The following is a 57,671-nucleotide window of genomic DNA, read 5'->3' as shown; positions in this document are numbered from 1 at the left end:
TGAAAATACACCAACTGACTTGATCCTAAAAACATAGTTAAAAAACTACACGATAACCCACAAAAAATAATATAGCAAAAATCGGTTGGAAAAGATATTGATTTTATTGGGTTTTTTTTGTTGTTGTCTTTTAAGCTTAAAAAACGCTAGTTTTACCTATTAATATTCCCTATTTTTAGATAACACACTAAACCGACCGCTCCCCAACAATGCTAAACTGAGTGCTGTTAGCGCCATAAAAGCAGGATACTCCCAACCGCCACCAGCATTACTAAATGACCAGCCATTCACCGAGTGAATAAAAGCAATAACAACCATTTGAATTACGGTTAATGAACTAACAATGCGAGTTAAGATGCCTAAAAGCAATAATAAGCCGCCGCCAATTTCAAATACCATCGTCAAATAACCAACAAACCCCGGAAAGCCAATTGATTCAAAGTATTGTGCTGTACCTGTTGGAGTAAAGACGAGTAGTTTGGTTAATCCGTGCGCCAAGAACATGACACCTAATGCAACTCGTAACATGAGTGAGGCTAGATCGGTTTGATATTGTTTCATTTTATTTTTCCTGTAAGTTAATTATTGTGATTGATTAGCACTATTTGTTTATCTTAATAGTTATTTTTTTATAGATAAATAAGCTATTATGTGACTTATTGTCATAATAAGTGGAACAATTGTTTGGTAGGTGAAGGCAGATGGATAGATCTAATAAATTACTAGAAATGATGGTCTTTGTGACGGTGGTTGATTGTAATAGCTTTGTTGATGCTGCGGTTAAGTTAAAGATGTCTAAGCAAGCGGTGTCACGTTACCTTCAAGCGTTAGAAGATCGCTTGCAAGTACGGTTATTACAACGAACCACTCGCAAAATGGTTATCACTCTTGAAGGGCAAACTTTTTATTTGCAAGCTAAAGCCATAATTAATGCTACTGCAGAAGCAGAAAACAGCCTCACTTTAGATCACGCAAGTCCACAAGGTATACTTCGAGTTAATGTGCCCGTTAGTTTTGGAATTTTACATTTAGCGCCTTTATGGCAAAAATTTATCGATAAGTACCCTAAGATTGAGCTAGATATTACGCTGTCAGATCGTGTAGTTGATCTGCTTGAAGAGGGCTACGACCTTGCTGTTCGAATTGGTCGGTTAGAAAACTCCTCGCTAATTAGTCGTAAACTGGCAACCACGCAAATTATAGTTGCCGCTTCGCCCGATTATATCGCTAAATATGGCATGCCGAATGATCCTGATGATTTGTTCAATCATAAAATTGTGATGTATAGCCAATGGGCTAAAAAGGAGCAATGGCATTTTTATAAAGATAATATTGATCTGTCGGTTAATTTAAAGGCGAATATCTATTGTAATAATGGTGATACTTGTCGTCAGATTATGTTACAAGGGGGCGGTATTTCGTTGCAACCTGATTTTATTATTGGTCAAGATATTAAAATAGGGCGGTTGGTGCGTGTTTTGTTGGATTATAAAGTTGAGGATTTGAACATTTATGCGGTTTACCCAAGCCGTAAATTGTTACCACTCCGAACGCGTTGTTTAATCGATTTTTTGATTAGTGAGCTAAAAGATTATCAATGGTCAGTTAGTTGAAAAAACAACAGTGATTGTTTGAATTATTTTTTAAGTTCATATAATTTATATCAAAATTATGCAGATATTGTTAGGCTATTTTGGATTGTAAAAAACGGACAAAATAATGATGCATATAATATATTGAAAGCAGGAAGGTTATAATGAAAGGATTTATTTTTATTCTTATTTTTTGTCTTTGTGGTTGTGCACATAAGCAAGTCAAAATTTTGCCAACCAATGACACTATTATAAAATTAAAAGTAGATGAAAACACCGGTATTATTGCCGAGTCTGAACAATACTCATACCAATTTACTCATCCTGATGCGTTAAAAAAACTGAAAAATTATCGTGATTTTTTAGCCGAATATAAAAATGATGTTGAAAGTGTATCCATCATTTTTTATCAAGATAATTTAGATGGCGAAATTACTGCTCAGTATATCAATTTTATCCCAGAAAATAAGAGATTAAGTGATAAAAAGTTACTCGAAAAGTATAAATCAAATGTGATTTTGAAAAATGGTTATTATCAAGTGTTATTTACAACACAAGGGAATGTTTATAAGCAAGCCAATACATTGTCTGATCAATATTTATTGCCAAAATCAATAACTGTATTAGTTAGAGCAAATCACGAGATAGATTCGGATCTTGATATCAAAGGCGATGTGGCTGGATTGATTATATTTCCAATTTTTGTTCCACTGATAATGGTTGGTTGTTTAATAGGCCGTTGTTAAAGGGTCTATCATATTGACTTATTTAACATTAATTTTATACTGTTATATTAAAATACTGACTATTGATAGATGAAGATTTTGACTAACTTGCTTAATTGTCTCCTTTTTCCCATACGCAAACCTAATTTTTGTCAGTTAGAGCAGTGTTTACGGCATAAAACTATTATTATTACAGGGGCGAGTTTTGGGATTGGTGAAGCTTTGTGCCATCTTTTATCCGATATTGAGTGTCAACTTATTTTGGTAGCTCGAACTGCAGATAAATTACAATTAATTGAGCAATCGTTATCTAACAAAAAAGCAAAAATCGATCTGTTTTGTGCCGATTTGCGTGATGTTGAACAGTTAGATAGTTTTATTGCTTATTTAGCGTCTTACCATGTTGATGTATTTATTAATAATGCTGGCATATCTATTTGCCGTCCAATTATGCAATCACTAGATCGTATGCATGATTTTGAAAGAACCATCAAGCTAAATTATTTGGCACCGGTCAAATTGTGTTTGGCGTTAATTCCTAAATTACAACAATCTAAAGGGCACATTATTAATGTGTCGGCTATAAATGTGCTGTTAGCGCCAACAGTTAATTGGGCAGCTTATCAGGCGTCTAAAACTGCTTTTGATCAGTGGCTACGCTGTGCCAGTAGTGAGCTTGAAAACCGGCAAATAAAAGTTTCTACAGCTTATTTGCCTTTGGTTAAAACCCGAATGATAGCGCCAACCAAAATCTATAAAAAACTACCTGCACTGCAACCCTGTCAAGCAGCAACCATTATTAGCCGTTTGCTTGTTAGCCAAAAACGTCAATATAAACCATGGTGGGTTATTATTGGACAACTTGCTTCAGTTATTTTTAATGGCGTATGGTGCAAATTAAATTCTTATTATATTAAGAAAAAACAATGATAAAATCGATTCTAGCCTTGTATAAAACGCAATTGTTGACTTTTAAAGGTATTTGGCATTTATTAGCTAGTATTCGCCTTGTCGGTATGAATTTAATGGCTTTACTTTATGTTCGTCAAAAGCTTTGCCCTGAGCAAATTGCGATTAACGAAGATGGTGTTTGCATTAATTACCATACGCTTTATTCTCAATCTCAACATTTGGCAACGCAATTAGCGATGTATTGTGGTATTAAACCTCATCAAAAAATTGCTATTATCGCAAGTAATCACGTTAATCTTGTGCATACAATATTTGCCGTTGCAAGGCTTGGCGCTGATATTTATCTATTAAATACGGAGTTATCGGCAACACAACTTAATGATATTAACAATAATGTACAATTTGATTGGATTATTCATGATCCAGAAATCACCAATCTGCCACCCATCAAAGCATTGCCGACTTACCATGAAAGTAAACAGTCCGTTTATTCCTTGTTAACTGCCTTACCGCTAATGCATCAAACTAAAATTAAAGTGACACACTTTTCAAAAATAACTGTTTTAACCAGTGGCACGACAGGACGCTTTAAAATAGCTGGTCGTAGTAGTAAGGCGCAAAATTTTATGAGTCCTTTTTTCCAATTGCTAATTAAATTGAATCTTAGTCATTATAAAAAAATCTATATTGCAACGCCGATTTATCATGGTTTTGGGATAGCTACTTTATGTATGTCAGTATTGTTAGGTGCTACCATGTTTTTAACCAAACGATTTGAAGCTTCAAAAGCGTGCCAATTAATTTCTTACAATAAAATCGAAGTGGTTACATTAGTGCCATTAATGTTAAATCGAATGCTAACATATTCCGAAGATCAACTTAAAAGCTTACGTTGTATTATCAGCGGTGGCGCTCCCATTACAGCAACGTTGGTTAAACAAGCTATAAATTGTCTTGGTAAGATTTTGTTTAATTTATATGGAACATCAGAGGCAGGTGTTTGTATGATTGCCACCCCAGAGGATTTAGCCATCGAGCCAACTACAATTGGTAAACCACTTAGAGGTCTTTGTGCTAAATTAGTGACAAAAGAAGGGCGAAACGAGCTCTATATCAAATGTGCTTGGTCAACACTAGGTAATCGTTGGATAGCAACAGGAGACTTAGCCGATAAGGATACTAATGGGTATTATTATCTACAAGGTCGAGTAGATGACATGATTGTGTCTGGTGGCGAAAATGTGTATCCGTTTGAACTAGAGCAAAGCTTACTGTCGCATCCCGATATAAAAGATATCGCCATCATTAGTGTTCTTGATACAGAATTTGGGCAACGGTTAGTGGCTTTTGTTGTTTTAGCATCTAATACCAAAATAACCGAAACAGTACTAGTTGGTTGGTTAAAGTCTCAAGTTGCCCGTTATCAAATGCCGAAAAAGATCGTCATTATCGATCAATTACCCATGACAGGGATTGGTAAAGTTGATCGGAAAAAACTCGCTCAATTGTATCTGTCTTCTTAACCATATTTTGTGCTTGATGCTATTGAATTAGTTGTCCACACTGTTCATCGTGAACTAAAAGCAAGCAGGTATTGCTTGATAATACGGCTTGCTGTAATCGCTGTTTGTTTTGTTCATTAAGATCGTTAATGCAAGCAACGATATAACTACAAGTTTTGCTTCGTAAAGCCTTTTCTATCGTCGATATTAAATTTTCATTTTTTAAATTACTTAAATGGACAACTTTTTGTTTGTCTAGGCCAGCAGTATTGATCCATGAACGTTTTAACATTGGACGATCTGATAACCATAATTGCCATTTTTTGGCTTTATTCAATGATTTTAATAAAGGTCGCTGTTGTTGTAATAGTTGTTGGAAAGGAGATTCAAAGTGAATAGCCATAAGTTGTTGCGATGAATGTTCAATTAACATAATAACCTCAATACTGTTTATATATACAGTGTATATTAATACAGTATTTTGGCGTTGTAAACTCTATTTATGATTATTTTTTGTATTATTTACAATTGAATTATCTTAAGAACGTAAATATTGATACGATAAAATACCTAAAAATGTCATTAAAACTGAACCAATTACATGGATCAATATTGTTGCTAAGCCCCAAGATATTCGACCTTCTTGTAAAAAGTTAACAATTTCAGCTGAAAAGGTTGAAAAGGTTGACAACCCACCGCAAAAACCAGTTATGACAAGTAAACGCCATTCGGCAGAAAGGTTAGAGTGGTTAAAAAAGGCAATAGCAAAGCCAATAATATAACCTGCAACTAAATTAGACAGTAGTGTGCCTAGTGGAATTGCAAAAGCGATAATATTCAATTTAAGCGATAAAAACCAACGCAATAAACCACCTGCCACAGAGCCGATTGAAATGGCTAAAATTAGTTTTAACATAATAATGTATCCTTGCCCATACACTGAAATAGAAAGTTACTTTATAAAAGTGAGATAAGAATTTGTTATCGATATTAATAGTAATTGATCAATAAATATATAAAACGATCATACCAGTAGAAAATAGAAATAGGAAATTCTAATCAGATTACGATAGAATATTCAATATTAAGAATAATTGAGGTATATATATGTTTACGGGTATTGTGCAAGGCGTTGGTCAGATTATTGATATTGTAGATAAAGATAAATTAAGGACGTATAAAGTCAAATTACCCAATAAATTAATGTATCACCTTGAAATTGGTGCATCTGTTGCCAATGATGGTTGTTGTTTGACAGTGACAGGTTTTGGGCAAGATTGGGTGTCGTTTGATATTATGCAAGAAACCTTAGCATTAACTACATTAGGTGATAAAAAAATCCAAGATTTTGTCAATATTGAACGTAGTGCTAAATATGGCGATGAAGTTGGTGGGCATATTATGTCTGGTCATATTTCTTGCACAGCAACGATTGTTAATATTGAAAAAACTGCAACCAATTGCCAAATGACGTTACAGTTACCACCACAATTTAGCAAATATGTATTATACAAAGGCTTTATTGGCATCGATGGCGCTAGCTTGACAGTTGGCGAAGTTAGCGATAATTGCTTTCATATTCATCTAATCCCCGAAACACTTGCAATTACTACATTAGACGCTAAAAAAGTTGGAGATAAAGTTAATATCGAAATCGACTCACAAACTCAAGCGATTGTTGATACCGTTGAGCGAGTATTAGCAACAAAAAATTTGCATTAATTAAATCATTAAAATGCCAAGCTGAGACTTATTTTAAAACCTAGAATAAAGGGTTTAAAATAGTTAAGAACGAGGAATTGAATATAGATAAAACTGCAATCCCTCCACCTTGTGAGGTGAAGGGATATTTTGTTATTTTGACAATGTTCTTGGGTTAGGTCCGTATTGGTTTTCACCTGGAGTTGGTTTTATTATTAAACATGCAATTATTATAGCTCCTGAACAGAGAAGATAAACAAAGCACCACAGACCACTTTGACCTATATCATGTAATCGTCTAACATTGTAAGACAATGTTGCAAGAAAAGTGGTGATAAAAATCAACATTACACAGAGCCCTAGTAAAGCTGATGGTAATATATTGTCCAGATTGAATAGCAATGAAAAAGAGAGGTACATTACTATAAATTGGATAAGAAGAAAAAATCCAAATTCACTACGAGTTGAACGTCCTTTATAACAAAATATTTTTTTATAGCCATCAAGCCATGAATTAATTGCTTTACTTAACACTTAATACTCCTTATTTATTAAAAGATTCGCAACAATATAATAAATTAAGCTTTATTTCAAATTCTTTATATTGACAAAATTGATTAATTTAAGAAAAATGCTATCCGATTTTTATGAAATGTTTTTATGTAGTTAGATTTTAGCTATTTTAAAATGCTATGACTGCATTACAAAATTTTGTCGTGATTAAATCCTAAACCAACTAAAACATCATAGAAAAAATCCCAATAAATACGCCATCTTTTATCATTATTATTTCAACATATTCTTTTTCCCGTTTTCTTCAATTACATCTAATTCCAGATTAATCTGGAAAAAAATGTCATCGTCTTATTTATTTAACTAATTATACTTTAAAGCATAGAGTTATAAATGTATTGCGACAAAACATGAAAAAGGAGTTTGGTAATGGAAAGACAAATAGAGTTACTGAAACTACTTTTTAAAGAGTCTGAATTTAGACCAGCAGCCTATTTTAGTTTAAAGTTATCCATTTCGACCAAAACCATTTATTTTGACATTGAGAAATTAAATGATCAGCTATTAACCGTCCCAAATAGCGATATTTATATCGAAAAATCCCCCCGCAAAGGCTTAATACTGAAGGGAAATAAAGGCTGTATTGATTCGGTCATTGGTTATTTAGAGCAAAACAATAGTCATGGCTATTTTAATAAAAACTCACGTCGATTAACACCGGAATATCGTCGATTAGATATTGTAAAACGTTGTTTATTAAATCAAGAAAATGTCTCATTAGAGCAGCTCTCTGATGATTATATTGTAAGTAAAACATCGCTACATAAAGATATTGAGTTTATTAACCGTTCATTAGCATCTGAAAATGTCTTACTAAATGTCACGCATAAAACCATTGTTGTAGAGGGTAAAGAAAACCAAATTCAACGCGCAATTAAGCATTTTTTATTGTTATATATTCATAAACAAGACAGTTATTATCTTAATCAACTCATGAGGTCATTGATGGATGATGATTCTTTTGAGCAAATTAGCCAATTATTATTTGAACATTACGAATCAATCGTTCAGCGATCCTCTGAATATTATTTATTATCATTATTGATATCGATAGCAATACAATTAAAACGGTTAACGCTAGGTTATACCATCGATGAAGAAGATGATTTTTTATTTAACCATATCCGTTATATGCAATCGTATTTGATTGCATCCGATCTTGCTCAACTGCTTGAGGTTACGTTTAACATTGAGTTTTCAACGAATGATATTAAATATCTCAGTAAGTTGTTTTTTGCACATCGAATTATCGATGAATCGGTAAAAGTTGATGATAGTTTTTATGAACAAATCATCCGCAAGATTATAAGAAAAATTGGCGAAATTGAAGGAATCGATTTATCGAAAGATAGCAAATTGTTCCATTCATTGTTATCTCACTTTCCACCCATGATTACCCGTTTGCAAAAACAAATACGTATTATTAATCCGATATTAAAAGAAATAAAACACGAATATTCAAAATTATTTAGTGTATTGTGGTATGCACTTTCTGATTTAGAACGTAAATTTGATATTTGTTTAAACGATCACGAAATCTCATTTTTATTGATTCATTTTCAAATTGCGTTAGATAAAGCTGCTGATGCTAATAATATTGTGATTGTTTGCCAATATGGTTGCTGTTCATCAAATCTAATTCTTAATAAAGTTCGAAAAATATTACCATCTAAAGATAATATTGAGGTTTATTCGATTTCAAAATTGACATCGACCAATCTTAGTAATGTTGATTTATTTATTACTACACTTGATATCAATAATCTGAATAAGCCAGTTGTTAAAATATCTTCACTGCTAAATACTAATGACTACCAAAATATTATTCAGGCATATGCCAATTATGTCTTAAATAAACAATCTGATTTTTCTGAAAAACAGAATTGTTATCCATCCATGGCAAAATTTGTTGATCCTGACCTTATTCAATTAAATGTCAATATTGATAATAAAAATGAATGTCTTAACAAATTAATACATCGTCTTGAAGATAAAGGTTATGTCACTTCTCACTACCGCGATTCTGTTTTACAGCGCGAAGAAATAGGCGACACGGCTATCGAAAATGGTATCGCTTTACCTCATGGCTCACCGATGTTTGTGACTAAATCTAGTATATCCATTATGACCTTACGCAAACCCATCAAATGGGGTGTTATTGATGTTAGCGTGATTATTATGGTTAGCCTTTCTGAAAAAAACATTAATAGTATCAATGAAGTATTTACTGAAATTTACGAAATTGTTTCGAACAAGCATGCTATATCAGCATTAAAAAATATCACCAGCTTTAAACAACTAAAATTATTTTTGGATAATCAAAGAGGAATCAAAAATGTACTTTGATAAACAGCTATGCCTTTTAAATATCGAGGCATTAAATCAAGAACAAGTTCTCACGCAGATGGCACAAATGTTATTTAGCAATGGGATAGTTAAACAAGATTTTTTAGACGGTATTTTACAAAGAGAACAACAATATCCAACTGGTTTATTGGTTAATTCTGTTGGGTTTGCTTTGCCACATACGGATTCATCAAGAGTTAATCAATCACAAATTTGTTTTGCATCATTAAAACAGCCAGTCATTTTTAGATGTATGACTGATGAAAACGAAAAAATTCCCGTCAAATTTATTTTTATGCTTGCCATGAAACAACCTCATGAACAAGTTGAAAATTTACAAAACTTAATAGGCTTATTTCAAAATGAACAACAAATAAAATTATTGGAACAATGTCATTCAATTAACGAATTTATCGCTATTTTAAATGTAGCTGGTGTGAAATAGAAAGTTAACTTTTATAAAGGAGTCCTAAAATGGATAGTGTGATTAACATTTTTCAATGGCTAATAAATTTAGGAGGGGTAGTATTTTTACCTATCATTATCTTTATTATCGCCTTATTTTTTAGAGTGCCGTTTTCCAAAGCGATTATGGCCGGTATTACTGTCGGTATTGGTATAGTCGGTTTAGGTTTAGTGATCACGTTATTGTCTGACACTTTAGGTGTTGCAATTCAAAAAATGGGGGAACAATACGGAACATCATTAAGCATCATGGATATTGGGTGTGGAGTAGGTGGACCGTTGGCGTTTTCAACTACGTTAGGATTACTGCTTATTCCTATTTCGTTGATAATTAACTTTATCTTTATTTCACTCGGTTGGACGCGCACTTTAAATGTTGATATTTGGAATTTTTGGTTTGCGATATTCTTAGGACTAGTGGCTTATTCAGTAACGGGATTTTATTGGGTAGGGATTATTGGATGTATCACGGCTGTTATGTTGCAATGGTTCTTAGCCGACTTATTACAAAAACCGATAAGTTCATTTTTTGGCTATCCAGGTATTTCAATTACTCACTTAATGGCCTTGTCGGGCGCTGTTGTGGCAATTCCTTTAAATTGGATCTTTGATCGTATTCCTGGATTTAATCAATTAAATGCCGATTCAGAAACTTTAACCAAAAGGTTCGGTATTTTTGGTGATACGGTCGTTATTGGTTTAATTATTGGTTTAGTTGTGGGAATTTTAGCTGGTTATGATGTTCCGCAAATCGGTAAGCTAGCAATTTCAACTGCGGCAATTATGAAAATAATGCCCAAAATGGTTGCCATGTTTATGGAAGGTTTACTACCGGTTGCTGAAGCTGCTCGAGAATTCACCAGTAAAAAACTTAATGGCAAGCAAGTTAATATTGGTATGGATGCGGCATTAACGGTTGGACATCCCGCTGTTATGGCAACGGCATTAATTATGGTTCCGGTTTCACTCCTATTAGCCTTAATCTTGCCGGGTAATAAAGTGTTACCTTTTGGTGATTTAGCCTTCTACGCTTTTGGTATCTGTTTGATGGTTCCGTTTTTTAAAGGAAATATTGTTCGATCAATTATTGGGGGCACAATTTATTTAGTGATTTGCCTATATATGGCAACTTGGCTAGCGCCGGTTATTACCGATGTATTTCATTTAGCTAACTATGATGTGGGCACTGCGGGCATTGTCACAGTTATTTTATGTGGTTTATGGCCAGTCACCTTATTTGTGTTGTTATTAAACTATCTTGGTTATATCGGATTGATAGGTTTAGCTCTAGTGATTTTATGCTCGCTAATTTATATCAATAAAATCAAAAAAATCGAAATGTACTAAAAGGAACATGATTATGAAAAAATTACTCATTATGTGTGGTGCAGGGCATGCAACATCAACTATTGCTGTTAGTAAAGTGACTAAATGGCTAAATGATGAAAAATTAACAGAAAGTGTCAAAATCTATCAATCAAAAATAGCCGATGAGTTAAATAAAATAGACACATATGACGTAGTTATTAGCACTACCATCGTACCAGAATCAATTAAGGGTAAAGTTATAAATGGTTTAGCTTTGTTGACTGGCGTTGGTTTAAACGAATTTTTTGCTGAACTAAAAAAGCGTTTAGCCATCTAGCATTATCAAATTAAATAAGGTGTATAAAACTAAGCCCCATTTACATTGCTATTTAGCCCAACGGCAAACAAGTAAATGGGGCATATAAACAAGGAATAATACCAATATGAACATTTATCACCACGCCATAAAAATTGAAACGGTATCTGGTCGACACTCTTATCACGATATTACTAATGAATTAAACCAATTTATTGCACAATCAAATATCCAAAATGGTCAACTGACCATCGCCACAACGCATACGACATGTTCACTTTTTTTTGATGAATGTATGCACGACACCAATTTTTTTGGTGACGAATATTTGCATGTTGATATTAATAATGTGTTAGAGCAGATTGTTCCTAAAATGACTAGCGAAAATCAATACAATAGCCCTGGACCAAAGCATATTGAGTTTGGTTTAAGTCTAAATGATCCCAATTATCCTGCTAAAAAATGGGTAATGCTTAATACCGATGCTCATATCAAATCATCGCTATTTGGTAGTTTTTCATTGGTATTAATCATCAAGAATGGCAAGCCTCTTATGGGCGAACTTGGGCGAATTTATTTTGTTGACTGGGATTCATTACGAGAAAGAACCCGCAATGTTAATTTTATGTTGATGGGCTGTTAATAAAGGTGATAATTATGATTTTGTCTCCATCATTGTTTAATTCAGATCTTTACCTGATCAAAGAAACGTTAGATACGCTTGAATCACTAGGCATTACGCATTTACATATTGATGTAATGGATAATCACTATGTCCCAAATTTAGGTTTTAATACTGGTTTTGTATCAAATTTGAAATCGCATACCCATTTTATTTTAGATTGCCACCTAATGATTGAAAAACCTGAATTATCAATTTTCGATTTTATTGAAGCTAAACCCGATATTATCACTTTTCACTATGAGGCAACGGTTCATCATTCGTTTATCATCAATAAAATAAAAAACAATAATATAAAAGTCGGTTTGGCAATCAACCCAAGCACACCGGTTGAACACATTAAAATGCTATTGCCGCTTGTTGATCTTGTCCTTGTTATGACCGTTAATCCCGGACAAAAAAACGAAACCTTTTTGCCTTTCACATTACAAAAAATTGAACAACTGAGTTTAGAACGGCAAAAAAATAATTACTCTTATGATATTCAAGTCGACGGAAATATTACTGATAAAACCCTATCACTATGCTTAAAAGCCGGAGCTAATAATATTGTTTCGGGTGGGTTTATCTTTAAAAATAATGATATTGCAAACAATATTGAAAAATTAAAAGTGGCAACTAATTAAGGAAAGTGCAATGAGCATAAAAACAATATTAAGTAATATATTAACTGAAATAGCGGCACAAATAGACACAATCAACGAAGCACAATTACACGAATTTAAAAATGCGATTATTGGTGCAAACCATCTATTTTTAGCGGGAACAGGGCGTTCAGGGTTAATGATAAGTGCATTTGCCAATCGGTTAATGCATTTAGGTTTAAAGGTCAGCTTAATTACCGAAGTTAGTAAACCCAAAGCCAATAAAGGTGATTTGCTAATTTTAGGATCTAATTCAGGCGAAACCAAAAGTTTAATTGCCTACGCACAGCAGGCAAAAGACTTGGGCGTCAAAGTCATATTATTCACAACAAACGGCACCTCGACCTTGGCAAAATTAGCCGATAATATAGTTATTATTCCTATAAGAGTTGATAAGTTAAGCCAACCAATGGGTAGCACATTTGAGCAACTCTCATTACTAACTTATGACAGTGTTATTTATAGTTTAATGGAAAGCTTACAACAGACCCCAGAGATAATGAAGTGTCGGCATGCGAATATTGAGTGATTTTTTTGCACTTTAAATGTCGACAAAAAATTGAATAAAATCAATACCTTTCCTGACCGATTTTTATTGCATTTTTGTTATTGGTTTTTGGGCGTTTTTGAATGTGATAGGTTGAACATCATAAATTATTACGCCCAAATATTAAGTGATTTAGCTACCTTTTAATAACGTTGCAATTTCGTTAATATCGTTTGGCGTTGTTTGACAGCAGCCACCAATTAATGTTGCGCCTAGTTTTATCCAGATGGGTAATTGGTTTGTGAAGGTGCAACTGTGGTGATGATTTTTGTGCCATTGTTTGGTGGTTGGATCGTATTGTTCACCAGAGTTGGGATAGACAATCAGCGGTTTTTGTGTAAGTTTTTGTAACGATTCTAACGCTGCAGTGACATTTTCTAGCGCAATGCAGTTAACACCAATACTAACTACTTGTTGACAGTGATTAAGATGCTCAATGACCAAAGATAATGGGGTGCCATCGCTAAGATGATTGGGATCTTTTAATGTTAGCGAAAACCAGCTTGTTACAGTTGGAAATTCTTTCAGAAGCTTTGTAAGTGCTTTGATCTCAGCAAAAGAGGGCAGTGTTTCGCAAGCCAGCAGATCGACTTCTGCGTCAACCAATGCTTTGATGCGGTTATAGTGAAAATCGATAAATTCTGATTCAGAAAGTTGATAATCACCAGTATATTCTGAACCATTTGCAAGATAAGCACCATAAGGACCAACTGAACCAGCAATTAGTAGTGTTTTATTTTGTTTTGTTTCATCTAGGTATTGACTCTTTGCTTGCTTGGCAAGCTCGACGCTTGTTTTTATTAGCTTGATGGATTGCTCTAGTGTAATCCCTTTTTTAGCAAACCCCAATGGTGTAGCTTGATAGCTAGCGGTAATCGCACAATCAGCACCAGCTTTAAAATAGTCATAATGGACTTGGCGGATCAGTTCTGGCCTTTCGATTAATACTTTTGCTGACCATAAACTGTCGTTAAGATCACAACCACGACGTTGTAGCTCGCTGGCTAGTGCGCCATCAATAATGATGTATTTTTTTTGCTTTAACAGTGTACCAATTGGATTATTATTTTTCATTTTTTGCCACTCGCTTTTGATGAGCTTGGGTAAAGTGGTGGGCAATAAAGCAGACAACCACAAAAGGAATGCCACAATAAAGTGCAATACGTTGTTCTGGATCGAATGCGAGTCCAATACAAGCAATTAAACATAAAATAAAGCCTAAAATAGGTACAAGTGGGTAAAATGGGGCTTTATATTTTAGATTTTCTTGCTCCTCACGAGTTAAACTTTTTCTAAAAAAGAAGTGTGAAGCGCAAATACTTAGCCAAACGGCCACCACGGCAAATCCTGAAATAGCTGTCAAGGCAACAAAAACCGTGTTAGGCGCAATAATGCTTGTGAGTAATGCCAATAAGCCACCTAACATACTGATGGAAATAGCAAAGGCTGGAACGCCTGTCTTATTAAGTTTGCTGAAGCATTTTGGTAATGTACCTTGGTTGGAAAGCGACCACAACATGCGTCCAGAAGCATAAAGCCCCGAATTTGCAGCTGACAAAATGGCGGTTAAAATCACAAAATTAAGACAATCGGCAGCATAAGGTAAGCCGATATTTTCAAAAACGGTAACAAAGGGACTTTCGATAACGCCAGCTTGATCCATTGGCAATAAGGCTGCTAAGACAAAAACGGTGCCAATAAAGAAGATGATAAGTCTTAGAATTGTGGTTTTTATTGCTAACGGAATGGTCTTTTCTGGTTCTTTTGTTTCACCAGCGGCAATACCAATAAGTTCCGTGCCTGAAAAGGCAAAATTGACCGATACCATCGTCATAATAATTGGGGTAACACCATTAGGAAACCAACCATTATCGGTAATATTGTGTAAAAAGGGCGCAGGGATGTCGTTTTTCATTGGGACAAAGCCAAAAATAGCTGCTGCACCAGCAATAATAAAGATGATAATGGTGATCACTTTGATAATCGAAAACCAAAATTCACTCTCAGCAAAAAATTGTGCGGTAACGATGTTTAATGCCAAAATCACGGTACAGAAAGTAGAACACCAGACCCAAATAGGTGTATTTGGAAACCAATGCTTCATACAAAATCCTGCTGCGGTAATGCTTGAGCCGAGTGCGACAGTCCAAGTTAACCAATATAACCAAGCAACAGTATAACCCGTTGCAGGGCTAATGAACCGCGAGGCATAAGTATGAAAAGCACCTGTTTCTGGTATGGCGACAGCGAGTTCTCCAAGGCATAACATGACTAGGTAGACCACTAATGCACCAATTAGATATGCGATAATTGTGCCAATTGCACCTGCGGTCGCAATAATGTAGCCAGTGTTAAAAAAGAGACCAGTACCAATAACGCCACCAAGTGATAGCATAATAAGATGCCGAGTTTTCATGGTGCGTTTGAATTGGTTTTTGTTTGATGAGATTGATTGTTGTGTATTCATAAGGCGTTTTGTTCAATTCATTGTTATTATGTTTAAATTAATATACCACCAATAAATGGGTGGGCTGCTTTTTTGTTAATTGTTATTAATTATCTCCAAAAACTTTTTGTAAAAAATCCTGTATTGGTAATATTTGTCCATTTAATGTTGCTTCTTGTTTATCTTTGGCATAATCCACCTCAGAATAGACCCCTTCAATGTTATTTTTTTCAAAGGTAAATAGTGGGATTTTGATAAAATTATTTTCCGCTATTGATGATTTTATTGATAAATTTTCTTTTTCAATTTGTTCAGGTGTTAATGCTTCTTCATTTGGGGTTTTGAGCTGTGCTGAGAAATAAGCCAATACGTTAAATGGTGCATCGACGTTTAGTTTAAGGCTATCAATATTGTTAATGTTGATTATAAAACGTTCCAGTCTTGAGCGTATTCCTGATAAAGCTACAAAAGCATTGGCATTAACTTCACCTATGGTGTTTTTAAAATGGAATTTATTTAGTGAAATTTGGGAATTTAATGATGTTTGTTTGTCATCAAAGTCGGTGTAATCAAAATTATTAGATAGCATTGTGACAGGAATATTTTGGTAACTAAGATCTAAACTAACACTGCCTACATTTGGCAAACCGAGTAATACCGATTCTGCATCGGCTTTTAATAAGCCATCAACAGTATTGTTTGTTGGGTTGAAGATGTTTTCTTGATCGACCATTAGGTTGTTAATGATGATCTTTTGATCATCTGGAACGGGTTCCGAAGAGGTATTAAATTCAAGTGTCATTTTTCCCATTTCGGTATGATGATTTGGGATTATAACACCAGTTTTATGAAGGATATCGCCTTGATATTTTAGATTATCAAAAGTAATTCGCGGTTCGATATAGTGATTGTGAGAGCCTAATGCAATCTTATCGGCATTGATATTATAATGTATTCCTGTTTTGTCTGAATTTGGGTAGGCTGATAAATTAAATTTCTGTAGGGTGACTTGTGGTTTTGAGAAATTTTTATAGTTTTTATAAATGAATTTATCTATATTCACTTGGGCATGTAAATCGGAAAGATGTTTATTGACTTCAATATTAATATCACCATCAGACACCTCTAAGGAGCCATCAATAAAACTCAAAATCTCAGAATTATTATTGGAATCTGAATCAACAAGATTAAGCGCTTTGTTGGCTAATTTTATGGTGAGATTTTCTTGGTAGCTCATACCGAGCTTAGCTGTAATAAATGGTTGATTACCAGCTAGTTGCCAAAGTTCTGGCGATAGTGCTTCGCTCATTGCATATTCTATCCATGCCATCTGTGGAGTGAATTTCCCTTCTGAAAGGGCAATGATTGGGAATGGGCCATGGTGGATGGTGATATCGTCATTAAAAAGTGTTTTTGTGTCTTCAATAAGCCAACTAAAATTCTTTGGAATTACCTTTACAGTAAGGTGTAGGTTGGTTGAAAAGATTGATTGTCGATAATCACTATATTCAATGGTTATGCTAAACCCATCTTGGTCGTTGTCAATTTTTTGTGTAATTTGTTCTATTTTTTTGTCAATGTTGTTTTTGATTACGTTCCCTGTATACCAAGATGAGCCAACGTATCCTAATATTGCAATAATGCCTATAGCGATTACACTTTTCTTCATTGTTTCTTCTCTTTTTTTATTGAATTTTATTGTAGTAATTTTAATTGATTTGCAGTTTATAGGCGATAATTTTTTGATTATTTTAGTTTCTTTAAGGGTAATAGGTGGGTTTTTATCAATTTATTTTTTGGGGAAAGGGTAGCTGAATAATATCCGCCAGTATGACTGGCGGATCAGATTAGTTAGATAAATTGACTGATGAGTTATAAATTGTCTAAGAATTCTTCTTTTGACATTGTTTTACCATTCACTTCAACTTCGTCACTATCTTTAGCTAAGTTCACGTCTAAATAAAAGCCATCAGTTTTACCATTGCTTAACATTAAAAAGCTGGATTTAGATTTAAGTAAGTTAGCCGCCAATTGTATCATTTGATTGGCTTTTGTGATTTGTTGTGGTGTTACGTTATTATCGTTAGGGTTTTCTATTTGTGCTGATAGACGCGCTAATGCGTCAAATGGTGCTTCAAGCTTGAATTTTATCGCATTAATATTTTCGTAAGGATCTTGAACAAGAGACATCCCATATATATCAAATACATCTAACATTAAGTTAATATTAATATCAATATCACCTGCAGGCGTGTGCCAATTGAATTTATTGAGTGAAAATTTGATATTCTGTTTGGGATTGATATCGTTTAAATTCATATCATTCATATCAAATAGGTTACTGGACCAACCTCTATTCAAACTTTGAAACTCGACATCGGTCTGAATATTGCCTAGATTCTGTTGACCATAAATAATCGAATCAATATTAGCAAAACACGAATTATCAATTATATTAGAAGCCTTATTTAAGACACTTTTTTGCTTCATAGTGATATTATTAAAAACCAATGGCTTGATATTTGGGGTATATAATGATGGGGGGGACTCTAATATCATTTTATCGATACTGCCTTGCGAATCCATATCTTGGGTTTTGTAATTAAATTTACCTGTTGATTTAATGTTATCAATATCCAAACCTGCTATTGAATATGTGCTAAAACTGTATTTTATATTACCGATATTTAATTTGTAATCTACCTCATCTAGTGTGCTAAGTGGTGTTAGTGACAGATTCAAGTCACTAAAGATAACATTAAAGTCGTATGTGTCGTCTGATAGAAAAGGTAATCTATCTAATTGCAAATTAGCCGTCATATCAGTACCATCAATATAGCCACTAAAGGTAAAATAACCTTTGCCAATATCAAAGTCGTTATCCATAAATTTTATCGCTTTGCTTGTCAATTTAGCAGTGACATATTCACCATAACTTATTCCCATATGCCCAGAAATAAATGGCTGATTATCCGCTAATTTCCAAAGTCTTTGGTTAGTTTGTTCTGTCATTTCGTATTCTAACCAAGCCATTTGTGGAACAAATGTACCTTTGACAAGGGCTGCAATAGGGAAAGGACCATGGTGGATGGTGATATCATCATCAAATAGTTTTTGGGGGGTAGCAATTTCATCCAAAGATTGATTTTGTGACGATGTCACTTTTAGATGGAGTTTAGTTGAGAATATTCCTTTGTCGTAATTGCTCTTTTCAATATTAAAGGTAAATTTGTCTTGAATTTGGTTAACATTGTTGGTGATTAACGCTAATTGGCTGTCAATATCTCTTTCAATTATGTTACCTGTGTACCATGCCGTACCAACATAAGAAACTCCTAATACGGCAACGATTCCCATAGCGAGTGTTGTTTTTTTCATTCCTGTTCTCTTAGTTATTTATTATATTTTAAATTATCATTCTTGATGATCTGCAAAATTAGTCAACAAATTTTTAATATATTCAATACGTTCATTGCGTTGTAATTCTGATTTTTGTAATTTTAATCGATTTGAGCTTTCTAGGCGATAATTTTTTGGTTCTTTTTGAATTATTTGAATTAAATAATCGACTGATACCTTATTATTACTGCCGAATTCTATATAACCACCTTTTTCGCCAAATTCGATTTTGGTAATGCCTAATTGGCTTGCATGATAACGGATTTTAGTGGTTTCTAATAAAAATAGTACTGCATCAGGTAATTTCCCAAAGCGATCACGCATTTCCACTTGAATGTCGGTTAGCTCGTCTAGATCATCAATGCTAGCAATGCGTTTATAAAGCGATAAGCGTGTATTGACATCGGGAATAAAGTCATCAGGAATTAATGTCGGCAATCTTAATTCCACTTCTGTTTGTTGGCTATTAAGTAATGATTCTAGTGTCGGTTCTTTGCCTTCTTTTAATGATTTGACCGCATCATCAAGCAGTTCAAGATAAAGGTTAAAGCCAATAGTTTCAATTTGTCCACTTTGATCACTACCCAATAGCTCGCCTGCACCCCGAATTTCAAGATCGTGTGTGGCTAGGGCAAAGCCGGCTCCTAAATCTTCAAGGGATGCGATCGCATCTAAGCGCTTTTTAGCATCTTTAGTGAGTAATTTAGGATGTGGCGTTAACAAATAAGCATAGGCTTGATGGTAAGAACGCCCAACTCGCCCCCTGAGTTGATGTAACTGAGCTAAACCAAATTTATCGGCACGATCAATAATAATGGTATTAGCGTTAGGAATGTCGATACCAGTTTCAACAATGGTAGTACAAACAAGTATGTTAAAGCGTTGATGATGAAAGTCATTCATCACACGCTCTAAGTCGCGTTCATGCATTTGTCCATGACCAATGGTAATGCGTGCTTCGGGCACCAATTCTGCCAGTTTTTCGCTGACTTTTTCGATATCAGAAATGTCATTGTGTAAATAATAAATCTGACCACCACGTAAAATTTCACGCAAAATGGCTTCTCTAATCACAAGATCATCATATTCTCGAACAAAGGTTTTTACCGCCAGTCGTCGAGCAGGTGGCGTTGCGATAATCGAAAGATCTCGCATACCACTCATTGCCATGTTTAGTGTTCGTGGAATTGGGGTTGCTGTTAGCGTTAAAATATCGATATTTGCTCGCATTGCTTTAATGCGTTCTTTTTGACGAACGCCAAAGCGGTGTTCTTCATCAACAATTAGTAAACCTAAATCTTTCCATTTGATATCTTCTTGTAGCAATTTATGCGTACCAATCACAATATCAATTTTGCCTTCGCCAAGAGCCTCTATAATGGCTTTTTGTTGTTTAGCTGTTTTGAAGCGAGACAGGCTCTCTATACGAATAGGCCAATTGGCGAAACGATCACAAAAGCTTTCGTAGTGTTGTTCAGCAAGTAGAGTTGTTGGCACTAAAACGGCTGTTTGTTTATGATTAATAACAGCTAAAAAGGCTGCACGAATGGCAACTTCGGTTTTACCAAACCCCACATCACCACAGACTAATCGGTCCATGGCATAAGGCGAGCACATGTCGCCAATTACAGCGCCAATGGCATTTTGTTGATCATCAGTTTCTTGATAAGGGAATCCTTGGCAAAATAGTTCATATTGCTCACGATCTTGTTGAAATTGAAATCCGGGTTTACTTTCACGTTCGGCATAGATATCGAGTAACTCCGCTGCGACATCACGCACTTTTTCGGCCGCTTTTTGCCGAGCTTTACTCCAAGCATCAGTGCCTAATTTATTCAGTGGGGCGTTTTCTTCATCGCCACCTGAGTAACGACTTATTAAGTTTAATGACGAAACGGGAACATAAAGTTTGGTATCATTGGCATACAACAAAATTAGATATTCTGCCGTAATACCGCCTGTTTCTAACGTTGTAAGACCTGCATAACGACCCACACCGTGCTCTAAATGTACAACGGGTTTTCCTGGTGTTAATTCAGCTAGACTACGAATGAGTGAGTCGGTATTAATCGCTTGTTTATTTTCTTTTTTACGACGAATAATGCGCCGACCTAATAGTTCGTTTTCGGTAATAAAAGCGTAATTTTTTTGTTGATCAATAAAGCCTTGTTCACTGGTACCAATCATTAAACAAAAACGGTTATCCGTATTGGTTTGTTCATCAAGCTGATTGATGGTGGTTGGATGAATACGAATTCTGCCAAGAATTTCTTGTAACGCTTCCTTGCGTCCTTCAGACTCAACCGAAAAGATGATTTTACCCGAAAAATTATCAGCAAATTGTTGAAATTGCCAATAAGGATCTTTTTGTTGGATCTGAATGGCGATTTCAGGTAATGCAGAATAAGGTAAATTAATATTTCTATTCGATTCTACGATTGTCGAATTTGATATTACTATTCTTGGGTAGTTTTTGAAATGGGCAAAAATTTCATCAGTTTTAGACCAAATAATTGCAGGCTCAAGCAATGGACGCATTGGATCGACTTTACGGCTTTCATAACGTTGGGTAATATCTTGCCAATATTTGTTAGCATATTGCTCAATATTAACGGTATTGATAATTAAGGTATTTGCTAAAAAATAAGAAAATAGTGGTGTTAATGGTTCGTTAAAAAAGAGAGCTTGCCAATATTCAATGCCGGTTGGCAAAATATTTTTGCTAACTTGTTGATAGATGCTTTCTGCATCTAATCTTACTTCAAATTGTTCACGCCATTTACTGCGGAACAGCTCAATTGATGCTTTATCAAATGGAAATTCATGTGCAGGTAGTAGCTGGATTTCTTCAATTTCGTTAAGCGTTCGCTGGTTTTCAACATCAAAGGTGCGTATGCTGTCGATTTCGTTATCAAAAAAGTCGATACGATAAGGCTTATCACTGCCCATTGGATAGATGTCAAACAGCTCGCCGCGAGTAGCATATTCGCCATGCTCCATGACTTGGCTGACTGAGCGATAGCCTGCATTTTCAAGTTGTAAACGTAAGTGTTCACGACTAATTTGCTGACCCTTTTTCATCATAAACACATGCCCGCCTAAATAGCTTTGAGGGCAGACTTTTTGCATTAAGGTATTGATGGGTAAAATCAAAGCACCTTTGGTTAAATGACCAAGATGATAAAGGCAGGATAAACGTTCTGATACAATATCTTGATGTGGTGAAAAACTATCATAAGGTAACGTTTCCCAATCGGGAAAAAAGATAGCAGGAAACGGCGAAAACTGCTTAAGCTCTCCATGTATGCGGGCGGTTTGTTGCATATCATCAGTAATAATCACCACTAAACCATCGTGTGCGTCTATTACTTGGGCACAAAATTGTGACAACGATGAACCGATGAGTTGTCCAATTTGCTTTACTTCACCCGATTTTTGAGGAATTAATGTTGAACTAGGTTGTATTTTTGACATGATGAATTTGTTGATATTGCTGAAAAATTATCAACAGATTATAACGTAATTACGTGGTTGTTTTCTATAACTGTTTAATCCTGTATGATAAGCACCTTGCAATTAACTAGCAGAACTTTGTCAAAAAGTTTTAGGTAATATATACGTTTATGTCAAAGATATTTCGTCCATTAGTCTTTTTTATTGGTTTGCGCTATGTGTATGGGCAAAAAACGGATGGGTTTGGTCGCTTTGTGTCATGGTTGTCGATGATTGGGATTATGCTTGGTTCCATTGGCTTGATTGTCGTTTTATCGGTCATGAATGGGCTTGAAGATCAAATGCAAGGTAGTATTTTGAAGTTTCTACCTCAAGCGCAGATCACAACTCCACAGGGGCGTATTGATCCTAATGTTGTTACTCGTGAACAGTTTATCCATATTCAAGGCGTTAATCATATAAGCCCTTTAGTTACTGGTGATGTGGTTTTGCAAAGTGAGCAAAGTATCACTGTGAGCACCTTAATGGGTATTACGCCAGAAGATAATGACCCAATCAATGATTATATCTATAGTGGTTCTGTTTTGGACTTGCAGGCAGGGCAGTATAATGTCATTATTGGGCAAACATTAGCCAATCAATTAGGCGTAACCGTTGGCGACAAAATTCGCTTAATGGTGACAGATGCTAGTCAAATTACGCCTGTTGGACGCATTCCTTCACAGCGCTTATTTAATATTGTTGGGCTATTTTCAGTTAATCATGATATTAATCAATCTCTAATTTATGTTCATCAGTCCGATGCTCGGAATTTGTTACGTTACCCTGCTAATATGATAACAAGTTGGCGTTTATTTTTAGATAAACCGCTTGATATCGCTTCTGTAACAAATACTCCATTACCAGACGGGTTAGTTTTTAATGATTGGCGTGTTAAACGTGGTGAGCTGTTTCAAGCGATTAAAATGGAAAAAAATGTTATGGGCTTATTGATTAGTTTAATTGTCATTGTTGCCGCTTTTAACATTATCACCTCGCTAAGTTTACTCGTTATGGAAAAACAAGGCGAAGTTGCGATTTTGAAGACGCAGGGCTTGTCTCGTTTTAAAATCATGCTGATTTTTATTATTCAAGGAGCAAGTTCAGGGGTAATTGGCACGTTATTAGGTAGTGCATTTGGCCTGTTACTTGCTTGTTATCTAAACGAAATTATGCAAGTGCTTGGTTTATCGTTTGCTGGCATTCAATTGCCATCATTGGTTGAGCCAACACAAGTTGTTTTTATTATTATTGGATTGCTTATGTTATCGCTAATTTCAACTATTTATCCTGCATATCGTGCAGCCAATATACAACCAGCCGAGGCTTTACGTTATGAATAATCCACAAATACTTCTAAGCGCCAAGAACCTTTATAAAACCTATAACGAAGGCAAAATGGTGACCGAGGTGTTAAAAAATGTCTCGTTTGATATCTACCCAAAATCATTACTCGCCATTATTGGTAGTTCAGGATCAGGTAAAAGCACGTTATTACATCTATTAGGTGGGCTTGATAAACCCACTTCGGGCGAAATTATGTTTAAGTCCAAACAACTTAACCAATTATCCGAGGTCGAAAAGGCGCAGCTACGTAATCAAGAAATCGGCTTCGTTTATCAATTCCATCATTTATTGCCCGATTTTACAGCGCTAGAAAATGTCGCAATGCCATTATTAATTGGTGGTGTATCCCCAAATGAAGCAAAAAAACGTGCCATGGCGATGCTTGAATCGGTTAATTTGGCTAAACGAGCTAATCATCGTCCATCTGAGCTATCAGGCGGTGAGCGTCAGCGTGTGGCAATTGGGCGTGCGTTAATTAATAACCCTGCACTAGTCATGGCTGATGAGCCAACAGGAAACCTTGATAAATCAACTGCTGATGCGATTTTTGATTTACTTATTAAACTAAATCGCGAACATGGCACTGCGTTCTTGGTGGTGACGCATGATCTTGAGCTCGCTAATAAGCTTGATAAACAAATGGTGATGAGAGATGGGCAACTATCTGATAACTCATCATCAGATAATCAATGAATAGGTAATTAGTATGAATTTATCTTTAATTACCGCCATTAAATTCCGTAAAGGTCGCCGTAAAAGTGGTATGGTATCGTTGATTTCGATCATTTCAACACTCAGTATCGCCATTGGCATTGCCGCTTTAATTATAGGGTTAAGCGCCATGAACGGCTTCGAGCGCGAGTTACATAATCGGGTTTTATCTGTGGTGCCACATGGGCAACTATATCCTGAATACGGCAATTTAGATAATTGGCAACATATTCAACAAGAACTCAAAAGTAATAGCCATATTGTATCGGCCTTACCGTTTGTTAATTTTACCGGATTAATCGAAAACGGCAGCAAACTAGCCGCAGTACAAGTACAAGGGCTAGATCCCGAACAAGAAGTGCAAGTTAGCGCACTGCCTAATTATGTCCTGAATAATAAATGGCAAGAGTTTAAGCCCGATAGCCAGCAAGTGATTATTGGAGCTGGGCTAGCTAAGAGCTTGTCGATAAATGAAGGGGGATGGGTTTCTTTATTAATTCCTGTATCGAGTGGGCCAAACCAACTCAAACCGCCTAAACGCGTTCGTTTGCAAGTGGTGGGCATTTTAGAGTTAAGCGGTAGTTTAAGTAACAATATTGCATTGATCCCCTTAACCGATGCACAAAAACTTCTAAGTATGGGCGATAGTGTTACAGGCATTATGGTCAATGTGAATGATGTCTATCAAGCTAATAATCTTATAGGGCAGGCTGTATTAGCCCTTGATGAACCCCTAACATTTAATAGTTGGGAACAGACCTTTGGCTTTATGTATCGCGATATTCAAATGATCCGGCAAATCATGTATTTAGCCATGATTGTAGTGATTGGCGTGGCTTGTTTTAACATTGTGTCAACGCTTGTCATTGCCGTCAAAGACAAACAGCGAGATATCGCCATATTAAAAACGCTAGGTGCAACTAATCAATTAATTCGGCATATCTTTATTTGGTATGGTGTGATATCAGGATTAATTGGTAGCTTAATGGGTGTTGTTTTAGGTGTGATATTGTCTTGGCAACTGTCGAATATTATGGGTGGAGTTGAGTCATTGCTGGGGCATAAAATCCTAAATAGTAATATCTATTTTATCGACTTTTTACCCTCTGAAATCCATCTATTTGATGTAGTAATAGTGTTTATTACCGCTATGTTACTCAGCTTAATTGCTAGTTACTATCCAGCTAAACGGGCTTGTAAAATCGATCCTGCACGGATTTTAAATAGCTTTTAGTCGTATCAAGTTTGCATAAAAAAGGCGCTGATTGATGATAATCAGCGCCTTTTTATTGTTAATAATAGACGTAATAACCACTAGGTAAAGCATAGCGCATATATTGTGCATAGATCCCCAATGCAGTGACAATAAATACAAGGCTAATAATAAGCCAACTTAGCTTACTTGGGTATTTGAATGTTTTAAGGCATAACGAAATCAGCCCACCAAGCACAAACCCAGCGCAAGCGCCACCGATATGTGCCATATTATCGATTGAAGGTAATAAGCCTAATCCTGCAGTTAATACCAAACTAACTAGCATTGCTTTGACTGGCATTTCTTGTATATTGGTTTTAAACACCAAACAATAAGCTAGTAAAGCGGTAATAATCCCTAAAATTGCCCCCGATGCCCCACAGCTAATCACATTGTGATTGATAGTTGCAATATCACTTGATAAGCTTCCAACTAAGCCTGAAAAAAGATAAATACCTAAAAAAGCCATGGCGGGAATGCGCTTTTCTAAAATTGGTCCAGTGCTCCATAATGCCAGCATATTCATGGCTAAATGCGTAAAACTGACATGCATAAATAAATTAGTAAACATCCGCCAATACTGGCCAGAAAAAGTTAGCTCCGCAATATCGGCACCCCAATCAATTAAAAAGCGATTTTCATTTAGTGGCGAAAACCCACGGCTATCAAGTAGCCGAAATGCAAAAAAACACAGAATGTTGATTACTACTAGCGCCGTGGTGATTTTAGATTGACTGGCGTAATATTTAATATCATTTAAGGTGCTCATTAAAATTCCTTTTGAATAGTTGAATTTATTGGTAATAGGCGGGTTAATCTAATCGTTTACCCAATATTACTAAATCACGCTGAACATTATCCAATTCAGCAATTTTTGGAAGAAGCCCCCATTGTTGGTACTGCATTTTTTTAAATAAATTAACACTGGGTAAATTATGTCGAAACACATAACTAAAAATTGCCTCAATTCCTGCTTGTTTTGCAAATTGTTCAATTTTATCTACCATAAATTGACCAATTTTTTTACCTCGAAAATCCTGATCAAGATATAAGCTAATCTCAACCGTTTTATAAAAAGCAGGGCGCCCATAAAACGAAGATAAACTGATCCAACCACAAGGTTGATCTTGATATTTAATTAACCAAAGCGGACGATTTTGAGGGTTATGCTGGTAAAACCATTCTAATCGGCTTTCAACAGAAACAGGTACCGTATCAGCAGTCACTTGACGACTAGCAATTGTTGAATTATAGACATCGACAATAAATGGTAAATCTTCTAACGTAGCATTGTGGTAAGTGATCATGTTTTTGCTGTAAGTGGTTAAAAGAAATTATTGTAATTTTATTATTGAATGTAGGCAATAAGGGATATTTTTATCATGAAGAAAACACAGCGTAACAATGGTTTATTATTAAACTAAAAATAAAAATAAAATCAATTAATTATATGGCTGTTTTTAATGATTAAATTTGCTCATTGTCAAAAAAACAAAAATTCATTTAACCCTTTTTATCAATCTGCAGTCAAGCGCAGGATGATTGCTCAGAAGATTTGCTAATCCGCTTAGATCGGACGTGATCACGGTAGTTACTTTGAACACCCAAAGCAAACTTCCGAAACCTACACACTTAATTAATTCTAATCACATATAACAAAAAGTACTTTATTTTTTGCCAAAAATCGGTCAGGAAAGGTATTGATTTTATTGAAGTTTTTATTCTGTGGTTTTTAGGCGAAAAACACCACCCAAAACCAGCTTCTAGCAGTATACCAACGTAGATTGACGCAGCCTTTAACAAAACTTTACAAATTTTTAACAAAAAAACTAGCGCATTATTAATCAACCGACTATAATTTAAGCGCTTTTAAAGCAAGGGAGTGCTCATTAGTTGAGCGGTCAATTATAAAAAATTCAAATAAAACAAAAATTTACTTGACAGGATAATCGAAATGCGCTATCATAATCGGCATCTGGCATCTGGCATCTGGCCTGCCAAACCTACGCCCTAAATCTTTTTCAATATCATCGTAGTCAAAATCAGACTCCATTCTTATTTTTATCACCGAAATCATCTAGTTTAGTGAACTCGCCGAGTTTATCGGTAGGGTTGTTGTCGAGGCAGAGTTTCAATCTTTTATCGTTCTTATTAAGGTCTTCGTTATGCATTGCGGCGTTATTGTTTTGGTTGTGTTCATTTGGTGCACAGGCCTTAACAGCGCAAACCTCAAGGGTTATTGAGGGTAGTGGGCCGTATTTAACATCTGATGGAGGCCAAACCAAGGTAACAGACCTTGAATCGTTGCTCACCATTACGTTGCCTCATGGTGTAAAGGTCTCGCCGTCAACGAATACATCAAGTAGGACAAATCCAATAGTATTATCAACATGGCGTACTTTGGGTGATATAAAGACTATTTTTCCACCATCGACCACTTATTTGAGTTTAAATGATTTAGTCAATCGTTATCATTATTGGGGAGATGATGATGGAGATGGAGGTGTAACGGCGACAGGGACTTTATGGCTTTCGTTACATGATAAGAATGGAGATACTGTACGTCTTAATGATACATTAGATGCATGTAAGGCGCCTTATCAGTTAACAATAGGTCTTAGCTCTGATGGTGGTAGTTTAACTACACAGTATGGCGTGCCAAATCGTCGTGTATTTTCAACCACTAATGACAGAGAGACTTATTATTTCAGTCCAAATGAAAATTGTTTCTTTTTTGTGCAGTCGGTAAGGCCGAATTTGTTATATGGTGGTACTACTGGCCGTCAATATCGTCCTCAATATGCCGGTCCATCTAACATATGGAATCCTACAAAGGGTTTTTTAACTCAGTCAACGCGTTCATCATCTTATGGCCAAAATTTTCCTACAACGGGTACTAATGGGGGGTATTTTGACTTAGAGATGCCTGCAGGAGTGGATGGAAGCCAGTTGAGTTGGACTGTTAACACTAGTGGTCGTATAAGGGCAGATGTGCGTTGGGTGCGACCAAGCCGAAGCAGTAGCTACGATAAATGGATTACTGATAAATCCAGTTATGTAACAAGGGTATGGTTAAGCGGTCCTGTGGCGACTTATACTCAACAACAGTCAGCTAATCCTAGTCCACTTGAACGTCCATCTTTGCCACAGAAGTTTGAGTTGGTGGGTAGGGATGGTGATGGTCGTGAGGTGAGGTATGGATTTGTCTTACAGAAGTGGTTCGTAAGTCGGGGGAATAAAGGGTATTTTTGGTCTGACGAAATGATGTCTTGGTGTAGTCGTTTGGGTTATCGTGTAGCACGGCTCAGGGATTTAACTAACTCAAAGTGTGGTGTTGATAATACTAATTTCCCATGTCAAAATGGTATAGATGGCGCCACGCCTAGGTCATCTGGTAATTATTACATGCGTCATATCGGAGCTGGTTTTTTCTCGGAGTGGGGCAATATGGAATTCTACCATAATAGCGACTTCGGCTACTCCTTCTGGCTGAATGAATCTAAGGCCTCCTCTCTTCTTTTTAACTGGGGCATCGTGATCCTCAGGGACCAAAGCGTCGGCACCCCCTCGTCCGACGGCAGGATAGGCTACAACACCTATTCCTCTATTTGCACCACACCTTAGCTTTTATATCTTAGTCCTTAATCCTTGGACCGCAGAGGTGGTTACGGTGCTAATAGAGGATAATATAGCAACAAACAGTCCCGCTTTGGGCGCTGAGTCGGCTAGGACTGCATGCTTCGTGCTGTTGAAGTTAATTAATAAAATTTATTCTACATATTGAAATTTTAAAAGCCACATGAGTGGCTTTTATTCATTTAAATTAATCAGTCCATTTTCCAGTATTAGTTGGTCTACTAAGTCCAATCATTGCTTTGTGAGAATTTTGACAATTTAAACTGTCACCATCTATTTCACCGTTTTTACATTTTTTGCGGTATTCATCTAGTAGTTCTTTATTATTTTTAAAATCTTCTACTGTATAAATCTTTTCGTTACATCCGAATAAAAACATGGCAGTAATCAATATTAGTATTTTTTTCATATAATTCCTTATGGTTGCTAGTTAATACTAAAATTTGTATTAATTCCAGCTTGCATTACCAACTCTATTTTTTGAAATAATTGCTTTATGAGAATTTTGACAATTTAAACTATCACCATCTATTTCACCGTTCTCACATTTTTTACGGTATTCATCTAGTAGTTCTTTATTATTTTTAAAATCTTCTACTGTATAAGTCTTTTCGTTACATCCGAATAAAAACACGGCAGTAATCAATATTAGTATTTTTTTCATATAATTCCTTATGGTTGTTAGTTAATTATTTGATTATATAGTATTGTTTTTTACAACTCAATAATAACGCGTCCACGGGTGATGTCGCTGATATTTTTTTGCAGTAATTGCGATTTATCTTGTGTTATGCCTGTTGTGACTTTGACACCTTCAGCATCAAACTCTTGATTTTCAATAATGGCATCAAGCTCCTTTAGACGATTTTCAATAATTGGCCATTCACTATAATAGCAGTGAAATTGCAACGGAATACGGGCAATAAGTTCAATCAGCTCAGCTTGTTGCAAGCAGTGGCTAGCCGAACCACCATAAGCACGAATTAACCCGCCAGTACCCAGCTTTATACCGCCAAAGTAGCGAGTTACCACCACAACCACTTGGTCACAATCTTGCCCTTCAATGGCCGAAAGGATAGGGCGACCGGCAGTGCTGGTGGGTTCGCCGTCGTCGTTAAATCGATATTGTTGTCCAATCTTCCATGCCCAGCAGTTGTGAGTAGCGTTGGGATCACTGATTTGGTTAATAAAGTCGGTGGCTTGTTCGGCTGTTGTAACTGGCGCAGCATTGACAATAAAGCGGCTTTTTTTTATTTCTTCTGTTAGTTCAACGGGATTTGCTAATGTATATGGCATGCTAATTCTGGTAAAATCAATTTATTGTGGATAATAATACTGAACAGAATCAAAATGTCTATTAATTTAGAACAATTAAGGCAAACACAACAGACGTTAGCAAAACAAGTTATATTAACCGATGCGTTTTGTCAGTCGGTTAAATTTATTGGTGGAACCGATGTAGGCTTTGAGGATGATGGTCATGTGACTAAAGCTGCAATTGTTGTTCTTACTTATCCTGATTTTAAAGTTGTTGAATACCATATTGCTCGAATAAAAACGCAGTTTCCTTATATTCCCGGTTATTTATCTTTTCGTGAGTATCCCGCATTGATCGAGGCATGGCAGCAGGTAACTCAGAAACCCGATTTATTGTTCGTTGATGGGCAAGGTGTTGCTCACCCTCGACGTTTAGGTATTGCTAGTCATTTAGGTTTGTTGCTAGATATGCCAACGATTGGAGTGGCTAAAAAAAAGTTGTGTGGTCAGTATGAATCATTACCAAAACAAGCGGGTAGTGTCACACCTTTGCAAGATAAGCAAGAGCAGATAGGTTGGGTGCTATGCAGTAAAAATAATTGCAATCCTTTATTTATTTCGGCCGGTCACCGAGTGAGTCAAGATAGTGCTTTAAAATGGGTTAATTTATGTTTGCGTGGCTATCGCTTGCCTGAACCCACTCGCTGGGCTGATGCGATTGCGTCAAATAAACCTTTGTTTAAAAATTTTAAACATGCACAATAATCCATTACCATTAAAAAAAGGTGGCTTTACCTTTAAACGTTTTTTTGTTGGGCATGACAAAAGTCCAATGAAGGTAACAACCGATAGTTGTTTGTTAGGCGCATGGGCGCCCATTCGTTCTGTTCCGCAAAAAATACTGGATATTGGCTGTGGTTGTGGCGTAATTGCGTTGATGTTAGCCCAGCGATTAGAACATAATCATTGTCAAATTGATGCGATTGATATTGATGTGCAGGCAGTGGCACAATGCCAGCAAAATAGCCAACAAGCTGGGTTTACCTCGGTTAATGCGATTAATATCGATATTAATCAATTTGAGCCAAGTCATGCCGTGGGCTATGATTTGATTGTGACCAATCCCCCTTATTTTGAATCCGCCATTGATTGTCGTAATCCGCAAAGGCAATTAGCACGCTATACCGAAAGTTTAAACTTTCAACAGCTTATTGACACGGTTAAGCGTTTATTAAACCCGGCAGGTCAATTTTGTTTAGTTTTGCCTTATCATTTATCCAATCAGTTTAGGTTATTATGTGAATCTAATCAGTTATATTTACACCAATTGATGAATGTTAGATATAGTGCAGATAAAGGCTTTTCGTTGTCGTTGATGGCTTTTTCATTAATTCAGTCTAATAAGATTAATTCGCAGGAATTGTGTATGCGAGATGATGATGGACGTTATTCACAAGAGTTTAGACGGTTGTTAGCTGATTTTTATCTGTTTCGAAAATAACGCTTAGATGCTTACTTATTTTTAATTTCATAGTGAATCTAATTTATTTAATAGTAAGTAATAAATCTTGATAAAAGAAATTTTCATCCTCAAAAGTTAAAGCATAAAATTAATGTTATATACAAATATAATTTATTATTTAAGTCGCTTGTATTCCTTTTATATATTTTTATTTTTTGCTCATATGAGGCTTTTTGAGATTGTCAAAAAGCCTCGACTAAATATGATCAGATCAAGAAGTATAAAATAGCGATGACAGCTAATAGGATAATTGCAATAGCATACACTTTGTCGTGTAAGTAACTAAATGCTGGTAAAGATCGTTCCTTTCTGGCATAGAGATAAAAACATAGTCCTACACTATAGAGTATCATGGAAAGTAATAAATAAGTTGTACCACCAGCATAAATCAACCATACTCCATAAATCGATCCTAAAGCGCCAATCATAATTAAATAGGCTTTGCCTTGTTGAATAGCCAATTTGAAAACAAAAAGTGCCGAAAGCAAGTAGGGGATCAGCACCATTGATGTTGATAACTGGATTAAGGTGTTGTAGCCCGATTGATTGAAATGAGCAAGGATAATTAATACCGTTATTAAGCTTGTTGTTAACCATAATGCGTTGGAAGGTGTACCCGCTTTGTTGAGTTTACCAAAGCAACTTGGCACCGTGTGCTGTTTGCCTTGACCGCTTAAAAATAGCATTTCGGCAGCTAGCATTAGCCACGATAATAATCCTCCACTGACCGATACGATTAAGCCGATGTTGATCAAGGTCGCCCCCCAACTACCAATGACACGTTCAATGACTAAGGCCATTGATGGGTTTTTCATTTGTGCCAGTTCTTGCTGTGGCACAATGCCAAGCGATAACACAGATACGCAAATAAGTAATAAACTGGTAATGGCAAAGCCAAAAAAGGTTGCGCGACTAATACTGATAATATTTTTGGCTCTTTTGGCATAAACCGTTGCGCTTTCAATTCCTAAATAGACCCAAACGGTATAAAGCATGGTGTTTTCAACTTGATCAATAATTGATCCTAATTGCGGTGTTCCCCAAAAGTCGATCTTAAATGTCGAGATTTTAAAGGCGAGGCTAACACAAACAATAAATAAACCAATAGGCACAATTTTAGCTAATGTAACTAAACAATTTAATAAAAAGGCGCGATATATTCCTTTCAATACAAAATAATGTACTATCCATAACAATAAAATAGCTGCAATAACTGCCGGTAATGTGGTGCCATGACCAAAGAAGTTTAAGCTATCAAAAGATCCTAATGCGCTAAATAAAATAACTAAGTAGCTAGTACACGACATCCATGCCGATATCCAGTATCCCCATGCTGCATTAAAGCCGATATAATCGCCAAATCCTTCTCGTACATAGCCGTATAATCCATCATTGATTTTGTAAAATCGGATCGATAAATATTGAAATACCCGTGTTAGCATGAACATGCCTAAAAGGGTTATTGTCCATGCAATTAAAATCCCTGCAGTCCCTGACCCTTCGGCCATGTTTTGCGGTAGGCTAAAAATTCCACTTCCTACAATACTGCCAACAACTAATAGAGTAAGGGGAAGTATGCCTAGCTTTTTTTGTATTGGTGTATTCATAGTTCGCTTATTGTTAAGTTGAGTATTAGTAGGTTTTCATTCAATCATTTTAAAATCGTAATGACATGCAACTTACGCCACCATCTATTTTTCGATATTCAGAGGTATCCACTTCGATAACTTGGTAACCAAGCTTTGCAATTTTACCTTTTGTGATTGGGTAGCCTGCAGGCATAATAACGCGGTCGTTAACCCATATGCAGTTAGCCGCATAACTTTCTTGCTCAGGGATTTCAATAATATTAAGGTGTTGGAATTCGGGTTTAGTGATAAATTCGCCTGCTGCTAATAAGTTGTTATTCTCTAAATAAGCAAGACCCGTTTTTAGATGTAACACTTTTTCGAGCTTAACTACTGAGCCAGTTAATCCGTACTTTTCTAAAATAGCTATCATTTGGTTAGCACCAGCTTGGTTGGTTCGAGCCGATAAGCCAATGTAGTAGTGGTTTTCAACCATCATTATATCGCCCGCTTCAACTGTACCAGGTGCGTTAATTCTTTCCACTTTATTTGGATAAAATCTTTCGATGGTATCAGCAATAATTTCAGTTTCTTCTCTGCGGCTTTCGGCTCCCGGTCTTGTAATAATGGCACAATATGGCGTACAAAGGACTGCATCTTCAACAAATACCGAATCTGGAAAGCGTTCATCGGCGGGTAAAATTGTGATATCAACATCGCACAGTTGTAATGCTCGGATGTAATTGTTGTGCTGATCTAAGGCTTTTTGATAATCCGGTTTACCCAAGTTAGCTGATGTTAAACCGTTGATTAGTGATTTAGCTGGTGTTCTTGCAATAATATGACTAAATTTTTTCATTTTTAACTCACTTTTGTTTTATAATTATGCTGTATTTTTGAATAATAATTCACTAAATGGACTAAATCAAGTTTAAATTTGATTTTTTATTCAACTTTGTTTTTATGGTGTTGGCGTTGAATTATTGTTGATTCTAAATTGTTGCGGATATTGTGAGTAAATTATCGATTGATGATTATACAGCGGTATAGAAGTGATAGAGGATATATAAAAAGGGTAATATAAATTACCCCTAAAAAAATGTTTTTTAAATAGATGGGTTATTCACCTTCAAAATCCACTAATGTAAAACAATTAATTCCCATATCAGTGAGTTTAGTTTTACCCTCTAAAGTGGGTAAATTAATTACAAAAGCTGCATCTTCAGCAATGCCGCCTGCTTTTTGTATCAATTTTGCTGTTGCTGCAACTGTACCGCCAGTTGCTAATAAGTCATCGATAATTAATACGCGTTCACCGGGATTAATAGCATCTGAGTGAATTTCGAGTGTATCAGTACCATATTCTAATTGATATTCCTCTCTAAATACGTGACGCGGTAACTTATTTGGTTTTCTTACTGGCACAAAACCAACATTTAATGCTAATGCAATTGGAGCTGCAAAGATAAACCCACGCGCTTCGGTGCCAACCACTTTATCTATTTTTTTATCTCTATAGTGATCGATTAATAGCTCAACCGAAGATCGAAATGCAACAGGATCTTCAAGCAGGCTAGTAATATCACGAAATAGAATCCCTTTTTTAGGGTAATCGGGTATGGTGATAATACTATTTTTAATTAGTGCGAGTTTTTCTTGTAATTGAGTCATATTAAATGTTCTCTATATCATTTCTATAAGAATGGACAATTTTTCATTATATACTCTCGTCGTTTGGCATGGCAATAAACAAAAGACAATATCGCAGTAAAATAGAATCGTTGACTTGTTTTTTTTACTTTTTTTTACAAATAAATACAATATTCACACAGTTTGTTTGAGGTAAATACATTTAGTTTTGATTTGAATATTTTTTTTCGTGTTCAATTAACCAACGTTTTCGCTCTAAGCCTCCACCATATCCCATTAATTCGCCATTTGAGCCAATGACTCGGTGACAAGGTACAATAATCGCAACTCGATTAAATCCATTTGCACTTGCCACTGCACGTATAGCCTGTGGATTATTAATCTTTTCTGCTTGTTGTTTATAGGTGGTTAGTTTTCCGTAAGGAATTTGTTTTAAACAATCCCAAACGTTGTTTTGAAAATCTGTTCCTGGTGTATGCAATTTGATATTAAAATGTTGCCTTTTCCCTTGGAAATATTCTTCAATTTCTTTTTTTGTCTGTTTTATATGGTTATTATCACCAAAAATAATTTTCATTTTTAGCTGTTTTTGTAGTTGTTCGAATTCAGTTTCTAGCATTCTTCTATCTACAAATTCTAATAAGCAAATCCCTTGATTGGTAGAACATACAAACATGGGCCCTAATGGCGTTGTTAAACGATTAATTAAAATAATGTCTTGATTGATACTTTCTAGTGGCGTGTTTTTGATGATTTTTTTATAGGTATATCCAAAACCACTTAAAGATTCATACCCCGTATTATAAGCAGTATTAATAACATTTTTTTGACTTTAAGCTCTTGAAAAGCTTGGTTAATTCGGTACATCCTTTGATAAGTTTGGAAGGTGATTCCATAATGTTTTTTGAACCAGCGTCTTACCATTTCAGGGCTTATTTGATGTTTTTTTAATATGGTATCTGATACTTTTGTTTTAGGATTTTCTGTAATTAATGTGACGGCTTTAGTAACGTCAATAGGTGCTTCATTAGCATTTTCAGTTGGTTTGCAAATTTTACAAGGTCGATATCCTGCATCAAGTGCAGCTTTAAATGTATTAAAAAATTCAACATTTTCAAATTTTGGTTTTCTTGCTCTGCAAGTCGCAATACAAAATACTGATGTCGTTTTAACCCCTGCATAAAAGATTCCCACATATTTTTGATCTTTTGTGAGTAAAGCTTGATAATATTCTCTTATTTTGTCCGCATTACTAATAACCATAATTTTTTAAGCCTTAATTTTATTACATCTAATAATTAGTATGCATATTAAATAATATAGTAGCGGCTGCAACCGAAAAAACGACAACTATTTTTTATATTGAAAATTTGTCATAAATAAAGACGTTAGAATAAAAAAACTTAACCAATTAATGATGTGTTGGTTAAGTTCTTTTTATTTACTTTTTGTATAATGGTGAATTGTTTAATGATTTTGCTACAAAACTATTGACTGATAGTGTTTTAAGTTTGCCTTGAATGTCCAATGCTTGCTGCTCTGATTCACACTGTGTAAAAACACAAGCCCCAGTACCTGTTAATCTACTAGGAGCGAATTGTGATAAGTAAGTTATGAGTTTACCAACTTCAGGATAACGCTCGCGTACTACATTTTCACAATCGTTTTTAAACTGATCAAACGGTAAAGTGATAAGTTCTTGCATACTGAGCTTGGGCGTATCACGGCATAGTTTTGGGTCGTTAAAGACTTTTGCTGTTGATATTTCAATATTGGGGTAGGCGACTAGGTACCAGTGTTCAGGAATATCGATGCTTTGGAATTGATCACCAATGCCTTCAGCAAAAGCAGCATGTCCATAAATAAAAATTGGCACATCAGCCCCGATTGTTTGACCTATTTCAATTAATTCGTCAGTCGATAAGTTCAGTTGCCATAACTGATTTAGTGCGACTAATACAGTGGCTGCATTGGAAGAAGCACCGCCTAGTCCACCACCCATTGGGATTTTTTTATTAATTGTAATATCTACACCAATATTTTTTTTGTTAGCATACGACTTTAATCGTTCTGCGGCGATCGTAATTAAATTCTTATCGTCGGGAATGTTAGCAAATGGTGTTAATAATTTTATGTTGTCATCTTGACGGACTGTAAAGGTCAAAATGTCACAATAATCTACAAATTGAAACAGCGTTTGTAGGTTATGATAATTATCAGCACGACGGCCTGTAATATATAAGAATAAATTTAATTTAGCGGGTGATAACCATTGTTTCATAAATATTATCCGTTATCGTAAAACCCAGTTGCTAATTTTTAATCGAACCACTACATCATCATGGGTAAGTTCAATGATTGTAGGTAAATAAATTTCTTTATTTTTATAGGTATAATTTGTATAACTGGAAATTTTTAATGCCCATTTATTATTGCCTTGCATAAAGACGGTTGATATTAAGCGCCCTGAATTGTCTAATTTGTCAGCATTATTGTTGTCTGAAAATCCTTTTAACCAATTATGTAAAGAATTTAATGGTATATTTACGTTAGAGATTTTTTTCATTAGATTTTCAACGTTGACATCTTGATAACTTTCACCATTTTTATCAATCAGTTGTGCATAATTAGGCTCGGCTTTTAAGCTTAAAATATTGGTACCAACGGGGGTGGTTAATTTGACTTCGTAATTATCTGTTGACTGTTGGGTAATTAAAAATCGACCATAATTACGAGACTTATTACTCATATAAGCAATACTGCCGTTTACTTGAAACGCATTTATTTGTTGTAGATTCTGTTGGTGAGCTTGCCATTGTTGCTCAACTGAAGTTGAATTTTGTGATTTAGTTGATTGGCAAGCGGCAATAAATAAAGATAACACGATAATAAAAGCATATTTGATTTTAGACATGAAGTAACTCTTAGTTGTTAGTGTTTGTTGTCAACGATGAGTGTATTATAACCGATAATTATCTGAATAAGAAAAAGTAACTATGTAAATTAATCTTTATTCTTTTTTTATGTATAATATAGGTTTAGAGCTCGTTTAATATAAATAAAATAATTATATCAATATATAACCTTCAAAAAAGAAGCGATGCAATGTCCATTACAATTTTTGGTGTTAATCATAAAACTGCGCCAGTCGCTTTAAGGGAGAGACTTGCTTTTCCTACTGAGATTGTCGATAAAGCGCTATACAGCCTATACCAACATCCTTTGGTTGAAGGATGTGTCATTTTGTCTACCTGCAATCGAACAGAAATTTATTTGAGTTATGAGCATCAAACTGACTATCTTAGATTAAAACAGTCTGTAGAAAGTTGGTTGGGGCAATTTCATGATCTTGATATTGAGTTATATCAAGACTCACTCTATTGGTATGACGACCAACACGCTGTTGAGCATTTGATGTCGGTTGCTAGCGGTTTGGACTCAATGATCATTGGTGAGCCACAAATTTTAGGACAAGTTAAGCAGGCATATAGTTTTGCTCAAAAACAAAACTGTTTATCCGTCCAATTAAAAAAACTATTTCAAACCGTGTTTCATGTAGCAAAAATTGTCCGCAGTGAAACTAATATTGGTGCTAATACAGCATCTGTTGCCTATGCCGCTTGTTTAGTTGCTCGCAATCTTTTTGTTGATACTTCTCATTTAAATATTATGCTTGTTGGAGCAGGGGAAACGATAGAACTTATCTCTCGCTACTTAAAACCGCATGGGTTTAATCACGTGATTATTGCCAATCGTACCCGTGAAAAGGCATTAAAACTTGCGGCTGGTATTGATGCAGAAATCATTTCATTGCCTGATATTGCTAATCGACTTAAAGATGTTGATATTGTGATTAGTTCAACAGCAAGCCCTTTACCTATCATAGGTAAAGGGATGGTTGAACGCACTTTACACGCTAGGAATTACCGTCAAATGCTGTTTATTGATTTAGCAGTGCCTCGCGATGTTGAGGAAGAGGTTAATCAGCTTGATAATGTGCATCTTTACACTATTGATGACTTACAAAAAACGGTTGAAAGTAATTTAGAGCAACGCGCTATTGCCGCTAAAGAAGCACAATATCTTATTCAAGAACAAGCTGAACATTTCATTGATTGGATTAAAACTAGACATGCAGTTGCTTATGTTAAGCAGTATCGTAGTAATGCGGAAAGTATTAAGCGTGAATTACAAATAAAAGCTTTAAATGCTATCAAGCAGGGTGCTAATATTGACGATGTTTTTGCTGAGTTTTCCCATCGTTTAACCAATAAATTAATCCACGCACCGACTCAAACATTACTCCATGCCGCTACACATGATTGTGATGACTGTTTCAAAGTGCTTAGTAAAGGTTTGGGCTTAAAAGAACATTAGTAAATATATCGCTTTGTCTAAAAAACGAGGAATAAATTGGATCAGATTGAATTTTTTGATATTCCAAGCCCTTGTAAACGAGTTTGTGAAACTGATAAACAAGGCTATTGTATTACCTGCTATCGCTCAAGAGACGAACGCTTTAAGTGGTTAACTTTGAGTGATAGTCAAAAGCAAGATGTTTTGCGTTTATGCAAACAACGGGCAGCAAGGCGCCGTTATTTATTATCACAGCAACCACAACCACAATTAGATCCACTTACATCACAATTTGATCTTAATTTTTGAAATCTATTTATCTCTTTTTAATTGTATATTGTAATCTTGTGTAACTAAGAGTAGGATTTTTTATACGTATAAAGATGGCAATTATTGAGTCACTTTTTTAATTTTATTGGAATTTAGAATATGAAAATGTGTATTGCTTGTGGCATGCCAATGATGGCTATTGCTGATTATCCGTTGCTTGATATGTCTAAAAGATATTGTAAGCATTGTGCTCATAAAGATGGCACAATGAAAACATTTAATGAAAAATGGCATGAAGTCACATTACAATATGCTAAAAATTACAATATTGATAATGCAATAGCTAAGCAGACGGCTTATATAATCCTTAAAAAATTACCCGCATGGAAACCTAGATATTAGTTTGTTTTTTAGGCATATAAAGCACTTTACGATAATACTTGTTGCAGATATTGCAAAGCTAAGTATAATGCTAACGTTTACTTATTTACACGTTTAATGCCAGTGTGGCGAAATTGGTAGACGCAGCGGATTCAAAATCCGCCGCCCTTAAAAGCGTGTCGGTTCGAGTCCGACCACTGGCACCAAGTCCACAAAAAGAACTTCAGCTTGAAGTTGTTTTTTTATGTATAAAGCCTTCCAAAACAGTATTCTGCTATATTTAGCTTATTATTAACTGACCCAACCTCATTTCAAATTTATGATAACATCTGGCTCTTTTTAAAACCTTTAAAAATTAATGCGATGAAAAAATAAAACATTTTTTGTTGCTAGTCTGCAATATAACATTGGTTGGTTGTTTTGGTTCAGATAACTTTTAGTCTAGCTTAGTTGATCGTATGATTGACAACCCAACCCCGAATGAAATTAAAGTGATTGTTGATGTGAAGGAATTAACCATTCCAGCAAAATCAAGTGTGAATTATACATTTGAGTACAGTAAGCATACATTGTCTTACGGTAATCAATCGTTAAATTTTATAGCAAAACCTTCAACAACTGATAGTTCTGGGTTAATTAATTCAACTCAAAGTAACTATATAATGGTTCTTTTATTGAAAAACGGGCATAAGCCCGTTTTAGTGAATGGTTAGTTGTAAATAACTATTGTTGTGGGATGATGCTTATCTTTTGTCCACCTTTTGATACAGCTTGAATCTCACGATTATACATTGCTTCTCCAAATGCAGGAGGAATACTGTAAGTTCCTATATTGGTTGCTTTGATCTGATAGGTAAATTCTTGTATTTTATTATTATAAGTTGAACCATAAATAATAACACGATCTTCACGTACATCTGTATATTCAGGATACCAAGTATGTTTTCCTGTTTTTATACCAATTGGTGAAACCCAACCATAATTTTCATCATAATCACCTTCTTCATAATCATCTTCTTCATAGTCATCGTATTCTTCATTATCTTGAATATATTCGTCAGAATCGTCTTCCTGAGAATCTATTGGTTGTTGTACTACTTCAAAACCACCTGGTAGTAAATCAACAATGGCAATATTAGTTGCACCTTCATCTGCTAGTGCTCGGATTCTAACTGTTACGTTAATTTTATCGCCAAGTTTGACTTGTTCAACAGGTTTGCCATCAAGATCAGTAAATTCACGATATACTTCAAGCCCCTCTTTAATTGGCTCTTTAGGGATATCTTTGTCATAACCTTGTTCAGAAAACATATACCAAACAGGTAAGCTTGATTTATTAGTTATGTTTAATTGCGTATCTTGAACATTAAACCTACCTTTAGTCAAAATTCCATTTAAACTTGCAATAATTCTTTGTTTTTCTCCATCTTTTGATATTGCATTAATTTGAAGGGTATCTTTAGATAAATTTGATTGTTCAATGCTCTGCGAATAACTACTTAAAGCCAATATTGTCATTGCTGATGATTGAGTAGTATATTTTTGTTCATTCAGCATGATAACCATATTTTCTAATGCTTGCGCAGGAATATCTTTTACTTTTTCAGGAAAATGTTTGCCGATTAAATAGATTTTTCCTGCATTAACGACTAGTGGATCATAATAGTTGTTTAGCCACCAAGCACGATCATATGCAGCTTCTAATTGTTGCCAAACAGGTTTGATTAATTTATTTGCCTCTTTATCCATTTTTAACATTTTATAAGATGAAGCTAAATACATTGCCGTTATATCTTTTTTCCATGAATCTTCTTTTCGATTAAGATCGCTCATGGTAGAGGCTAAATAGCTTGTTGTTACTTTATTTTGCCTTGTTAATAAATAGATAGCATAAGCACGGACTCTTAAACCATAAGTACTATTATCTCTAGATACAGCAATTGTTTGCAGATATTTATTAGCATTATCAAGCATTTTTTTAGGTACTTTATAGCCCATTTCTTTTGCTTCAAGCATAAAGTTTACTGCATATAATGTAATAAAAGGATTAACATTGTAAGTTGAGTACCATAAACCAATTGCACCCTCACTATTTTGACGAGATTGCAACACTTGGAATAGTTCTGATAATGGTGCTATCCCTTCTTTCGAAGCCAGATCAAAATCACGATATTTACTCGCTATTAAAGCAGGAATTGCTCGACTTACAATCTGTTCTGAACAATAGTGTGGGTAGTCTTGTAAATAGGTGCTTAGGCCTTTACTTAGTATAAATGGTGAATAAGATGCGGCAGCTTCTCGTTTACTTAAGTTACTATACATGTTTCTAAAATCAGTAAACGTTTGTTTATGATCTTCCATTCTTCCCATTTTTGTGATTAATCTGTATTCAGTTAATGGCCTTATTGAAAGGCTAACATCACGTGTGATTGTAATATCATTATAGTTGGCTGAAAAGTGAAGATCGCTATTACCAAGTTTGTCGGTTGCCTTAAAATTAAATTTTAAAACTCCAGTTTTGCCATTAGCTAATTCAATAGCTTTGTTACTGTCGCCAATAATTGATAGGTTAGGGGATGTTGAAACCTTAATATCGATCGGAATGACTTTGTCTCCAATATTTTCAATCAGATTAGTTACATTTAGTGACACTTCAAACTCATCATCTGGTGCAGCAAAATATGGGGCATTAGGTTGTAAAACAATATCATTATGTACAGTTGTTGACATTTGAGTATGTCCCATTGTTTTATCACCAACCGATACAGCCATGATACGAATTTTGCCATTAAAATAATCAGGCACTTTATATTCAAAGGTTTTATCGCCATCTACATCAATAATACCTGACCAATAGGATACAGGTTCGTCTACTTTGCGTTTAAATGGATTTAAATGATTTGATAATACATCATCATTATCACCATCACCACCAGGAGCGGAAGCTGTCAACAAATGACGAAATTCTGGCAATATAAGATCTAAAATTTGTGAAGTTCTTACTGATAGTGCTTTTTTGCGTAAAAAGCTATTCAATGGATCTTTAAGTTTATAATTTGAGACCTGTAAAATTCCTTCGTCTACAGCAAATACAACCGCTTTTTGTGGCGTATTTGTATGTAACGTAATTGGCAGTTTATCTCCAGGTTTTATTAATGATGGTGCTTGTAATACGATTTTATCGTTAAATTGCTCATTTGAAATTTTGAATGGTATAACACCATAACTAAGTGGACTCATAAAAATTTCATCTGAATTTGGGTCACGAATAAATTGGACATTAATATAACCATTGCCACTAATGTCTTTCGGAAGTGTTATTTTTTGTACTGAGCTTGTGGTGTCTGTATGGAACCATTTCCAAGAATACACTTTGTCGCGTTCAATGGTAATAATACCACTACCTACATATGGTGCAGTGATTGAAACCTCTATTTCGTCACCCGGATTATATTGTGCATCTTTAATCTTTAATGTTAGTTCTGCATTACGATCTAAATCACGAGTAATATTAGCTGTACCCACAATAGAGTATTTGCTTTGGTAAAGTAACTCATCGTCTTTATTTCTAATTTGGATAATATAATTACCTGGATTTTTGCTATCTAATTCGTATGTTGTTTTTTCAGAACTAATCTTAAATGGCTGTTCTAATAGTACCGATTCTTTACGGCGTGACTCGTATTTATAAACCCCCGAAGGTTGTTTGACTAATACTGAAAGATATTTTTCTTCAATTAAAACAAGTTTTAGATCAGATAACTCTATTTTTTCTAGGGCAGGATTAATAGCTATAAAATCAAGATGACGAACCGAATCTTTATTAATGTATCTTAAATTACCATCAGCTTTTGCACCAACCAAATAATCATTTGGTGATACAAAGGTGCTTGCTGTTGCAGCAACACTTCGACCGCTATCTGGTTCAAAAACGTCTGTTAACATTCTTAATGTATAGTTGCCTTCAAAGCTTTGCATATTTTCATTAAGATCGATTTTTACTACACCATTTTCATCTGTTGTTTTGTCATCTAATTCAACTTTAAAACTATTTCTTCCCCCTGAAATGTTTTGATAAAAATAGTAGTCCTCATATTTTTTAAAATAAGGGGTTGAAGGTTCAAGAATCAATGTATTTGTTACTCGTCGATTAGCAGCATCTGTACCGAATAAGTTTTTGGCTTTGATTTCAGCCTGAATATCTTGAGGTTTTAACCACCCATCTTTTATCTCTGGTAATAATTTTAGGGATACGGTTGTTTTATCGGGTTCAAATTCACGAACAACAATTGAACTAGAACCTAACAATACCCGAGATTCATCATCATCATTTTTTAAATATAAATTAATATACCAATCACCAGTAGGGGACTCATAGTTGGTTTTATAGCTAAGCTCATTAAATCCTGATTTATCTAGTACAATTGGTTGTTTTAGTACTAAATTGGATTTTGGATCATAAATTTCTGCTTCTACAGTGATCCCTTCCAAGGAATTTTCCCAATTTTGTGCTCGAACTATGGTGCCAATGTGGAATGTATCACCTGGACGATAAATACCTCTATCTGAAAAAATATGTGAACGTAATTCTCCACCTTCTATGGTTTCACGAATACCACCTATATCAAAACGAGATAAATTTAAATTTCTTTCATAACTTTTGATTGGTAAAAATGATAAATCACGTCCTTTTTCAACAACATATAAAAGTGGTTTAATACCTTGATAATATTCAGATAATGGTGAAAAGTGGACATGGCCGTTACTATCAGTTTTTTGTGAAGTAATAGTGATTCCATTCATTCCCAATACTGAAACTTTAGCATTACTAATTGGTTCACCTGAGCTTATTGATTGAATAAATAGATCATTTGATTGATCAAGCGATTTTTTAGCTATAATTCCTAAATCAGTCACAACAATAAAACGAGATGCCATGAACTCATATTGAGTATCTTTCGTTTTTTTCCCATAAAGTCTTAATAAAAAGACACCCCGATTTTTATTACCGTTTGTATCGGCTGTTAAGTAACGAGTTAAATCGACATTGGTGTATTTTACTTCCTCTGGAGCTCCTGTAAAATCTTTAGTTATACTATATTTTTCAACAAAATGATCATTATCAAGTTCACCAAAATCCATATCTTTAAATTCGTAGCTTTGATTAAACGCTACTAGATGTTGAAGTTGTGAAGGAATAACGCGATCCATTTCTAACTTCATTTGTTCTAAATTACGTGAAACGATTGGTAATTTTTTTTCGCCTGATAAGGATAGTAAAGAACCTGATGCAGCAAAATCAAGATAAGTTGGGTAACTAGGAACTGTCAATATTGTCTGATAATCTTGTTTTAAAAAATACCCTTCTTGAGAAGATAAAGGTTGATTAACCTCAATATATAATTTTGAGTTTTGTTCGGTTTTGAATTCAAAGCTAATTTGATTCTGATAAGTAAGTTCAGTATCAATTGGTTTCATTGATATTGGTGTTGCTTTTTCGAGTATTTCTGGTGTTACATTATATTTTATTTCGTATCTACCAGAAGTGCTATTGTTATATTTTTCATTATACGAACCATTTTTATTTTCAGGTAATTGCCAAACTTTGATTGCTTTTGATACATCTTCAGATCTTACTGCATGACTTAATGATAATACTAATACCTGCTGTATTTTTTCGTTGCTTTTTTCGACCAATGTAAGCTCTGTTTTTGTAACGCTTAAATGATATTTATCGGGTACAGTTACATTATTATTTATATCGTAATTCATTGCGCTACCACCTACAGCTGACATAACCCCCTTGTTAATTGTCATTTTTAAATAACCTTCTTTATCAAGTAAGGGAATAGGTGCACTCTTTATATATGCAATTTTGTCATTATCACCATAGGTTATAGTAAAATCGACATGGTTTAAGAATTTATCATAGTTTTTTTCGTAAAAACTGTCATATTTATTGTCTTTTTCATAAAGTGATAAAACAATATTTTTTTCAAAACTTTGCTTATCAACAGGATGACTAAATTTGACTGTATTTATGACATTCCTAACATTAGTTTCTGTAGGATTGGAATAAAGCTCACCTCGATTTTTGAACTTATATTCGAAATCAGGAGAAATAAAGGATAAGGTTGCACTATTTTTTTCTAGTTCGTTGTTTTCAGCAAATAATTTTGACTTATCCAATATGACTGTATATTCGATACCAAGTGGCCACTTTCTCTCTTTTGGTATGAATCTTATTATTGAATCATTTGACCATGTCCATTTCCCCTCAATGTTTGGTGAAATGGTAATACCTTCTGTTATTTCATCTTTGTTGATTGATTCTAGAGGAATTGGTGGGCGTTTAGCACCGATGAATTGGATATATATTATACCGTCACTTGTACTTGGTGGGGTTAATTCAGCTGAATAGGTATTTATTACTACAGGTGCTGGTTCAATCGGTTTTGGACGATTTAAATACCAATGATAGGCGTAATTACCAGAAAAGTAAGCAATAAATCCCAAAATAATACTTGTACCAATTAAAGTTTTTATTTTTTTTAATGTAGAACCTACTGCATAGTAAAATCTTTTTGCATTAGGTAACCAATCTGGTGTTGACCATTTTATATCACCGATAATTGGACTAAATAACCAAAAAAATCCTTTTGCTAAAATTAATAAAAAAAGCAGAAAATAACTGATTATTTCCCAAGCCTTTTGCAAAATATAGAAAGGCAGTTGCAAGATTAATTTTAGTAATTCCATTATTTATTCCTATTCCTCATATAAAGATCTAAAAATCATTTTTTTTATTATGTTTTATATTTAAATACGCATACTTTTCAAAATTTTAACAATTTTTTTATATTTTACTTTTAATATTATAACATTCTACATAAAAATACCACTTACAATACATAAAATGTAAATATTAAAAGGGATTGGATAATCATTTGAAATCCTCGGCATTTATAATTATTAATTCACTTTATTTCTTAGCAATAAAAACAGCCCGCATTGGAGCAGGGTAGCCTTCAATGGTTTTGGTTAAATCGATTGGATCTAAAAAGTCTGCAAGTGAATCCGATGTCATCCATTCTGTTTTACGTTGTTCATCCAAACTGGTGAGTGATATATCAACCAGTTTTGCATCAGAAAATCCAGATTTTTCTAACCAATTAATCATTGTTGGAACAGATGGAATAAAATAAACATTCCGCATTTGAGCATAGCGTTCGCCCGGCATGAGTGCTGTATGTTCAGCACCATCAATGACTAATGTTTCAAGTACTAATTGACCATCTTCAACGAGTTGATCTTTTAATTGAAATAAATGATCAAGTGGCGATCTGCGATGATATAAAACACCCATTGAGAAGACTGTATCAAAAGCACCAAGTTTGGGTAGCTGCTCAATGCCAAGTGGTAATAAATGCGCTCTTTGATCGTTACCCAGTAATTTGCGAATAGCCTCAAATTGGCATAGGTAAAGTGCCATAGGATCAATTCCAACAGCGAGTTTTGCTCCTGCACCAATCATGCGCCATAAATGGTAACCACTATTACACCCCACGTCTAAAACAATTTTACCTTCTAAACTATCAATGTGATTAATTAAGCGTTCCCACTTCCAATCTGAACGCCATTCTGTATCAACATCAATACCATATAAGTGAAAAGGGCCTTTGCGCCATGGCATCATGTTTTTTAGTAGTTGAGTAATTCGTTGCTGTTCACCTATCGAGATAGGTTGTTCACTATTGACAGATACACTATGGAGTAAATCAATTTGATCTGGAATGATAGACGGTAAGTGTTTAATACTGTTGATCCATTGATTAAAACGGTTATCAATATTTTGATTTTGCCAGTTTGCCAGTTGTGCTGGTAATACTTCTAGCCAGCGACTCAGTTTATTTTTTGCGATAATCTGGTAAAAATCACCAAAATCAATCATTCTATTATCCTTATTTATTACACTTAAATTAACTTTTTATTTTATGGCAATAATCGAGCCAAAATTAAAGCATTGGAACCATGTATCTATATGTTTAAAACCAGCTTCAGACAGTCGCTGTTTATGTGTTTCAATTGTGTCTGTTAGCATGACATTTTCTAACATATTACGTTTTTGGCTGATTTCTAGTTCACTGTAGCCGTTAGCACGCTTAAAATCATGATGCATATTAAATAACAATTCATCAACAGTTGAATCACTAAAACTAAATTTTTCAGACAGTACTAAAATACCATTAGGATTTAATGCGCTGTAAATGTTATTTAAGATACGTTGGCGATTTGCGGGCGTCAAAAACTGCAAAGTAAAATTAAGTACTACCATTGACGCGTTTTGCATATTGAGGTTACAAATATCATCACAAATTACATCCACTGGCGTATTTGCTTTATATGATTCAAGGTGCCTTTTACAGCGATCAACCATGGGTTGGGAATTATCGACCGCAACAATATGGCAGTTTTCGTGATTAACATGACGACGAATAGATAATGTGGCAGCACCTAAGGAACAGCCTAAATCATAAATCGTTGAATTAGGCTGTACAAATCTTTCTGCTAACATGCCGATCATTGAGATGATATTAGAATAACCAGGTACGGAACGCTGCACCATATCAGGAAAAACTTCAGCGACTTTTTCATCAAATGTCCAATCGCCTAATTTATCAATGGGTGTCGAGAATAGCTGGTCTTTTTTGGTATCCATAAAACTAATTGGTACTATAGAAATTAATTCTGTTATCATATCATTTTTTTATATTCAATTGCTCGGATAATTATGGGTTTTGTCGATTTTATTACTATTGTTATAGCGATTGTTGTTAGTATTTTAATAACTATCTATCTCGGAAAACGATGGCTATTTTGGTTTGATTTTAATTTGATCGGCTGTCATCGATTTATATATTGGATCGTTGTTTTTATAGCTGGATTATCGCTAATCTTTTCTAAAATATTTGATAATATATCAACTTATTGGCTGCCATTATGTTGTAATGTCATTATAGGTTTGATGATTTGTTGCGTTTTTACCTCACTTATTTTTGACATTGTACGTTGGCTTAGTAAAAAAAAGGTTAAACCCAATTTATGGCTTAAAATTGTTTATATTGTTGCCTCTGTATTATTGTTTTGTTTTGGTCACGAAATGGCAATTAATCCAAAGATTGTGCATTACCAAGTTAAAATTGATAAACCCGCAAAAGTTGAACATTTACGTATTGTTCAACTTTCCGATATTCATCTTAACGAACTAACGACGAATCGATTTATTCAACAAATGGTTGATAAAGTGAATAAACTTAATGCTGATTTTGTTGTGATTACTGGTGATACATTAGATAAATATTTAAAACCTTTTACACAAAATGGTTTCGATAAGCAATTTCAACAATTAAGATCAAAATATGGTACTTATATTATTTTTGGTAATCATGAATACTTAGCGACTAATCAAGAAAATAATAGAGAAGAAGATATCGTTAACGCTTTTAGGCAAGCCGGTATGAAAGTACTAAAGGATGATATCATTTATTTTGATGATATTGGGGTTACATTAGTGGGCCGAGATGATTTTTCTTCATTTCGTTATAATGTAAATAGGGCTTCACTGTCAGATCTTATCATGTTCACTAATACAGATTCGCCAGTTATTTTATTAGATCATCAACCAAAAGACCTTAATGAACCAGAAAAATTGGGGGTTGATTTGATGATTTCTGGGCACACTCATGCTGGGCAGATATTCCCTATCAACATTATTGAAAAATTAATGTATAAAAATACTTATGGATTCTATAGAAAAGAAGATGATCATTTTAACAGCATTGTGAGTAGTGGATATGGATTTTGGGGACCACCAATTCGCTTAATGACTCGTTCCGAAATCGTGGTAATTGATATCGTTTTTAACAAAAATACGCACAATGAATAAATATATTTGAACAGGAATTTGATTTTGTCTTATCAACTTATTGTTAGTAATGATCAGTTAGCTGATTATTGTTCAAAAATCGAAAATAGCTCGGCTTTGGCTTTAGATACTGAATTTGTTCGAACCCGAACCTTTTACCCTCATTTGGGTTTACTGCAGGTATTTAATGGCGAACATGCAGCGTTAATTGATCCAATTAATATTACTGATTGGCAGGCTTTCTTGGCTATATTAAATAATCCAACTATTGAAAAATATTTTCACTCATGTAGTGAAGATATCGAGGTCTTTTCTTATCATTTTGGCTGTGTTCCAACACCGATTGTCGATAGCCAGATATTGGCTTCTTTTCTAGATAATCCATTAAGTAGTGGTTATGCTAGTTTAGTAAAAAAATATTTAGAGGTCGAACTTGATAAGAGTGAAACCCGAACAGATTGGCTACAACGTCCATTAACTGAAAAACAGTGTAAATATGCCATTAATGATGTGTTATATCTTTTTCCATTAATTAATATTTTAAAGTCTCAGTTAAGCACTAACCATTATTTACAAGCAGCTTATCAAGAATGCCAAATGGTGGTTGCCCATAAATCGGAATTAATGGATCCAAATGATGCTTATTTAAATATTAAAAATAGTTGGCAATTGAAAGGGAAAAGTTTAGGACAGTTGTATAAATTAGCAAGCTGGCGATATAGATTAGCGAAAGAACACGATATTGCTATAAATTTTGTAGTACATGAAGAAGTATTATTGAAAATTGCACGCTATTCACCGACATCATTAGGAGAACTTGATAAGTTAGGTATGAAAGGAAAAGAAATTCGCTTGTATGGTCAAATAATTTTGGATCTTTTATCTACTCCCATACCTGAAGTTCAACCAATTCGCCGAGTTAATAGCTATCCTGATTATAAAAAAATTACTAGCGAGTTAAAACAAGCAGCACTGACTATTTCTTCACAAACAGGGCTTAGTGAGGATTTATTGCTTTCACGTCGATTAATCAATCAATACATAAAGTGGAAAATCGATAAAAAGGGGAATACGCCAGCATTATTAATAGGTTGGCGTAAACCTTTATTTGAGCAGTATTGTCTTTGATTATTGATTAAGTGTAGGTGCAGTTTGTGGTGCATTTAATGATTTTTCAATCCAACAATAGGCAAAGTTAGGTTACGATAAATAGCTAATAATCGAATAACCAGTGTAACTAAAATACCAATGAATGTTGAATATTCCAAAGGTAGTTTGAATGCATTATAGGCGATAACATGAATTGTTCCGCCAATGACGCAAGCAGTAGCATAGATGTCGGTTTTAAATACCATTGGGATGTCTCGAGCAAGTACATCTCGAATAATACCTCCACCTACGCCAGTCATCACTCCCATACAAACTGCCACTAAGCTGTTTACGTCAGAATAAATTGCTTTGTTGACGCCAATACCCACAAACACAGCAAGACCGATTGCATCTAATACAGAAAATAACCATTTAGGGACTATAACTGATGATGAGTAACGTAATAAGAGCATGGTGACTAATGAGGTGGTGATAGCAATATATAAATCAGTGGAATCAGTGATCCAAAAGATCGGCCCATGATTTAAAACAATATCGCGGATTGTACCGCCACCAATAGCGGTGATGACTGCTAGTACTAAGGCACCGATTGGGTCCATCTCTTTTTTAGCTGCTAATAATACGCCAGAAATAGCAAATACAATGGTACCTAATATGTCAAACCAAAAAAGATAACTCACGCAAGCTCACTTAACATTGATTCAACAATGAGTGATGATTGTGTTGCAGCTAACTTTAAAAAGGATTGGAAATCAACTGCAGATTCACTATCTCCATTATCCGAGATAGCGCGAACAACCACAAATGGTACTTTAAATAACCAGCAAACATGACCAATAGCTGCGGCTTCCATTTCAACAGCGATAGCATTCGGAAAAGTTTGTTTTATTCTTGCTAAATTACTTTTACCATTTATGAAAGCATCTCCACTACCAATTGAACCTTCAATCGCATTAACTCCGAGCTTTTTGATACAGATTTTAGCTAATGATTGGTATTTTTGATCAGCATCAAACGCTACAGGACAGCCAGACATTTGACCTGGCTTGTAACCAAAAGCAGTCAAATCAACATCGTGGTAAAAAACATCCTTTGAAACAATAATATCACCAATATTAAGGTCGGAAGATAATCCACCTGCCGAACCAGTGTTGATAACAGCATCTACTTTATAATTATTTAATAATAAAGTAGTACCTGATGCTGCAGCTACTTTACCAATACCAGATTGGAGCAGTACGATTTCACAACCAGCAATTTGACCTAAATGAAAATCACAACCTAAATAACGCTCAACGTGATAATGGGTGATTTTACTTTTTAATATGGCTACTTCTTCTTCCATTGCAGCAATAATAGCAATTTTCATACGATCCTCTTGGCTTAGTTTGGGTAACTTCAAATTAGATGTGCTATCATAGTTTGAGAAGAAAAATTTAACAATATATGAATCAATCGGAGCTGAAATTGCGAACAATATTTATTACAGGTTGCTCAAGTGGAATAGGGCTAATCTCGGCCATTGCTTTAAAAAAACGTGGTTATCGTATTATTGCTTCGTGTCGCAAATCATTGGACCAACAAAAACTTATTGAGCAAGGATTTGAAACTGTGCTTCTTGATCTTGACAATCCAGACTCGGTCAAGCAAGCCGCTCAAGAAGTTCTAGCTTTGTCTGAAGGCAAATTATATGCGTTATTTAACAACGCAGGTTTCGGAGTTTATGGTCGATTAAGCACGATCAGCCGAGAGCAGTTAGAATCTCAATTTTCCACCAATTTTTTTGGAGTCCATCAGTTGACGCAATTACTACTTCCAGCCATGCTAAAGCAAGATGAAGGGCGCATTATTCAAACAAGTTCAATTGTTGGTATCGTTGCAACACCGGGGAGAGGTGCTTATTCAGCTAGCAAATATGCCTTAGAAGCTTGGTCTGATGTGTTAAGGTTGGAATTAGCACAAACCAACATAAAGGTTTGTTTAATTGAACCTGGCCCATTAAAGACATATTTCTCAAACAATGTAAATCAGACAGAGCAAAAGAATATGGTAAAAAATCCACCTATAGCTAAACGATTTACTTTGCCGCCCGAGGCAGTGTTGCCTTACTTATTCCATGCTCTTGAACATGATAAACCTAAAATACGTTACAGGGTAACAAAAATAACCAAAATAGCGGCTATTGCTAAACGTTTGCTTCCTGATAGATTAATGGATAAAATTTTAAAAAATAAATAATAAATCATTATACCTTAGGACATAATATGCAAAACCAATTTATTTTTGATATTAATGAGCAAAATATTCAAGAGGTGATTGAAAGATCATCGACATCCCCTGTGCTATTTTATTTTTGGTCTGCTAGAAGTCCAAATTATGAAGCAATGACTCAAACTTTAACTAAATTAGCTAATGAACATCATGGTCAATTTATTTTGGCAAGTGTTAATTGTGATGAACAACAAATGTTAGCTGCTCAATTTGGTTTACGAGCAATTCCAACAGTTTATTTATTTCAAAATGGTCAACCTGTAGATGGTTTTCAAGGACCTCAGTCTGAAGAAACCATTAAAACTTTTTTAGAAAAAGTGCTACCAAATGAAGATGAACTTAAATTAATTGAAGCACAAAATTTATTTCATGAAGCCAAGTATGAAGAAGCATTACCACTGTTACGGCAAACTTGGAAATCACTTACCGATCATCTGGGCAAACCAAGAACAGATATTGCATTAATGCTAATAAAATCACAAATTGAACTTAAACAGCTAAATGAAGCAAAAGAAGTGCTTGCAACTATTCCACTACAAGATCAAGATTCAAGCTATCATGGATTACAAGCCGAAATAGAACTACTTGAACAAGCCGCTAATTCTCCTGAATTGCAGCAATTACAAGCAGAATTTGCTCAACATCCTGATAACGTTGAATTAATGATTCAATTGTCTTCTCAATTAATGCATGTAGGGCGTCATGAGGAAGCATTAGAGTTGTTATTTAAACCGCTAACAAAAGATCTTAATGTTGGTGACGGACAAGTGAAGAAAACATTACTTGATTTACTAGCAGCATTAGGAACAAGTAACCCATTGGCCAGTAGTTATCGACGTAAGTTGTATACTTTATTATATTAAGATTTATCAAAGTAATAAGGCGAAAGGATTCAACAATAGTTTATTGTTGAATCCACTTTATTTAGTGTTCAATAATGCGAGGAAAATCTTCGTTATTACGTAATGTTAAGACTTCAACACCATTTTCAGTAACTAAAATAGTATGTTCATATTGTGCCGAAAGACCATGATCTTTGGTTTTGACTGTCCAGCCATCTTTCATGGTACGGGTACGCCAATCGCCTGTATTTATCATAGGTTCAATAGTAAAGGTCATGCCTGGTTTTAAAATTACACCGCCGTCATCAGCGTCATAATGTAAAACTTGAGGTTCGTCATGATAGACTTCACCAATACCATGGCCACAATATTCTCGAACGGAAGAAAAACCAAACTTATCGACATATTTTTGAATCGTTTTACCAATTTCCTTTAAACGTATGCCGGGTTTGATAATTTTAATCGCCTCGTAAAGGCTTTCTTGTGTAACTTGGCATAATTTTTCACCTGCGATAGTTGGCTTACCAGCAATGTACATTCTAGAAGTATCACCATGATAACCATCTTTGATAACTGTTACATCAATATTTAAAATATCACCATCTTTTAACTTTTTGTCAAAACTTGGAATACCATGGCAAACCACATCATTAATTGAAATACAACTGGTGTGTTGATAGCCACTATAGCCAATATTAGCTGGAATAGCTTTTTGAACATTAACAATATGTTCATAACAAATTTTGTCTAGTTCACCAGTACTAATGCCCGGTTTAACATAAGGTTCAATCATTTCTAATACTTCAGCTGCAAGTTTTCCAGCTATTCGCATTTTTTCAATTTCGACGGGGGTTTTTAACTTTATAGACATTAAATTTTTCCTGTAATATTAATGACAATATCCTATCATACCCCGTTATTTCGTCAAATCATACTGGATGATTAATTATGCATTTTACTTATATTCTTATAAAATTTTGTAAAAACTTTCAGGAAAGAATGTGTTTTAGTATAAAATAAAACTTATACTTATTTTAATAAGGTTTTATATATATAATAACTCATTATAAAAAAGGGTTTTATCGAAATGCAATGTTGTTTTTATCAGCAGAAAAAATGTTTATCTTGTCAGTGGATGGATAAGCCCTATGATGCACAACTAGCAGAAAAACAAAATAATCTGTTACAACAATTAACTCAATTTAAACCTAATGACGTTGTAGAGCCGTTTGCTAGTCATGAATTTGCTTTCCGTAATAAAGCAAAAATGGCTGTGTTAGGTACTGTTGAAAGACCTATTTTAGGAATTCAAACAGATAATGAGATGGTCGATTTATGTGATTGTCCTCTTTACTCAAATAGTATGCAAAACATCCTAAAACTTGTTCGAACTTTCATCCGTAAACAGGGACTTGTACCTTATAATATTAATAAGCGAAAAGGAGAGTTGAAATTTGTTATTGTTACTGAAAGTAAAGAGAATAATACAAGCTGTTTTATGCTGCGATTTGTTTTAAGATCGCACAAACTTGTCGAAAAAATAAATAATTCTTTTAAACAATTACAAGATAAAATACAAAATTTAAAGGTAATTTCAATAAATATCCAACCTAATCATGCAGCTATTTTAGAAGGGGAAGAAGAGTTAGTTTTAACCGACACCTCATTTTTACCAATGACATTAAATGGCGTTCCTCTTTTCATTAAGCCTAAAAGTTTTTTTCAAACAAACAGGGATGTTGCCAGCAATCTTTATAAAACTGCAAGTGACTGGGTCACAAATTTATCTATTCACTCTATTTGGGATTTGTTCTGTGGTGTAGGTGGTTTTGGCTTAAGTTGTGTTAGTCTTGCTATTGAAAATCAAATCCAGCTAACAGGAATTGAAATTAGTCCAGATGCGATTGAATGTGCAACAAAATCAGCTAAAAAGTTAGGTTTTAAGCGGTTAACGTTTAAATCACTTGATGCTACCCAATACGCTATTACTGAGCAAGATATTCCAGATCTAGTACTACTTAATCCACCAAGACGAGGGGTTGGAAAAGTGCTTATGCAGTATTTAGAAAATATACAACCAAGCTATATTTTATATTCAAGTTGTAACTTAACCTCGTTAGTTGAAGATTTGATGTTGTTATCCAACTATCAAATCATGAAAGTGCAACTGTTTGATATGTTTCCCCATACTTCACATATGGAAGTCTTGGTTTTATTACAAAGAAAAGATAGATAATCTAATATAAAAGAGTGAATTGCATTTTTTTATCATTAAATTACAAATTATATCTAGTTTTTATTTTGGTGGTTGTTATAAATTAGACCATTGTTAATATCAAATTATGTTAATATAAAAATAAATAATTTCATTTAAGGAAGGCAAAATATGATTCCTGATGTTTCTAAAGCGCTTAACTGGTTAGAAAAACACTACACCATTTTACAAGGTATTCAACGGGGTGTTGAACGTGAAACTTTACGCATTTTGCCTGACGGGACATTGTCGAAAACTTCATTCCCCGCAAAAATTGGTGCAGCGTTGACTCATCCTTGGATAACAACTGATTTTGCTGAATCAATGCTAGAATTTATTACACCAGTTAATACCAATATTGATTATATGCTAACGTTTTTACGCGATCTTCATCGTTATGCTAGTGTAAATATTGATGATGAAATGATGTGGCCATTAAGTATGCCATGTTTTGTTGCCAATGAAGAAGATATTATTTTAGCTCAATATGGATCATCAAATGAAGGGCGTTTTAAAACGGTTTATCGAGAAGGTCTAAAAAACCGTTATGGTGCAATGATGCAAACCATATCTGGCGTTCATTATAATTTTTCATTACCCATGGCATTTTGGCAAGCAAGAGATGGTGTAAAAAATACAGAAGAGGGTAAAGCTGTTATTTCTGAA

53 protein-coding genes, 1 tRNA gene and 1 pseudogene (1 of these 55 cut by a window edge) are annotated in these 57,671 nt (G+C 34.7%); 29 read left to right on the top strand and 26 right to left on the bottom strand.

Going from position 1 to position 57,671, the window contains the following annotated elements; genetic code table 11:
- Positions 1 to 159 precede the first annotated feature (159 nt).
- Positions 160 to 561 carry a DoxX family protein gene (locus GA0061081_RS03565; RefSeq protein WP_091347123.1) on the bottom strand — a complete coding sequence of 134 codons (402 nt, stop codon included), beginning with the start codon at positions 559 to 561 and terminating at the stop codon, positions 160 to 162.
- 140 nt (positions 562 to 701) lie between these two features.
- Between GA0061081_RS03565 and GA0061081_RS03560 the strand changes: the two genes are divergently transcribed.
- From GA0061081_RS03560 to GA0061081_RS03545, 4 genes are all read left to right on the top strand, one after another.
- Positions 702 to 1,613 (top strand): LysR family transcriptional regulator, encoded by a 912-nt coding sequence (locus GA0061081_RS03560; protein WP_091347121.1) that lies wholly within the window; start codon positions 702 to 704, stop codon positions 1,611 to 1,613.
- Positions 1,614 to 1,756: 143 nt separating this feature from the next.
- Positions 1,757 to 2,338 (top strand): hypothetical protein, encoded by a 582-nt coding sequence (locus tag GA0061081_RS03555; protein ID WP_091347119.1) that lies wholly within the window; start codon positions 1,757 to 1,759, stop codon positions 2,336 to 2,338.
- Positions 2,339 to 2,407: 69 nt separating this feature from the next.
- On the top strand, positions 2,408 to 3,247 hold the full coding sequence (locus GA0061081_RS03550; RefSeq protein WP_091347117.1) for an SDR family NAD(P)-dependent oxidoreductase: 840 nt from the start codon (positions 2,408 to 2,410) through the stop codon (positions 3,245 to 3,247).
- Positions 3,244 to 4,752, top strand: coding sequence for a class I adenylate-forming enzyme family protein (locus tag GA0061081_RS03545; RefSeq protein ID WP_091347114.1), 1,509 nt, complete (start codon positions 3,244 to 3,246; stop codon positions 4,750 to 4,752). Before GA0061081_RS03550 ends, GA0061081_RS03545 begins: the two co-directional genes overlap by 4 nt.
- A 19-nt stretch (positions 4,753 to 4,771) precedes the next feature.
- Here the strand turns inward: GA0061081_RS03545 and GA0061081_RS03540 are convergent, their stop codons facing one another.
- Together GA0061081_RS03540 and crcB are read right to left on the bottom strand one after the other, a co-directional pair.
- On the bottom strand, positions 4,772 to 5,164 hold the full coding sequence (locus GA0061081_RS03540; RefSeq protein ID WP_091347113.1) for a SulA-like leucine-rich domain-containing protein: 393 nt from the start codon (positions 5,162 to 5,164) through the stop codon (positions 4,772 to 4,774).
- 105 nt (positions 5,165 to 5,269) lie between these two features.
- Positions 5,270 to 5,647, bottom strand: a complete 378-nt coding sequence (gene crcB / locus GA0061081_RS03535) for a fluoride efflux transporter CrcB (protein ID WP_091347111.1) — start codon at positions 5,645 to 5,647, stop codon at positions 5,270 to 5,272.
- Positions 5,648 to 5,838: 191 nt separating this feature from the next.
- Here crcB and GA0061081_RS03530 point away from each other — a divergent pair, with 191 nt between their 5' ends.
- Positions 5,839 to 6,453, top strand: a complete 615-nt coding sequence (locus tag GA0061081_RS03530) for a riboflavin synthase subunit alpha (protein WP_091347109.1) — start codon at positions 5,839 to 5,841, stop codon at positions 6,451 to 6,453.
- A gap of 132 nt (positions 6,454 to 6,585) precedes the next feature.
- Here the strand turns inward: GA0061081_RS03530 and GA0061081_RS03525 are convergent, their stop codons facing one another.
- Positions 6,586 to 6,966 carry a DUF805 domain-containing protein gene (locus GA0061081_RS03525; RefSeq protein WP_091347107.1) on the bottom strand — a complete coding sequence of 127 codons (381 nt, stop codon included), beginning with the start codon at positions 6,964 to 6,966 and terminating at the stop codon, positions 6,586 to 6,588.
- A 408-nt stretch (positions 6,967 to 7,374) separates the two neighbouring features.
- On the opposite strand from GA0061081_RS03525, the gene GA0061081_RS03520 reads away from it, so the two are divergent.
- From GA0061081_RS03520 to hxlB, 7 genes are all read left to right on the top strand, one after another.
- The gene (locus GA0061081_RS03520; protein ID WP_091347105.1) at positions 7,375 to 9,351 is read left to right on the top strand and encodes a BglG family transcription antiterminator; all 1,977 of its coding nucleotides are present in this window, start codon (positions 7,375 to 7,377) and stop codon (positions 9,349 to 9,351) included.
- On the top strand, positions 9,341 to 9,796 hold the full coding sequence (locus GA0061081_RS03515; protein WP_085247952.1) for a PTS sugar transporter subunit IIA: 456 nt from the start codon (positions 9,341 to 9,343) through the stop codon (positions 9,794 to 9,796). Before GA0061081_RS03520 ends, GA0061081_RS03515 begins: the two co-directional genes overlap by 11 nt.
- Before the next feature lie 29 nt (positions 9,797 to 9,825).
- Positions 9,826 to 11,163 (top strand): PTS galactitol transporter subunit IIC, encoded by a 1,338-nt coding sequence (locus GA0061081_RS03510; protein WP_085247951.1) that lies wholly within the window; start codon positions 9,826 to 9,828, stop codon positions 11,161 to 11,163.
- A gap of 13 nt (positions 11,164 to 11,176) precedes the next feature.
- Entirely contained in the window at positions 11,177 to 11,461 is a 285-nt protein-coding gene (locus GA0061081_RS03505; RefSeq protein WP_091347103.1) for a PTS sugar transporter subunit IIB, read from the top strand.
- Between the two features lie 106 nt (positions 11,462 to 11,567).
- On the top strand, positions 11,568 to 12,083 hold the full coding sequence (locus tag GA0061081_RS03500; RefSeq protein WP_091347102.1) for a YjbQ family protein: 516 nt from the start codon (positions 11,568 to 11,570) through the stop codon (positions 12,081 to 12,083).
- A 14-nt stretch (positions 12,084 to 12,097) separates the two neighbouring features.
- Complete coding sequence (locus tag GA0061081_RS03495; RefSeq protein WP_180214328.1) at positions 12,098 to 12,748, top strand: ribulose-phosphate 3-epimerase; 651 nt, start codon at positions 12,098 to 12,100, stop codon at positions 12,746 to 12,748.
- 10 nt (positions 12,749 to 12,758) lie between these two features.
- Complete coding sequence (hxlB, locus tag GA0061081_RS03490) at positions 12,759 to 13,295, top strand: 6-phospho-3-hexuloisomerase (RefSeq protein ID WP_085247948.1); 537 nt, start codon at positions 12,759 to 12,761, stop codon at positions 13,293 to 13,295.
- Between the two features lie 150 nt (positions 13,296 to 13,445).
- On the opposite strand, the gene mmuM is transcribed toward hxlB, so the two are convergent.
- The 5 genes from mmuM to mfd all read right to left on the bottom strand — a co-directional run bounded on the left by mmuM (position 13,446) and on the right by mfd (position 22,632).
- Positions 13,446 to 14,387, bottom strand: coding sequence for a homocysteine S-methyltransferase (mmuM, locus tag GA0061081_RS03485; protein WP_091347099.1), 942 nt, complete (start codon positions 14,385 to 14,387; stop codon positions 13,446 to 13,448).
- Positions 14,377 to 15,780, bottom strand: coding sequence for an S-methylmethionine permease (mmuP, locus tag GA0061081_RS03480; protein WP_091347097.1), 1,404 nt, complete (start codon positions 15,778 to 15,780; stop codon positions 14,377 to 14,379). Before mmuP ends, mmuM begins: the two co-directional genes overlap by 11 nt.
- Before the next feature lie 85 nt (positions 15,781 to 15,865).
- A complete protein-coding gene (locus GA0061081_RS03475) occupies positions 15,866 to 17,428 on the bottom strand; it encodes a DUF945 family protein (RefSeq protein ID WP_091347095.1) in 1,563 nt (520 codons plus the stop codon).
- A 203-nt stretch (positions 17,429 to 17,631) separates the two neighbouring features.
- Positions 17,632 to 19,137 carry a DUF945 family protein gene (locus GA0061081_RS03470; RefSeq protein WP_091347093.1) on the bottom strand — a complete coding sequence of 502 codons (1,506 nt, stop codon included), beginning with the start codon at positions 19,135 to 19,137 and terminating at the stop codon, positions 17,632 to 17,634.
- 36 nt (positions 19,138 to 19,173) lie between these two features.
- The gene (mfd, locus tag GA0061081_RS03465; protein WP_091347091.1) at positions 19,174 to 22,632 is read right to left on the bottom strand and encodes a transcription-repair coupling factor; all 3,459 of its coding nucleotides are present in this window, start codon (positions 22,630 to 22,632) and stop codon (positions 19,174 to 19,176) included.
- Between the two features lie 158 nt (positions 22,633 to 22,790).
- Between mfd and lolC the strand changes: the two genes are divergently transcribed.
- The 3 genes from lolC to lolE are packed head-to-tail and all read left to right on the top strand — an operon-like array spanning position 22,791 to position 25,942.
- Positions 22,791 to 23,993: a lipoprotein-releasing ABC transporter permease subunit LolC gene (gene lolC / locus GA0061081_RS03460; RefSeq protein WP_091347251.1), complete on the top strand. Its 1,203-nt coding sequence runs from the start codon at positions 22,791 to 22,793 to the stop codon at positions 23,991 to 23,993.
- Positions 23,986 to 24,690: a lipoprotein-releasing ABC transporter ATP-binding protein LolD gene (gene lolD, locus GA0061081_RS03455; protein ID WP_091347090.1), complete on the top strand. Its 705-nt coding sequence runs from the start codon at positions 23,986 to 23,988 to the stop codon at positions 24,688 to 24,690. Before lolC ends, lolD begins: the two co-directional genes overlap by 8 nt.
- A 13-nt stretch (positions 24,691 to 24,703) precedes the next feature.
- Complete coding sequence (gene lolE / locus GA0061081_RS03450; protein ID WP_091347088.1) at positions 24,704 to 25,942, top strand: lipoprotein-releasing ABC transporter permease subunit LolE; 1,239 nt, start codon at positions 24,704 to 24,706, stop codon at positions 25,940 to 25,942.
- A 58-nt stretch (positions 25,943 to 26,000) separates the two neighbouring features.
- Here the strand turns inward: lolE and GA0061081_RS03445 are convergent, their stop codons facing one another.
- Positions 26,001 to 26,732: a rhomboid family intramembrane serine protease gene (locus tag GA0061081_RS03445; protein WP_091347086.1), complete on the bottom strand. Its 732-nt coding sequence runs from the start codon at positions 26,730 to 26,732 to the stop codon at positions 26,001 to 26,003.
- A 43-nt stretch (positions 26,733 to 26,775) separates the two neighbouring features.
- Positions 26,776 to 27,270 (bottom strand): GNAT family N-acetyltransferase, encoded by a 495-nt coding sequence (locus tag GA0061081_RS03440; protein ID WP_091347083.1) that lies wholly within the window; start codon positions 27,268 to 27,270, stop codon positions 26,776 to 26,778.
- An 874-nt stretch (positions 27,271 to 28,144) separates the two neighbouring features.
- On the opposite strand from GA0061081_RS03440, the gene GA0061081_RS03430 reads away from it, so the two are divergent.
- Positions 28,145 to 29,587, top strand: a complete 1,443-nt coding sequence (locus GA0061081_RS03430; protein ID WP_141683324.1) for a hypothetical protein — start codon at positions 28,145 to 28,147, stop codon at positions 29,585 to 29,587.
- Between the two features lie 199 nt (positions 29,588 to 29,786).
- On the opposite strand, the gene GA0061081_RS03425 is transcribed toward GA0061081_RS03430, so the two are convergent.
- From GA0061081_RS03425 to GA0061081_RS03415, 3 genes are read right to left on the bottom strand one after another with little or no spacing between them, the layout of a single operon-like run.
- Positions 29,787 to 30,008 (bottom strand): EexN family lipoprotein, encoded by a 222-nt coding sequence (locus GA0061081_RS03425; protein ID WP_091347078.1) that lies wholly within the window; start codon positions 30,006 to 30,008, stop codon positions 29,787 to 29,789.
- 39 nt (positions 30,009 to 30,047) lie between these two features.
- Positions 30,048 to 30,263, bottom strand: a complete 216-nt coding sequence (locus GA0061081_RS03420; protein WP_091347076.1) for an EexN family lipoprotein — start codon at positions 30,261 to 30,263, stop codon at positions 30,048 to 30,050.
- A 50-nt stretch (positions 30,264 to 30,313) separates the two neighbouring features.
- Positions 30,314 to 30,895, bottom strand: a complete 582-nt coding sequence (locus tag GA0061081_RS03415; protein ID WP_091347074.1) for an IMPACT family protein — start codon at positions 30,893 to 30,895, stop codon at positions 30,314 to 30,316.
- 60 nt (positions 30,896 to 30,955) lie between these two features.
- Here GA0061081_RS03415 and nfi point away from each other — a divergent pair, with 60 nt between their 5' ends.
- Together nfi and GA0061081_RS03405 are read left to right on the top strand one after the other, a co-directional pair.
- Positions 30,956 to 31,621, top strand: a complete 666-nt coding sequence (gene nfi, locus GA0061081_RS03410) for a deoxyribonuclease V (RefSeq protein ID WP_425337780.1) — start codon at positions 30,956 to 30,958, stop codon at positions 31,619 to 31,621.
- Positions 31,611 to 32,357, top strand: coding sequence for a tRNA1(Val) (adenine(37)-N6)-methyltransferase (locus GA0061081_RS03405; RefSeq protein ID WP_167349290.1), 747 nt, complete (start codon positions 31,611 to 31,613; stop codon positions 32,355 to 32,357). Before nfi ends, GA0061081_RS03405 begins: the two co-directional genes overlap by 11 nt.
- A gap of 227 nt (positions 32,358 to 32,584) precedes the next feature.
- Here the strand turns inward: GA0061081_RS03405 and GA0061081_RS03400 are convergent, their stop codons facing one another.
- From GA0061081_RS03400 to lolB, 6 genes and pseudogenes are all read right to left on the bottom strand, one after another.
- A complete protein-coding gene (locus GA0061081_RS03400; RefSeq protein WP_085247989.1) occupies positions 32,585 to 33,985 on the bottom strand; it encodes a basic amino acid/polyamine antiporter in 1,401 nt (466 codons plus the stop codon).
- 49 nt (positions 33,986 to 34,034) lie between these two features.
- Positions 34,035 to 34,805 carry a dimethylargininase gene (gene ddaH / locus GA0061081_RS03395; RefSeq protein WP_091347067.1) on the bottom strand — a complete coding sequence of 257 codons (771 nt, stop codon included), beginning with the start codon at positions 34,803 to 34,805 and terminating at the stop codon, positions 34,035 to 34,037.
- 260 nt (positions 34,806 to 35,065) lie between these two features.
- Positions 35,066 to 35,617 (bottom strand): adenine phosphoribosyltransferase, encoded by a 552-nt coding sequence (gene apt / locus GA0061081_RS03390; RefSeq protein WP_091347065.1) that lies wholly within the window; start codon positions 35,615 to 35,617, stop codon positions 35,066 to 35,068.
- A 181-nt stretch (positions 35,618 to 35,798) separates the two neighbouring features.
- Positions 35,799 to 36,859, bottom strand: a pseudogene (locus GA0061081_RS11310) (bifunctional transcriptional activator/DNA repair enzyme AdaA).
- A gap of 178 nt (positions 36,860 to 37,037) precedes the next feature.
- Positions 37,038 to 37,877, bottom strand: a complete 840-nt coding sequence (ispE, locus tag GA0061081_RS03380; protein ID WP_091347063.1) for a 4-(cytidine 5'-diphospho)-2-C-methyl-D-erythritol kinase — start codon at positions 37,875 to 37,877, stop codon at positions 37,038 to 37,040.
- Positions 37,878 to 37,889: 12 nt separating this feature from the next.
- Entirely contained in the window at positions 37,890 to 38,510 is a 621-nt protein-coding gene (lolB, locus tag GA0061081_RS03375) for a lipoprotein insertase outer membrane protein LolB (protein WP_091347061.1), read from the bottom strand.
- A gap of 191 nt (positions 38,511 to 38,701) precedes the next feature.
- On the opposite strand from lolB, the gene hemA reads away from it, so the two are divergent.
- The 5 genes from hemA (at position 38,702) to GA0061081_RS03350 (ending at position 41,316) form a co-directional block, all read left to right on the top strand.
- Positions 38,702 to 39,973: a glutamyl-tRNA reductase gene (gene hemA / locus GA0061081_RS03370; RefSeq protein ID WP_091347059.1), complete on the top strand. Its 1,272-nt coding sequence runs from the start codon at positions 38,702 to 38,704 to the stop codon at positions 39,971 to 39,973.
- A gap of 36 nt (positions 39,974 to 40,009) precedes the next feature.
- Positions 40,010 to 40,261 carry a DUF1289 domain-containing protein gene (locus GA0061081_RS03365; protein WP_091347057.1) on the top strand — a complete coding sequence of 84 codons (252 nt, stop codon included), beginning with the start codon at positions 40,010 to 40,012 and terminating at the stop codon, positions 40,259 to 40,261.
- Positions 40,262 to 40,381: 120 nt separating this feature from the next.
- The gene (locus GA0061081_RS03360) at positions 40,382 to 40,624 is read left to right on the top strand and encodes a zinc ribbon domain-containing protein (RefSeq protein WP_091347055.1); all 243 of its coding nucleotides are present in this window, start codon (positions 40,382 to 40,384) and stop codon (positions 40,622 to 40,624) included.
- Positions 40,625 to 40,722: 98 nt separating this feature from the next.
- Positions 40,723 to 40,809, top strand: a tRNA-Leu gene (locus GA0061081_RS03355).
- Between the two features lie 252 nt (positions 40,810 to 41,061).
- On the top strand, positions 41,062 to 41,316 hold the full coding sequence (locus GA0061081_RS03350) for a hypothetical protein (protein ID WP_091347053.1): 255 nt from the start codon (positions 41,062 to 41,064) through the stop codon (positions 41,314 to 41,316).
- Positions 41,317 to 41,326: 10 nt separating this feature from the next.
- On the opposite strand, the gene GA0061081_RS03345 is transcribed toward GA0061081_RS03350, so the two are convergent.
- The 3 genes from GA0061081_RS03345 to cmoA all read right to left on the bottom strand — a co-directional run bounded on the left by GA0061081_RS03345 (position 41,327) and on the right by cmoA (position 49,361).
- Positions 41,327 to 47,362, bottom strand: coding sequence for an alpha-2-macroglobulin family protein (locus GA0061081_RS03345; protein ID WP_091347052.1), 6,036 nt, complete (start codon positions 47,360 to 47,362; stop codon positions 41,327 to 41,329).
- 223 nt (positions 47,363 to 47,585) lie between these two features.
- The gene (cmoB, locus tag GA0061081_RS03340; RefSeq protein ID WP_091347050.1) at positions 47,586 to 48,554 is read right to left on the bottom strand and encodes a tRNA 5-methoxyuridine(34)/uridine 5-oxyacetic acid(34) synthase CmoB; all 969 of its coding nucleotides are present in this window, start codon (positions 48,552 to 48,554) and stop codon (positions 47,586 to 47,588) included.
- A gap of 36 nt (positions 48,555 to 48,590) precedes the next feature.
- Positions 48,591 to 49,361: a carboxy-S-adenosyl-L-methionine synthase CmoA gene (gene cmoA / locus GA0061081_RS03335; protein ID WP_091347048.1), complete on the bottom strand. Its 771-nt coding sequence runs from the start codon at positions 49,359 to 49,361 to the stop codon at positions 48,591 to 48,593.
- 402 nt (positions 49,362 to 49,763) lie between these two features.
- Between cmoA and GA0061081_RS03330 the strand changes: the two genes are divergently transcribed.
- Together GA0061081_RS03330 and rnd are read left to right on the top strand one after the other, a co-directional pair.
- Entirely contained in the window at positions 49,764 to 50,549 is a 786-nt protein-coding gene (locus GA0061081_RS03330; protein ID WP_167349289.1) for a metallophosphoesterase, read from the top strand.
- Between the two features lie 24 nt (positions 50,550 to 50,573).
- Positions 50,574 to 51,656, top strand: coding sequence for a ribonuclease D (gene rnd, locus GA0061081_RS03325; protein WP_091347045.1), 1,083 nt, complete (start codon positions 50,574 to 50,576; stop codon positions 51,654 to 51,656).
- A 35-nt stretch (positions 51,657 to 51,691) separates the two neighbouring features.
- Here rnd and GA0061081_RS03320 read toward each other — a convergent pair whose 3' ends face one another.
- Entirely contained in the window at positions 51,692 to 52,318 is a 627-nt protein-coding gene (locus GA0061081_RS03320) for a TRIC cation channel family protein (protein WP_202983811.1), read from the bottom strand.
- Entirely contained in the window at positions 52,315 to 53,007 is a 693-nt protein-coding gene (gene mtnN / locus GA0061081_RS03315) for a 5'-methylthioadenosine/S-adenosylhomocysteine nucleosidase (protein WP_091347043.1), read from the bottom strand. Before mtnN ends, GA0061081_RS03320 begins: the two co-directional genes overlap by 4 nt.
- Before the next feature lie 77 nt (positions 53,008 to 53,084).
- Between mtnN and GA0061081_RS03310 the strand changes: the two genes are divergently transcribed.
- Together GA0061081_RS03310 and GA0061081_RS03305 are read left to right on the top strand one after the other, a co-directional pair.
- Positions 53,085 to 53,876: an SDR family oxidoreductase gene (locus GA0061081_RS03310; protein WP_091347041.1), complete on the top strand. Its 792-nt coding sequence runs from the start codon at positions 53,085 to 53,087 to the stop codon at positions 53,874 to 53,876.
- A gap of 26 nt (positions 53,877 to 53,902) precedes the next feature.
- Positions 53,903 to 54,772, top strand: coding sequence for a co-chaperone YbbN (locus GA0061081_RS03305; protein WP_091347039.1), 870 nt, complete (start codon positions 53,903 to 53,905; stop codon positions 54,770 to 54,772).
- 61 nt (positions 54,773 to 54,833) lie between these two features.
- Here the strand turns inward: GA0061081_RS03305 and map are convergent, their stop codons facing one another.
- Complete coding sequence (map, locus tag GA0061081_RS03300) at positions 54,834 to 55,622, bottom strand: type I methionyl aminopeptidase (protein WP_091347038.1); 789 nt, start codon at positions 55,620 to 55,622, stop codon at positions 54,834 to 54,836.
- Between the two features lie 216 nt (positions 55,623 to 55,838).
- Here map and rlmC point away from each other — a divergent pair, with 216 nt between their 5' ends.
- Both rlmC and gshA read left to right on the top strand, forming a co-directional pair.
- A complete protein-coding gene (rlmC, locus tag GA0061081_RS03295; protein WP_091347036.1) occupies positions 55,839 to 56,987 on the top strand; it encodes a 23S rRNA (uracil(747)-C(5))-methyltransferase RlmC in 1,149 nt (382 codons plus the stop codon).
- A gap of 150 nt (positions 56,988 to 57,137) precedes the next feature.
- Positions 57,138 to 57,671 carry the start of a glutamate--cysteine ligase gene (gshA, locus tag GA0061081_RS03290; RefSeq protein ID WP_091347035.1) on the top strand. The gene runs 1,026 nt beyond the window's last position, so only the first 534 of its 1,560 coding nucleotides appear in the window; its start codon is at positions 57,138 to 57,140; its stop codon lies off the right edge, out of view.

Source organism: Gilliamella bombicola (assembly GCF_900094945.1).
GTDB lineage: Bacteria > Pseudomonadota > Gammaproteobacteria > Enterobacterales > Orbaceae > Gilliamella > Gilliamella bombicola.
The sequence above is the reverse complement of the archived record's forward strand: the minus strand, read 5'-3'. Positions and strand labels throughout refer to the sequence as shown.

What these genes read in the sequence shown, in the direction of transcription:
- GA0061081_RS03565 (WP_091347123.1), bottom strand. Translation starts at nt 561, where the DNA reads ATGAAACAATATCAAACCGATCTAGCCTCACTCATGTTACGAGTTGCA.
- GA0061081_RS03560 (WP_091347121.1), top strand. Translation starts at nt 702, where the DNA reads ATGGATAGATCTAATAAATTACTAGAAATGATGGTCTTTGTGACGGTG.
- GA0061081_RS03555 (WP_091347119.1), top strand. Translation starts at nt 1,757, where the DNA reads ATGAAAGGATTTATTTTTATTCTTATTTTTTGTCTTTGTGGTTGTGCA.
- GA0061081_RS03550 (WP_091347117.1), top strand. Translation starts at nt 2,408, where the DNA reads ATGAAGATTTTGACTAACTTGCTTAATTGTCTCCTTTTTCCCATACGC.
- GA0061081_RS03545 (WP_091347114.1), top strand. Translation starts at nt 3,244, where the DNA reads ATGATAAAATCGATTCTAGCCTTGTATAAAACGCAATTGTTGACTTTT.
- GA0061081_RS03540 (WP_091347113.1), bottom strand. Translation starts at nt 5,164, where the DNA reads ATGTTAATTGAACATTCATCGCAACAACTTATGGCTATTCACTTTGAA.
- crcB (WP_091347111.1), bottom strand. Translation starts at nt 5,647, where the DNA reads ATGTTAAAACTAATTTTAGCCATTTCAATCGGCTCTGTGGCAGGTGGT.
- GA0061081_RS03530 (WP_091347109.1), top strand. Translation starts at nt 5,839, where the DNA reads ATGTTTACGGGTATTGTGCAAGGCGTTGGTCAGATTATTGATATTGTA.
- GA0061081_RS03520 (WP_091347105.1), top strand. Translation starts at nt 7,375, where the DNA reads ATGGAAAGACAAATAGAGTTACTGAAACTACTTTTTAAAGAGTCTGAA.
- GA0061081_RS03515 (WP_085247952.1), top strand. Translation starts at nt 9,341, where the DNA reads ATGTACTTTGATAAACAGCTATGCCTTTTAAATATCGAGGCATTAAAT.
- GA0061081_RS03510 (WP_085247951.1), top strand. Translation starts at nt 9,826, where the DNA reads ATGGATAGTGTGATTAACATTTTTCAATGGCTAATAAATTTAGGAGGG.
- GA0061081_RS03505 (WP_091347103.1), top strand. Translation starts at nt 11,177, where the DNA reads ATGAAAAAATTACTCATTATGTGTGGTGCAGGGCATGCAACATCAACT.
- GA0061081_RS03500 (WP_091347102.1), top strand. Translation starts at nt 11,568, where the DNA reads ATGAACATTTATCACCACGCCATAAAAATTGAAACGGTATCTGGTCGA.
- GA0061081_RS03495 (WP_180214328.1), top strand. Translation starts at nt 12,098, where the DNA reads ATGATTTTGTCTCCATCATTGTTTAATTCAGATCTTTACCTGATCAAA.
- hxlB (WP_085247948.1), top strand. Translation starts at nt 12,759, where the DNA reads ATGAGCATAAAAACAATATTAAGTAATATATTAACTGAAATAGCGGCA.
- mmuM (WP_091347099.1), bottom strand. Translation starts at nt 14,387, where the DNA reads ATGAAAAATAATAATCCAATTGGTACACTGTTAAAGCAAAAAAAATAC.
- mmuP (WP_091347097.1), bottom strand. Translation starts at nt 15,780, where the DNA reads ATGAATACACAACAATCAATCTCATCAAACAAAAACCAATTCAAACGC.
- GA0061081_RS03475 (WP_091347095.1), bottom strand. Translation starts at nt 17,428, where the DNA reads ATGAAGAAAAGTGTAATCGCTATAGGCATTATTGCAATATTAGGATAC.
- GA0061081_RS03470 (WP_091347093.1), bottom strand. Translation starts at nt 19,137, where the DNA reads ATGAAAAAAACAACACTCGCTATGGGAATCGTTGCCGTATTAGGAGTT.
- mfd (WP_091347091.1), bottom strand. Translation starts at nt 22,632, where the DNA reads ATGTCAAAAATACAACCTAGTTCAACATTAATTCCTCAAAAATCGGGT.
- lolD (WP_091347090.1), top strand. Translation starts at nt 23,986, where the DNA reads ATGAATAATCCACAAATACTTCTAAGCGCCAAGAACCTTTATAAAACC.
- lolE (WP_091347088.1), top strand. Translation starts at nt 24,704, where the DNA reads ATGAATTTATCTTTAATTACCGCCATTAAATTCCGTAAAGGTCGCCGT.
- GA0061081_RS03445 (WP_091347086.1), bottom strand. Translation starts at nt 26,732, where the DNA reads ATGAGCACCTTAAATGATATTAAATATTACGCCAGTCAATCTAAAATC.
- GA0061081_RS03440 (WP_091347083.1), bottom strand. Translation starts at nt 27,270, where the DNA reads ATGATCACTTACCACAATGCTACGTTAGAAGATTTACCATTTATTGTC.
- GA0061081_RS03425 (WP_091347078.1), bottom strand. Translation starts at nt 30,008, where the DNA reads ATGAAAAAAATACTAATATTGATTACTGCCATGTTTTTATTCGGATGT.
- GA0061081_RS03420 (WP_091347076.1), bottom strand. Translation starts at nt 30,263, where the DNA reads ATGAAAAAAATACTAATATTGATTACTGCCGTGTTTTTATTCGGATGT.
- GA0061081_RS03415 (WP_091347074.1), bottom strand. Translation starts at nt 30,895, where the DNA reads ATGCCATATACATTAGCAAATCCCGTTGAACTAACAGAAGAAATAAAA.
- GA0061081_RS03405 (WP_167349290.1), top strand. Translation starts at nt 31,611, where the DNA reads ATGCACAATAATCCATTACCATTAAAAAAAGGTGGCTTTACCTTTAAA.
- GA0061081_RS03400 (WP_085247989.1), bottom strand. Translation starts at nt 33,985, where the DNA reads ATGAATACACCAATACAAAAAAAGCTAGGCATACTTCCCCTTACTCTA.
- ddaH (WP_091347067.1), bottom strand. Translation starts at nt 34,805, where the DNA reads ATGAAAAAATTTAGTCATATTATTGCAAGAACACCAGCTAAATCACTA.
- apt (WP_091347065.1), bottom strand. Translation starts at nt 35,617, where the DNA reads ATGACTCAATTACAAGAAAAACTCGCACTAATTAAAAATAGTATTATC.
- ispE (WP_091347063.1), bottom strand. Translation starts at nt 37,877, where the DNA reads ATGAAACAATGGTTATCACCCGCTAAATTAAATTTATTCTTATATATT.
- lolB (WP_091347061.1), bottom strand. Translation starts at nt 38,510, where the DNA reads ATGTCTAAAATCAAATATGCTTTTATTATCGTGTTATCTTTATTTATT.
- hemA (WP_091347059.1), top strand. Translation starts at nt 38,702, where the DNA reads ATGTCCATTACAATTTTTGGTGTTAATCATAAAACTGCGCCAGTCGCT.
- GA0061081_RS03360 (WP_091347055.1), top strand. Translation starts at nt 40,382, where the DNA reads ATGAAAATGTGTATTGCTTGTGGCATGCCAATGATGGCTATTGCTGAT.
- GA0061081_RS03350 (WP_091347053.1), top strand. Translation starts at nt 41,062, where the DNA reads ATGATTGACAACCCAACCCCGAATGAAATTAAAGTGATTGTTGATGTG.
- GA0061081_RS03345 (WP_091347052.1), bottom strand. Translation starts at nt 47,362, where the DNA reads ATGGAATTACTAAAATTAATCTTGCAACTGCCTTTCTATATTTTGCAA.
- cmoB (WP_091347050.1), bottom strand. Translation starts at nt 48,554, where the DNA reads ATGATTGATTTTGGTGATTTTTACCAGATTATCGCAAAAAATAAACTG.
- cmoA (WP_091347048.1), bottom strand. Translation starts at nt 49,361, where the DNA reads ATGATAACAGAATTAATTTCTATAGTACCAATTAGTTTTATGGATACC.
- GA0061081_RS03330 (WP_167349289.1), top strand. Translation starts at nt 49,764, where the DNA reads ATGGCAATTAATCCAAAGATTGTGCATTACCAAGTTAAAATTGATAAA.
- mtnN (WP_091347043.1), bottom strand. Translation starts at nt 53,007, where the DNA reads ATGAAAATTGCTATTATTGCTGCAATGGAAGAAGAAGTAGCCATATTA.
- GA0061081_RS03310 (WP_091347041.1), top strand. Translation starts at nt 53,085, where the DNA reads ATGAATCAATCGGAGCTGAAATTGCGAACAATATTTATTACAGGTTGC.
- GA0061081_RS03305 (WP_091347039.1), top strand. Translation starts at nt 53,903, where the DNA reads ATGCAAAACCAATTTATTTTTGATATTAATGAGCAAAATATTCAAGAG.
- map (WP_091347038.1), bottom strand. Translation starts at nt 55,622, where the DNA reads ATGTCTATAAAGTTAAAAACCCCCGTCGAAATTGAAAAAATGCGAATA.
- rlmC (WP_091347036.1), top strand. Translation starts at nt 55,839, where the DNA reads ATGCAATGTTGTTTTTATCAGCAGAAAAAATGTTTATCTTGTCAGTGG.